The organism is Gordonia sputi NBRC 100414 (genome assembly GCF_000248055.1).
Lineage (GTDB): Bacteria > Actinomycetota > Actinomycetes > Mycobacteriales > Mycobacteriaceae > Gordonia > Gordonia sputi.
In genome coordinates, this window is the sequence record NZ_BAFC01000046.1 from 1 (window position 1) to 57,671 (window position 57,671).

At 65.9% G+C, this 57,671-nt stretch carries 55 protein-coding genes and 1 pseudogene (1 of these 56 running past the window's edge); 43 read left to right on the plus strand and 13 right to left on the minus strand.

Annotated features, from left to right (window positions below; all coding sequences use genetic code 11):
- Positions 1-131: 131 nt before the first annotated feature.
- On the plus strand, positions 132-1,679 hold the full coding sequence (locus tag GOSPT_RS06780; RefSeq protein ID WP_005204433.1) for an MFS transporter: 1,548 nt from the start codon (positions 132-134) through the stop codon (positions 1,677-1,679).
- Between the two features lie 472 nt (positions 1,680-2,151).
- Here GOSPT_RS06780 and yaaA read toward each other — a convergent pair whose 3' ends face one another.
- Positions 2,152-2,892: a peroxide stress protein YaaA gene (yaaA, locus tag GOSPT_RS06785; RefSeq protein WP_039855077.1), complete on the minus strand. Its 741-nt coding sequence runs from the start codon at positions 2,890-2,892 to the stop codon at positions 2,152-2,154.
- Positions 2,893-2,975: 83 nt separating this feature from the next.
- On the opposite strand from yaaA, the gene GOSPT_RS06790 reads away from it, so the two are divergent.
- Positions 2,976-4,706: a proline--tRNA ligase gene (locus GOSPT_RS06790; RefSeq protein ID WP_039855058.1), complete on the plus strand. Its 1,731-nt coding sequence runs from the start codon at positions 2,976-2,978 to the stop codon at positions 4,704-4,706.
- A 62-nt stretch (positions 4,707-4,768) separates the two neighbouring features.
- On the opposite strand, the gene GOSPT_RS06795 is transcribed toward GOSPT_RS06790, so the two are convergent.
- A complete protein-coding gene (locus GOSPT_RS06795; RefSeq protein ID WP_005204438.1) occupies positions 4,769-5,203 on the minus strand; it encodes a ferritin-like domain-containing protein in 435 nt (144 codons plus the stop codon).
- Positions 5,200-5,766 (minus strand): hypothetical protein, encoded by a 567-nt coding sequence (locus GOSPT_RS06800; RefSeq protein WP_051993769.1) that lies wholly within the window; start codon positions 5,764-5,766, stop codon positions 5,200-5,202. Before GOSPT_RS06800 ends, GOSPT_RS06795 begins: the two co-directional genes overlap by 4 nt.
- A 259-nt stretch (positions 5,767-6,025) precedes the next feature.
- On the opposite strand from GOSPT_RS06800, the gene rimP reads away from it, so the two are divergent.
- From rimP to GOSPT_RS06830, 7 genes are all read left to right on the plus strand, one after another.
- Positions 6,026-6,571, plus strand: coding sequence for a ribosome maturation factor RimP (rimP, locus tag GOSPT_RS06805; protein ID WP_005204442.1), 546 nt, complete (start codon positions 6,026-6,028; stop codon positions 6,569-6,571).
- Positions 6,572-6,640: 69 nt separating this feature from the next.
- Positions 6,641-7,681 carry a transcription termination factor NusA gene (nusA, locus tag GOSPT_RS06810; RefSeq protein WP_005204444.1) on the plus strand — a complete coding sequence of 347 codons (1,041 nt, stop codon included), beginning with the start codon at positions 6,641-6,643 and terminating at the stop codon, positions 7,679-7,681.
- Positions 7,682-7,841: 160 nt separating this feature from the next.
- Positions 7,842-8,159, plus strand: a complete 318-nt coding sequence (locus tag GOSPT_RS23095; protein ID WP_005204446.1) for a YlxR family protein — start codon at positions 7,842-7,844, stop codon at positions 8,157-8,159.
- A gap of 79 nt (positions 8,160-8,238) precedes the next feature.
- Entirely contained in the window at positions 8,239-11,052 is a 2,814-nt protein-coding gene (gene infB, locus GOSPT_RS06815; RefSeq protein WP_039855059.1) for a translation initiation factor IF-2, read from the plus strand.
- A gap of 119 nt (positions 11,053-11,171) precedes the next feature.
- A complete protein-coding gene (rbfA, locus tag GOSPT_RS06820; RefSeq protein ID WP_005204452.1) occupies positions 11,172-11,630 on the plus strand; it encodes a 30S ribosome-binding factor RbfA in 459 nt (152 codons plus the stop codon).
- Complete coding sequence (locus tag GOSPT_RS06825; RefSeq protein ID WP_005204453.1) at positions 11,627-12,586, plus strand: DHH family phosphoesterase; 960 nt, start codon at positions 11,627-11,629, stop codon at positions 12,584-12,586. The genes rbfA and GOSPT_RS06825 overlap by 4 nt, the downstream gene beginning before the upstream one ends.
- Complete coding sequence (locus GOSPT_RS06830) at positions 12,583-13,968, plus strand: MATE family efflux transporter (RefSeq protein ID WP_051993773.1); 1,386 nt, start codon at positions 12,583-12,585, stop codon at positions 13,966-13,968. The genes GOSPT_RS06825 and GOSPT_RS06830 overlap by 4 nt, the downstream gene beginning before the upstream one ends.
- 38 nt (positions 13,969-14,006) lie before the next feature.
- Here the strand turns inward: GOSPT_RS06830 and GOSPT_RS06835 are convergent, their stop codons facing one another.
- The gene (locus GOSPT_RS06835; protein ID WP_141630825.1) at positions 14,007-14,498 is read right to left on the minus strand and encodes a hypothetical protein; all 492 of its coding nucleotides are present in this window, start codon (positions 14,496-14,498) and stop codon (positions 14,007-14,009) included.
- A 346-nt stretch (positions 14,499-14,844) separates the two neighbouring features.
- Between GOSPT_RS06835 and GOSPT_RS06840 the strand changes: the two genes are divergently transcribed.
- From GOSPT_RS06840 to truB, 3 genes are read left to right on the plus strand one after another with little or no spacing between them, the layout of a single operon-like run.
- Complete coding sequence (locus GOSPT_RS06840; RefSeq protein WP_005204458.1) at positions 14,845-15,831, plus strand: metallophosphoesterase family protein; 987 nt, start codon at positions 14,845-14,847, stop codon at positions 15,829-15,831.
- Positions 15,828-16,484, plus strand: coding sequence for a 4'-phosphopantetheinyl transferase family protein (locus GOSPT_RS06845; protein ID WP_005204461.1), 657 nt, complete (start codon positions 15,828-15,830; stop codon positions 16,482-16,484). Before GOSPT_RS06840 ends, GOSPT_RS06845 begins: the two co-directional genes overlap by 4 nt.
- A gap of 1 nt (position 16,485) precedes the next feature.
- Positions 16,486-17,385 (plus strand): tRNA pseudouridine(55) synthase TruB, encoded by a 900-nt coding sequence (gene truB / locus GOSPT_RS06850; RefSeq protein WP_005204463.1) that lies wholly within the window; start codon positions 16,486-16,488, stop codon positions 17,383-17,385.
- Between the two features lie 39 nt (positions 17,386-17,424).
- On the opposite strand, the gene GOSPT_RS06855 is transcribed toward truB, so the two are convergent.
- On the minus strand, positions 17,425-18,129 hold the full coding sequence (locus tag GOSPT_RS06855) for a metal-dependent transcriptional regulator (RefSeq protein WP_005204465.1): 705 nt from the start codon (positions 18,127-18,129) through the stop codon (positions 17,425-17,427).
- 205 nt (positions 18,130-18,334) lie between these two features.
- Between GOSPT_RS06855 and GOSPT_RS06860 the strand changes: the two genes are divergently transcribed.
- The 6 genes and pseudogenes from GOSPT_RS06860 (at position 18,335) to GOSPT_RS24270 (ending at position 25,802) form a co-directional block, all read left to right on the plus strand.
- Entirely contained in the window at positions 18,335-19,309 is a 975-nt protein-coding gene (locus GOSPT_RS06860; protein ID WP_039855079.1) for a bifunctional riboflavin kinase/FAD synthetase, read from the plus strand.
- Between the two features lie 167 nt (positions 19,310-19,476).
- On the plus strand, positions 19,477-19,746 hold the full coding sequence (rpsO, locus tag GOSPT_RS06865) for a 30S ribosomal protein S15 (protein ID WP_005204469.1): 270 nt from the start codon (positions 19,477-19,479) through the stop codon (positions 19,744-19,746).
- Between the two features lie 576 nt (positions 19,747-20,322).
- Entirely contained in the window at positions 20,323-22,611 is a 2,289-nt protein-coding gene (locus tag GOSPT_RS06870; protein WP_005204471.1) for a polyribonucleotide nucleotidyltransferase, read from the plus strand.
- A gap of 123 nt (positions 22,612-22,734) precedes the next feature.
- Positions 22,735-24,231 carry a putative nucleotidyltransferase substrate binding domain-containing protein gene (locus GOSPT_RS06875; protein ID WP_039855080.1) on the plus strand — a complete coding sequence of 499 codons (1,497 nt, stop codon included), beginning with the start codon at positions 22,735-22,737 and terminating at the stop codon, positions 24,229-24,231.
- A 28-nt stretch (positions 24,232-24,259) separates the two neighbouring features.
- Positions 24,260-25,021 (plus strand): NRDE family protein, encoded by a 762-nt coding sequence (locus GOSPT_RS06880; RefSeq protein WP_005204474.1) that lies wholly within the window; start codon positions 24,260-24,262, stop codon positions 25,019-25,021.
- Between the two features lie 185 nt (positions 25,022-25,206).
- A pseudogene (locus tag GOSPT_RS24270) lies at positions 25,207-25,802 on the plus strand (GAP family protein).
- 73 nt (positions 25,803-25,875) lie between these two features.
- Here the strand turns inward: GOSPT_RS24270 and ald are convergent.
- Positions 25,876-26,991: an alanine dehydrogenase gene (gene ald, locus GOSPT_RS06890; RefSeq protein WP_005204479.1), complete on the minus strand. Its 1,116-nt coding sequence runs from the start codon at positions 26,989-26,991 to the stop codon at positions 25,876-25,878.
- A 170-nt stretch (positions 26,992-27,161) separates the two neighbouring features.
- On the opposite strand from ald, the gene GOSPT_RS06895 reads away from it, so the two are divergent.
- The 6 genes from GOSPT_RS06895 (at position 27,162) to GOSPT_RS06920 (ending at position 31,000) form a co-directional block, all read left to right on the plus strand.
- On the plus strand, positions 27,162-27,644 hold the full coding sequence (locus GOSPT_RS06895) for an Lrp/AsnC family transcriptional regulator (protein WP_005204483.1): 483 nt from the start codon (positions 27,162-27,164) through the stop codon (positions 27,642-27,644).
- Positions 27,645-27,719: 75 nt separating this feature from the next.
- Positions 27,720-28,472, plus strand: coding sequence for a 4-hydroxy-tetrahydrodipicolinate reductase (dapB, locus tag GOSPT_RS06900; RefSeq protein ID WP_005204484.1), 753 nt, complete (start codon positions 27,720-27,722; stop codon positions 28,470-28,472).
- A gap of 6 nt (positions 28,473-28,478) precedes the next feature.
- Complete coding sequence (locus tag GOSPT_RS06905) at positions 28,479-28,994, plus strand: hypothetical protein (RefSeq protein ID WP_005204486.1); 516 nt, start codon at positions 28,479-28,481, stop codon at positions 28,992-28,994.
- On the plus strand, positions 28,991-29,560 hold the full coding sequence (locus GOSPT_RS06910) for a maleylpyruvate isomerase N-terminal domain-containing protein (protein ID WP_005204487.1): 570 nt from the start codon (positions 28,991-28,993) through the stop codon (positions 29,558-29,560). The genes GOSPT_RS06905 and GOSPT_RS06910 overlap by 4 nt, the downstream gene beginning before the upstream one ends.
- A 16-nt stretch (positions 29,561-29,576) precedes the next feature.
- Positions 29,577-30,029, plus strand: a complete 453-nt coding sequence (locus GOSPT_RS06915; RefSeq protein ID WP_005204489.1) for a flavodoxin family protein — start codon at positions 29,577-29,579, stop codon at positions 30,027-30,029.
- 293 nt (positions 30,030-30,322) lie between these two features.
- Complete coding sequence (locus tag GOSPT_RS06920) at positions 30,323-31,000, plus strand: GAP family protein (protein WP_005204491.1); 678 nt, start codon at positions 30,323-30,325, stop codon at positions 30,998-31,000.
- A gap of 38 nt (positions 31,001-31,038) precedes the next feature.
- Here the strand turns inward: GOSPT_RS06920 and GOSPT_RS06925 are convergent, their stop codons facing one another.
- Entirely contained in the window at positions 31,039-31,410 is a 372-nt protein-coding gene (locus GOSPT_RS06925) for an HNH endonuclease (RefSeq protein ID WP_039855063.1), read from the minus strand.
- A gap of 106 nt (positions 31,411-31,516) precedes the next feature.
- On the opposite strand from GOSPT_RS06925, the gene GOSPT_RS06930 reads away from it, so the two are divergent.
- The 5 genes from GOSPT_RS06930 (at position 31,517) to GOSPT_RS06950 (ending at position 36,895) form a co-directional block, all read left to right on the plus strand.
- Positions 31,517-32,350, plus strand: coding sequence for a thymidylate synthase (locus GOSPT_RS06930; protein ID WP_005204498.1), 834 nt, complete (start codon positions 31,517-31,519; stop codon positions 32,348-32,350).
- Positions 32,351-32,579: 229 nt separating this feature from the next.
- The gene (locus GOSPT_RS06935; protein WP_005204500.1) at positions 32,580-34,271 is read left to right on the plus strand and encodes a PE-PPE domain-containing protein; all 1,692 of its coding nucleotides are present in this window, start codon (positions 32,580-32,582) and stop codon (positions 34,269-34,271) included.
- 9 nt (positions 34,272-34,280) lie between these two features.
- Positions 34,281-34,805 (plus strand): dihydrofolate reductase, encoded by a 525-nt coding sequence (locus GOSPT_RS06940; RefSeq protein ID WP_005204503.1) that lies wholly within the window; start codon positions 34,281-34,283, stop codon positions 34,803-34,805.
- Positions 34,806-34,816: 11 nt separating this feature from the next.
- A complete protein-coding gene (locus GOSPT_RS06945; protein WP_039855082.1) occupies positions 34,817-36,061 on the plus strand; it encodes a winged helix-turn-helix domain-containing protein in 1,245 nt (414 codons plus the stop codon).
- Positions 36,062-36,130: 69 nt separating this feature from the next.
- Entirely contained in the window at positions 36,131-36,895 is a 765-nt protein-coding gene (locus GOSPT_RS06950) for an HAD-IIB family hydrolase (protein ID WP_005204507.1), read from the plus strand.
- Positions 36,896-36,910: 15 nt separating this feature from the next.
- On the opposite strand, the gene GOSPT_RS06955 is transcribed toward GOSPT_RS06950, so the two are convergent.
- Complete coding sequence (locus GOSPT_RS06955; RefSeq protein WP_039855064.1) at positions 36,911-38,320, minus strand: amidase; 1,410 nt, start codon at positions 38,318-38,320, stop codon at positions 36,911-36,913.
- A gap of 147 nt (positions 38,321-38,467) precedes the next feature.
- Between GOSPT_RS06955 and thyX the strand changes: the two genes are divergently transcribed.
- The 7 genes from thyX to GOSPT_RS06995 all read left to right on the plus strand — a co-directional run bounded on the left by thyX (position 38,468) and on the right by GOSPT_RS06995 (position 48,498).
- Positions 38,468-39,220, plus strand: coding sequence for an FAD-dependent thymidylate synthase (gene thyX, locus GOSPT_RS06960; protein WP_005204511.1), 753 nt, complete (start codon positions 38,468-38,470; stop codon positions 39,218-39,220).
- Positions 39,221-39,347: 127 nt separating this feature from the next.
- The gene (gene dapA, locus GOSPT_RS06965; protein ID WP_005204512.1) at positions 39,348-40,253 is read left to right on the plus strand and encodes a 4-hydroxy-tetrahydrodipicolinate synthase; all 906 of its coding nucleotides are present in this window, start codon (positions 39,348-39,350) and stop codon (positions 40,251-40,253) included.
- Positions 40,253-42,319, plus strand: coding sequence for a ribonuclease J (locus GOSPT_RS06975; RefSeq protein ID WP_005204521.1), 2,067 nt, complete (start codon positions 40,253-40,255; stop codon positions 42,317-42,319). Before dapA ends, GOSPT_RS06975 begins: the two co-directional genes overlap by 1 nt.
- 212 nt (positions 42,320-42,531) lie before the next feature.
- Positions 42,532-43,302 carry a tyrosine-protein phosphatase gene (locus GOSPT_RS06980; protein ID WP_005204522.1) on the plus strand — a complete coding sequence of 257 codons (771 nt, stop codon included), beginning with the start codon at positions 42,532-42,534 and terminating at the stop codon, positions 43,300-43,302.
- Positions 43,303-43,337: 35 nt separating this feature from the next.
- Entirely contained in the window at positions 43,338-43,970 is a 633-nt protein-coding gene (locus GOSPT_RS06985) for a TIGR03085 family metal-binding protein (RefSeq protein WP_039855085.1), read from the plus strand.
- 188 nt (positions 43,971-44,158) lie between these two features.
- Positions 44,159-47,221: an FtsK/SpoIIIE family DNA translocase gene (locus tag GOSPT_RS06990; protein ID WP_168431349.1), complete on the plus strand. Its 3,063-nt coding sequence runs from the start codon at positions 44,159-44,161 to the stop codon at positions 47,219-47,221.
- 266 nt (positions 47,222-47,487) lie between these two features.
- Positions 47,488-48,498, plus strand: coding sequence for a TerC family protein (locus GOSPT_RS06995; protein ID WP_005204527.1), 1,011 nt, complete (start codon positions 47,488-47,490; stop codon positions 48,496-48,498).
- A gap of 50 nt (positions 48,499-48,548) precedes the next feature.
- On the opposite strand, the gene GOSPT_RS07000 is transcribed toward GOSPT_RS06995, so the two are convergent.
- Both GOSPT_RS07000 and GOSPT_RS07005 read right to left on the minus strand, forming a co-directional pair.
- Positions 48,549-48,833 (minus strand): YciI family protein, encoded by a 285-nt coding sequence (locus GOSPT_RS07000; protein WP_005204529.1) that lies wholly within the window; start codon positions 48,831-48,833, stop codon positions 48,549-48,551.
- Between the two features lie 51 nt (positions 48,834-48,884).
- The gene (locus GOSPT_RS07005; RefSeq protein ID WP_005204530.1) at positions 48,885-49,418 is read right to left on the minus strand and encodes an amino-acid N-acetyltransferase; all 534 of its coding nucleotides are present in this window, start codon (positions 49,416-49,418) and stop codon (positions 48,885-48,887) included.
- A gap of 37 nt (positions 49,419-49,455) precedes the next feature.
- Between GOSPT_RS07005 and pgsA the strand changes: the two genes are divergently transcribed.
- The 5 genes from pgsA to GOSPT_RS07030 all read left to right on the plus strand — a co-directional run bounded on the left by pgsA (position 49,456) and on the right by GOSPT_RS07030 (position 53,110).
- Entirely contained in the window at positions 49,456-50,142 is a 687-nt protein-coding gene (gene pgsA / locus GOSPT_RS07010) for a CDP-diacylglycerol--glycerol-3-phosphate 3-phosphatidyltransferase (protein ID WP_005204533.1), read from the plus strand.
- Between the two features lie 223 nt (positions 50,143-50,365).
- Entirely contained in the window at positions 50,366-50,710 is a 345-nt protein-coding gene (locus tag GOSPT_RS07015) for a helix-turn-helix domain-containing protein (protein WP_005204535.1), read from the plus strand.
- Between the two features lie 175 nt (positions 50,711-50,885).
- Positions 50,886-51,707, plus strand: coding sequence for a phage shock protein PspA (gene pspA, locus GOSPT_RS07020; RefSeq protein WP_039855087.1), 822 nt, complete (start codon positions 50,886-50,888; stop codon positions 51,705-51,707).
- A 242-nt stretch (positions 51,708-51,949) separates the two neighbouring features.
- Complete coding sequence (locus GOSPT_RS07025) at positions 51,950-52,906, plus strand: glycosyltransferase (protein WP_005204538.1); 957 nt, start codon at positions 51,950-51,952, stop codon at positions 52,904-52,906.
- 9 nt (positions 52,907-52,915) lie between these two features.
- The gene (locus tag GOSPT_RS07030) at positions 52,916-53,110 is read left to right on the plus strand and encodes a DUF3046 domain-containing protein (RefSeq protein WP_005204540.1); all 195 of its coding nucleotides are present in this window, start codon (positions 52,916-52,918) and stop codon (positions 53,108-53,110) included.
- A gap of 30 nt (positions 53,111-53,140) precedes the next feature.
- Here the strand turns inward: GOSPT_RS07030 and GOSPT_RS07035 are convergent, their stop codons facing one another.
- The gene (locus GOSPT_RS07035) at positions 53,141-54,418 is read right to left on the minus strand and encodes a reverse transcriptase family protein (RefSeq protein ID WP_005204542.1); all 1,278 of its coding nucleotides are present in this window, start codon (positions 54,416-54,418) and stop codon (positions 53,141-53,143) included.
- 570 nt (positions 54,419-54,988) lie between these two features.
- Here GOSPT_RS07035 and recA point away from each other — a divergent pair.
- Positions 54,989-56,032, plus strand: a complete 1,044-nt coding sequence (recA, locus tag GOSPT_RS07040) for a recombinase RecA (protein WP_005204544.1) — start codon at positions 54,989-54,991, stop codon at positions 56,030-56,032.
- A gap of 16 nt (positions 56,033-56,048) precedes the next feature.
- Positions 56,049-56,606, plus strand: coding sequence for a regulatory protein RecX (locus tag GOSPT_RS07045; RefSeq protein ID WP_039855088.1), 558 nt, complete (start codon positions 56,049-56,051; stop codon positions 56,604-56,606).
- A 2-nt stretch (positions 56,607-56,608) separates the two neighbouring features.
- Here GOSPT_RS07045 and GOSPT_RS07050 read toward each other — a convergent pair whose 3' ends face one another.
- Together GOSPT_RS07050 and GOSPT_RS07055 are read right to left on the minus strand one after the other, a co-directional pair.
- Positions 56,609-57,517, minus strand: a complete 909-nt coding sequence (locus tag GOSPT_RS07050; protein ID WP_005204549.1) for an amino acid ABC transporter permease — start codon at positions 57,515-57,517, stop codon at positions 56,609-56,611.
- Positions 57,514-57,671, minus strand: the final stretch of a protein-coding gene (locus GOSPT_RS07055; protein ID WP_005204550.1) for an amino acid ABC transporter permease. 514 nt of this gene lie beyond the right edge of the window; only the last 158 of its 672 coding nucleotides appear in the window; its start codon lies beyond the right edge, outside the window — the gene reads right to left on this strand; its stop codon occupies positions 57,514-57,516. Before GOSPT_RS07055 ends, GOSPT_RS07050 begins: the two co-directional genes overlap by 4 nt.

A 57,671-nucleotide genomic window follows, 5' to 3' on the forward strand; every position in this document is an offset into this window, starting at 1 on the left:
GTCGAGTGGGCGTCGCATCCCGTCGAGTGGGCGCAGCATCCCGTCGAGTGGGCGTTGTCACCCGCCGTACAGCGGCTATCCGCCAACGAGAATTGGCACATACGCGCAGGGGCGCGGTAGCGTCGAACCCTATGTCGTCACCTGGGCAAGCACACCGGCTGGATTTCGCGGCCGGGGCGTCGGACACCGACAATCAGTACCGGCCGGTGTTCGGGCTCGCGATCCTCGTGCTGTCGGGAATGCAGTTGCTGATGGTGCTCGACGGAACGGTCGCCGCGCTGGCGCTGCCGAAGATCCGTGAGTCGCTGCAACTCTCGGAGTCGGGTGCGAACTGGATTATCAGCAGCTACGTCCTCGCATTCGGCGGGTTGATGCTCCTCGGTGGCCGACTCGGTGACACGTTCGGACGCAAGCGCATGTTCGTGATCGGCGTCGCAGCCTTCACCCTGACCTCACTGCTGTGTGGCCTGGCCTGGGATGAAACGAGTCTCATCGTCGGACGCGCCCTGCAGGGTGCCTCGGCAGCCGTCGCTGCGCCGACCGCGATGGCTCTGGTAGCCACGACGTTCGCGCCCGGTAAACCACGCAGTCAGGCGTTCGCGATCTACGCGGCGATGACCGGTATCGGTTCTGTCGCGGGTCTGATCCTCGGTGGTGTGCTGACCCAGCTCTCGTGGCGTCTCGTCTTCCTGATCAACGTCCCGATCGGACTGCTCGTCGCGGTCGGAGCCTACTTTGTCTTGCGCGAATCCCAGGGCGTGCGACTCTCTCTCGACCTACCGGGAGCCGTGCTCGCGACGTTGGGATGCTCACTGCTGGTGCTCGCGGTGAACGAGGGTCCCAACGGTTGGGGCCGTCCGATCGTCATCGCCTCGTTCATCCTCGGTGGTCTCGCTCTCGTGGCGTTCGTCATAGTCGAGCGTCGTGCGAGTAACCCGATCCTGCCGTTCGTTCTCTTCGACAACACCAGTCGTGTCGCCGCTTTGGTCGCCATCTTCTTCGCCAGCATGATCATGATGTGTATGGCGGTCTTCATCTCGCTCTACCTGCAGGGAATCCTGAAGTACACCCCTGTTCAGAGTGGTCTCGCGGTGGTGCCGTTCGCGTTCGGACTCGGTATCGCCGCGGCGATCGCGTCGAAGCTCGCGCTGCATGTCCAGCCGCGGTGGCTGGTGCTGTGCGGTGGAGCGATCATCCTGGCCGGCTGCGTCTACGCGGCGTCGATCGCGCCGAAGGCTCCGGCGTACTTCCCGAGCATCCTCATCCCTGTCGTGGTGATCGGTGTGGGTGTCGGTTTCGCTGTCATCCCGCTGACCCTGTCGGTTGTCGCGGGCGTCGGGCCGAACGAGATCGGGCCGCTCACCGCGCTCGCGCAGGTCGCACAGAACCTCGGCGGTGCAATCGGGTTGGTCGCGGTCGGAGCGCTCGTGACGTCTCGCGCCCTGTCGCTCGGCGGCACCACCGCGCCCGTGGAGTCGATGAACAAGGCGCAACTCGCCGCGCAGGCCAACGGCTACGGACTGGCGTTCGCCTGTTGCGCGGGCATCGCGGTGATCGCCGCGATCGTCGTATTGTTCATGCGGTTCACGCCGGAGCAGGTTGCCGAGGGGCAGGCCGCGCAAGAAGCCGCCGACGCCGGGCTCGACTCCGACATCGCGCAGAACACCCACGACCACTGATCCGGTCTCAGGTGGAGTCCCAGAGACGCTGGTAGAAACTCATCCGCTCCTCGTCGAAGTCGACGCCGTACGACTCGACGAGCGGTCGTTCCCACCCGGGCCCGTAGACCCCGACCGAGCGCTGCGACGCTGATTTCGGGACGTTCGAGCCACGGCGTGAACACCGCCGAATCCCCCGGCGCTGCGGCCGTCAGCATCCACTCCGCGCTATCGTCGTATCCGGCGTCGAGCACGGTGGGACACGCGACGAACCGCGCCGCCCACGAGAGTCGGTGAGCTTCGGCGCGCAGGGAGACCTCGTCTGTCGGTGGCTGCCATTTCAGGTAGCGGGCGGACGGACCGTCGCCGAGTCGATAGGTGACGCCACCGACATCGTTGAGCCAGACCGGGGTGATCGGGTCGCCCGCCGGAACGCGAGAAGACGACGTCGGGAAATTCGTGCGCGGGGACGGCAGAGGTCATCGGGTGCGCGTCAGTCGGTCAAGACGACGATCTCGTCGGGTCGGGGGATCTCGACGCACTGCCCGGCGTCGGACAGCACGGCGGCGAGGGCGTTGATGTCGCGGACGTTTCGGCGCGTCCGTACCAGTTCGCGGGCCATCAGACCCTTGTAGTGCTTGTTGAAGTGGCTCACCACTTTTCGGGACCCGTCGGGCGCCTCCGTCATCACCGTGGCAGTCACCGCGCCCGAGATGGGCCCCAGCTGCTGGTAGATCCCCGAGCGCAGGTCGACGACGAAATCGTCCACCGCGTCGAGCGTGTTCGAGAGAGCAGGCTTCCACGCCGAGGTGAGCGTGCCGAAGCCGGGCAGCGTGGATCCACCCGAGAGGCGGTAGGCGGGTATCCGATCGCCGGCCCGGATGACCCCGAACAGCGCCGACCCGATCGCGAGGCGGTCTGCCGCTTTCGCTTTGCCCGCGCGGGTCAGCGATCGGTGGTCGAGGGCGTCGTAAAGCACGCCGGTGTAGCGCTCGATCGCAGGGCGCGTCGGGGAGAGCCAGAGGTCGGCGTTGCTGTCGACCTCGGCGAGCTGTGTCTTGCCGAGCCCGAGTGCCTTCACGCTCGCGTCGAGATCGCTCGCGAGGTCGACGACGGCGTCGGCGATCTGTTTGCGCACGGGATTGAGTTCGGTGAACGACAGTGTGTCGAGGTCGAGTGGGGCGCCGGAACCCCCGTCGGACTTGGTTTCCGAGGGCGGGAGGATGACGAGCACGTCGAACACTGTATCCGGCCACGTGGACGGGACCGAAAAGCGCGTGCGGTGGCCGACTAGACTGATCGACCGTGATCACACGGATGTCGACGCTGTTCCTGCGTACGCTGCGCGATGACCCGGCAGACGCCGAGGTTCCCAGCCACAAGCTGCTTGTTCGCGCTGGATATGTTCGGCGTGTCGCGCCGGGCGTGTACAGCTGGCTCCCCCTGGGGCTTCGGGTTCTCAGGGCGGTCGAGAACATCGTGCGCGAGGAGATGAACTCGATCGGCGCGCAGGAGATCCTGCTGCCCGCGCTGTTGCCGCGTGAACCGTACGAGACGACTGCCCGCTGGACCGAGTACGGCGACAACCTCTTTCGTGTGAAGGACCGCAAGGGCACCGACATGCTCCTCGGTCCGACGCACGAGGAGATCTTCGCGCAGCTGGTCAAGAGCGAGTACTCGTCGTACAAGGATCTGCCGGTCATCCTGTATCAGATCCAGACCAAGTACCGCGACGAGGAACGTCCGCGCGCAGGCATCCTGCGTGGACGCGAGTTCGTGATGAAGGACTCGTACTCTTTCGACCTCGACGACGACGGACTCAAGGCCTCCTACATCGCGCACCGTGACGCCTACCAGCGCATCTTCGCGCGCCTCGCGGTGCGATACGTCATCGTCGCCGCGACGTCCGGCGCGATGGGCGGCAGTGCCTCGGAGGAGTTCCTCGCCGAGAGCGAGGTCGGCGAGGACACGTTCGTGCGTTGCCTGGAGTCGGGCTATGCGGCCAACGTCGAGGCCGTCGTCACGCCTGCACCCGAACCGATTCCGTTCGACGGACTCGCGGAGGCGCAGGTTCACGAGACCCCTGACACCACCACCATCGAGACGCTCGTCGCGTGGGCCAACGACGCCCTCGACGGGACGTTCGACGCCGCGGACACACTCAAGAACGTCATGGTCAAGGTTCGCGAACCCGGAGGCGAGTGGGAGTTGCTCGGCATCGGGGTGCCGGGCAACCGGGAGATCGACGTCAAGCGGCTCGAGGCGTCGTTGGAGCCCGCAGAAGTCGAGCTGCTGACCGAAGCCGACTTCGCGGCCAACTCGTTCCTGGTGAAGGGCTACATCGGACCGAAAGCCTTGCAGGAGAACGGCGTCCGCTATCTCGTCGATCCGCGCGTCGTCGACGGCACGGCGTGGATCACCGGTGCCGACCAGCCCAACCGGCACGTCGTCGGACTCGTTGCCGGGCGCGACTTCACGGTGGACGGGACCATCGAGGCGGCCGAAATCCTCGACGGCGACCTCTCTCCGGACGGCAAGGGACCGCTGGTGGCCGCGAAGGGCATCGAGATCGGTCACATCTTCCAGCTGGGCCAGAAGTACACCAACGCCTTCGAGGTGGATGTACTCGGCGAAAGCGGAAAGCCGGTCCGCCTCACCATGGGGTCCTACGGTGTCGGCGTGTCGCGGCTTGTCGCGGTGATTGCTGAACAGCAGCACGACGACAAGGGGCTGCGCTGGCCCGCAGAGGTCGCGCCCTACGACGTGCACCTGGTGATCGCCAACAAGGACGAGGCCGCGATCGGCGGCGCGACGTCGCTGGCCGAGGAACTCGACGCCGCGGGCCTCGACGTCCTGCTCGACGACCGCAAGTCGTCGCCCGGCGTGAAGTTCAAGGACGCCGAACTGCTCGGCATGCCCACCGTGGTCGTGGTGGGCCGCGGCTACGCCAACGGCGTCGTCGAGGTCCGCGATCGCTTCACCGGCGAGAGCGCCGAGGTACCGGTCGACAACGCAGTGTCGGCGATCGTCGCCGCGGTGCGCGGGTAGCTTCCGGCGGCCGGTCCGGCAACCCGGGTTGACCGGGCTGTCGGGCTACGCGGACTACCGGACTATTGCGGCTGTCCCGGGAATGGGACGGTCACCGGACTCTCGCGCAATGCTGCACGCCAGGTGGCCGCGCGCTGCGCGCAGTCGGTGAGCTGGTCGACGGCCAGGCGGCGCGCCGATTCGGAGTCGGCGCGCTCGAGCGTCGAGCGATATGCCGTGGCGCAGTCATTCTCGGCCGCCAGCGCGGCACGGGCAGCACTCGTCGGGTCAGTGACCTGCACGGGCAGCGTGTACCCGGCGGCCATATCGGGTGGAGTCGCGCCTGCCGCCGTGATGGCAGCGTTGAGTGCGTCGCGTGCCGCGCGGTGGGCGGCGATGTAGTCGGCGACAGTGCCGCGTCGAGTCGCGGAGACAAAAGCTGTCGTGACCCCGTACGTGAAGATCGCGGCATTCTCGGCCTGCGTCGCCGTGGCCAAAGCGTCGGTTGTTGCGGTCATGCGAGCTGCACCTCCACGAGTGTGGCGACCGAGGCGCTGACCGACCCGGCCAGCCCTGCCGAGTAGCCCTTCAGTGAGATCGCGGCGTCGTGTGCTGCACGCGTCGACGCACGGAGCGACGAGCACAGCTCGTCGAGCGTTCCCGCTGTCGACGACGACCCCGGTGTGGACGTCTCGGACGCCCCCGCACCGGTGGAGCCGGGCGTCGCGGAGGCCGACGGCGCTGCAGACAACTGGCTCGCGGTGTCGGAGTCGAGGCGTTGGACCTCCTGCGATAGCGCGGTCGCGTGGGCGTCACGCTGGTCGGCGATCACTCCGAGCGCTGCGCTGTAAGTCGGAAGACGTGGTGCGAGCGAACGAGCTGCCGCAGCGTCGGAGCGGGCAGCCTTGGCCAGGGGGAGCAGGGCGGTGGCGGTGATCTCATTCGGCGTCGGGCCGCTGTCACACGCGCTCGACGCGCCGATCACGAGTGCTCCGGCGCCGATCGCGAGGCTGCCTCGTAAGACGGTGCGACGATTCACGGCGTCGAGTACATCGGGGGCTGCTGGCTTCACCCGACACATGATGCCAGTCCGGCACACCCGTGGTGCGGGCCGCACGGACCACAGGAGGTCCGACGGTCTGCCCGGTGATCGCCAGTAGCCTGCCGGGTCCGGGACCGGTCGCAAGGTGGTCGGGAGAGGGTCGCGGATCGACTAGAATAGGGTGCCGTCGCATGCGGCAGACCAATTGCCGCGACAGCTGACCGACGACAATGAACGCACCTGAAGACCGCAACTGAAAGCACTGCGCGGCAAGCGAAGACGAGGAGTGAGGAGAGCAATGAGCATCGATACGCGACAACTCCGCACGCTCGTCGACACCTTTGTCGCCGACCGCGGATTCGACGTCGAAGACGTCGTGATCACCAACGGTGCAGACGGCGACGCGGTCGTCGTGACCGTCGATCGGGATGGGGGAGGTTCGCTCGACGAGCTCGCCGACCTCAGTCGCGAGCTGTCCGACGCGCTCGACGCCGATCCCGCCTACGCCGACATCGACACACTCGAGGTCACCTCACCCGGCGTCGACAGGCCGCTCACCACCGAACGGCAGTGGCGTCGTGCCACCGGACGCAAGGTGCTCATCGATCTCGCCGGCGACGACGGTCCGACCCGTGTCGCAGGCAGGGTCGGACCGCTCCACGACGGCCAGGTCGACATCGTGAGCAACGACCGCGGCCGTTTCCGAGTCCGCACCGTCGAACTCGACGCCGTCACACGTGCTGTGGTCGACGTCGACTTCTCGCGGCCGGGAGTCGCCGAGCTGCGATTGTGCGGCCTCGACGACGCGCAGATCGCGCAACGTCGCGACACCGTCAACTCGTAGCGACCGACCATAGAACTCAACCAACAGCCGAAAATTCCATAGCAGCCGACAAGTGAATAGGAGCGCCCCATGAACATCGACATCAATGCACTGCGCATGATCGAGGCCGACAAGGGAATCTCGATCGACACGGTCATCACCGCCATCGAAACCGCATTGCTCACCGCATACCGCCACACCGACGGATTCGCGCCGCACGCGCGCATCGACGTCAATCGCAAGAGCGGGGCGGTCAGGGTGATGGCGCAGGAGGTCGACGAGGACGGCACCGTCGTCCACGAATACGACGACACCCCCGAGGGTTTCGGCCGTATCGCGGCCACCACCGCCCGTCAGGTCATCCTGCAGCGTCTGCGTGACGCGGAGAACGAGAAGAACTTCGGCGATTTCGTCACCCACGAGGGCGAGATCGTTGGTGGCGTTGTGCAACAGGACGCCCGCGCCAACGCACGCGGCATGATCGTCGTGCAGATCGGTAGCGACGCCAACAGCGCGGAGGGAATCATCCCGCCCGCCGAGCAGGTGCCCGGCGAGAGCTACAAACACGGCGACCGCATCAAGTGCTACGTCGTCGGCGTCTCGCGTGGTCCGCGTGGACCACAGATCACGCTGTCGCGTACCCATCCGAACCTGGTGCGCAAGCTCTTCGCACTCGAGGTACCCGAGATCGAGGACGGCTCGGTCGAGATCGTCGCAGTCGCGCGTGAGGCGGGCCACCGCTCCAAGATCGCCGTGCACACCGGTGTCAGCGGACTCAACGCCAAGGGCGCGTGCATCGGACCGATGGGTCAGCGCGTACGCAACGTGATGAGTGAGTTGTCCGGCGAGAAGATCGACATCATCGACTACGACACCGATCCCGCTGTGTTCGTCGGGAACGCACTGTCGCCTGCGAAGGTCGTCTCGGTGGAGGTGGTCGACGCGGCACAGAAGGCAGCGCGCGTCGTCGTACCCGACTATCAGCTCTCGCTCGCGATCGGTAAGGAAGGTCAGAACGCACGACTGGCCGCTCGTCTGACGGGGTGGCGAATCGACATCCGCTCCGACGCCGACGACGCTCCCAGCGCACCCGCCGGCCAGTCGGGCGGGCCGGGAGCCGGACGGGCGTGATGAGGTCCGGTTGTCCAGTTCGGTACTCGGCGCGCTAGACTGATCGATGGTCACGCGAATGCGGCCGGCCGCCCCCTGTGGAGTTACTTCCGATGGTGGTGACCGGTCCGGTCGGCGGAACGATTCTTCGCAGAGTCATTCTCCGCAAGGTCCGATCCGTATGTGTCTGGGATGTCGGCAGCGAGCCGGTATCGCAGAGCTGGTCCGTGTCGTCGCCCCTACAGGTGCGAGCGGCCCGAGGATCGTTGTCGACATCGCGAAGACCATGCCTGGGCGAGGTGCGTGGCTGCATCCGGTGGCGGACTGTGTGTCCGCCGCGGTTCGACGCAACGCGTTTGCCCGGGCGCTGAGGAGTCCGGGACTGGTCGTAGACCAGTCCGACCTCAAAGAAGTGCTGTTCACCCGCTCGGGAGATGGCACGGACGAGAGCGGCCCTAACGGGCCAGAACAGGTAGCAGAAGACATGAGCACACCGTGAAGTCACCACGATGAGCACGTATCGGACGTAATCCGAGGCCGTGGCGGGCAAGCCGCTCGGCCTCCAAGTGAGGAGAGCAGTGGCAGGCAAAGCCCGCGTGCATGAACTGGCCAAGGAACTTGGCGTAACGAGCAAGCAAGTGCTCGAACGTCTCAAAGAACAGGGCGAGTTCGTCAAATCCGCGTCGTCGACCGTTGAGGCCCCCGTGGCCCGCCGACTTCGCGAATCCTTCCCCGCAGATAACGGGGGAGCAGCCAAGAACGACTCCACGAAGTCGGCAGCACCCAAGCCTGGTGCCGCGGCTCGTGACAACTCTGCTGCGCCCAAGCCCGGCGCAGCTCGCCCCGGCCCCAAGCCGGCGGCTCCGAAACCTGCACCCGCACCGACGCCTGCTGCCGCGCAGTCGGCACCGGCTCCTGCGCCTGCAGCCACCCCGGCACCTGCTGCGCCCACTCCGGCGCCGGCACAGAAGTCGACGCCCGCGGCAGCTCAGGCTTCCGCACCTGCGCCGACGAGTCCACGTCCCGGGCCAAAGCCCGGACCGCGTGCGCCTCGCGTCGGAAACAATCCGTATTCGTCTGCACCCGCACCAGCTCCGCGTCCGGCGGCACCACGTCCCGGACCCGGCCAGGGCGGACCCCGCCCCGGTGGTGGGCGTCCCACGCAGGGCCGACCCGGCCAGGGTGCAGGGCGTCCCGGTCCCGGCAGTGCAGGCGCACGTCCCGCACCGGGTCAGGGCGGACCTCGCCCGAATCCGGGCAACATGCCCCCTCGGCCCAACCCGGGTGCCATGCCCAGTCGTGCAGCACGTCCCGACGCGGGCCGACCGGGCCGCGGCGGTGGACCAGGCGGTCGCAGTGGCGGCGGTGGCGGAGGCTATCGCGGTGGCGGCGGAGGCGCGCCAGGCGGAGCACCGGGAGGTCCTCCCGGAGGTTTCCGCGGACGTCCCGGTGGCGGCGGTCGCGGTCGTGGCGGCGCAGCCGGTGCGTTCGGACGTCCGGGTGGTGCACCCCGTAAGGGACGCAAGTCCAAGCGTCAGAAGCGGCAAGAATACGACTCGATGCAGGCTCCGGCCGTCGGTGGCGTCAGGCTGCCACGCGGCAACGGTGAGACCATTCGTCTCGCCCGCGGCGCTTCGCTGTCCGACTTCGCCGACAAGATCGACGCCAACCCGGCATCGCTGGTCCAGGCGCTGTTCAACCTCGGCGAGATGGTCACGGCGACCGAGTCGGTCAACGACGAGACGCTGGAGCTGCTCGGCTCCGAGATGAACTACAACGTCCAGGTAGTCAGCCCGGAGGACGAAGATCGCGAACTCCTCGAGAGCTTCGATCTCTCCTACGGTGAGGACGAGGGCGGCGAAGAGGATCTCGAACAGCGTCCGCCGGTGGTCACCGTCATGGGTCACGTCGACCACGGCAAGACCCGCCTGCTCGACACCATCCGTAAGGAGAATGTGCGCGAGGGCGAGGCCGGTGGCATCACCCAGCACATCGGTGCCTACCAGGTGAACACGCACCTCAACGGCGACGATCGACTGATCACGTTCATCGACACCCCTGGTCACGAGGCGTTCACCGCCATGCGTGCCCGCGGTGCCAAGTCGACCGACATCGCGATCCTCGTGGTCGCCGCCGACGACGGCGTCATGCCGCAGACGGTGGAGGCCGTGAACCACGCGCAGGCAGCAGACGTGCCGATCGTGGTCGCGGTCAACAAGATCGACAAGGAAGGCGCCGATCCGTCGAAGATCCGCGGCCAGCTCACCGAGTACGGGCTGATCCCCGAGGAGTACGGCGGCGACACGATGTTCGTCGACATCTCGGCCAAGCAGGGCACCAACATCGAGCAGTTGCTTGAAGCTGTGCTGCTGACCGCCGACGCGTCGCTCGATCTGCGTGCCAACCCCGACATGGACGCTCAGGGTGTCGCCATCGAAGCGCACCTCGATCGTGGTCGCGGACCTGTGGCGACCGTGCTGGTTCAGCGCGGAACGCTGCGTGTCGGCGACTCCGTGGTGGCAGGCGACGCCTACGGTCGTGTGCGACGCATGGTCGACGAGCACGGCGACGACGTCAACGAGGCCCTGCCTTCGCGACCCGTCCAGGTCATCGGCTTCACGTCGGTGCCGGGTGCAGGTGACAACCTGCTCGTCGTCGAAGAAGATCGCACCGCCCGGCAGATCGCCGACCGGCGCAACGCGCGCAAGCGCAACGCGCTGGCCGCACGTAGCCGCAAGCGGATCAGCCTCGAGGACCTCGATTCGGCGCTGAAGGAAACCAGCCAGCTGAACCTGATCCTCAAGGGCGACAACGCAGGTACCGTCGAGGCGCTCGAAGAGGCGCTGCTCGGTATCGACATGGGCGACGAGGTGTCGCTGCGCGTCATCGACCGTGGTGTCGGTGGCGTGACGGAGACCAACGTCAACCTCGCTGCGGCGTCGGATGCGATCATCATCGGCTTCAACGTCCGTGCGGAGGGCAAGGCCACAGAGCTCGCCAACCGCGAGGGCGTCGACATCCGGTACTACTCGGTGATCTACCAGGCCATCGACGAGATCGAGAGCGCGCTCAAGGGCATGCTCAAGCCGATCTACGAAGAGGTGGAGCTCGGCCGCGCCGAGATCCGCGCCATCTTCAAGAGCTCGAAGGTCGGCAACATCGCCGGTTGCCTGGTGCAGTCCGGTCTCATCCGCCGTAACGCCAAGGCTCGTCTGCTTCGCGACAACGTCGTGGTTGCCGAGAATCTCACGATCTCGTCGCTGCGACGCGAGAAGGACGACGTCACCGAGGTTCGCGAAGGCTACGAATGTGGTCTCACGCTGACGTACAGCGACATCAAGGTCGACGACGTCATCGAGAGCTACGAGTTGCAGGAGAAGCCGCGCGACTGACGCGCGGATCGTCGAACACGCTCCCCTTCCGGGGTCTGAGGGCACTTGGTGCCCGACGGCCCCGGAAGGGGAGTACGTTCCTCACTCACAGTGCTTCGATTCTGGAGGAAGGACACCCCATGGCTGACCCGGCACGGGCACAGCGAATGGCCAAGCGGATCTCGTCGATCGTGGCGTCGTCGATCGCCCACGACATCAAGGACCCGCGGCTGGCCCACGTCACGATCACCGATACCAAGATGACCAACGACCTGCACGACGCGACGGTCTTCTACACCGTCATGGGCGAATCGATCGATGCCGAACCCGACTACGAGGCCGCTGCCGCGGGACTCGCCAAGGCGACCGGGATTCTCCGCTCGAAGGTCGGCGCCGGAACAGGCGTGCGCTTCACCCCGACATTGAGTTTTGTCCTCGACACCGTTCCCGACGCCGCGCGCCACATGGAAGAACTCGTGGCGCGCGCACGCGCCAATGACGAACTCGTCGCGCGCCAGGCGAAACAAGCGCAACCTGCCGGTGACGCAGACCCGTATCGAAGCAAGGACGAAGACGGCGAGGACGGTTCACGCGAGTGACCACTGCCTCCCCTGCGGCGATCGCAGATGTCCTCGGCGGGGCATCGGCGGTGACAATCCTCTGCCACGTCCGACCCGACGCCGACACCATCGGTAGCGGACTCGCGCTGGGACTCGCGTTGACGACACGAGGCCTCGACGTCGAGGTCTCCTATCCCGGTCCCGAGAGCCTGCCCGTGGCCCTTCGTGACCTGCCAGGGGTGCGGGGGCTACTCGTCGAACCGGACGCACTCAAGGGGCACGACGTGACCGTGTCGGTCGACGCCGCCGGACCTGATCGGCTCGGCGATTTGGCCGCGGTCTTCGAGGGCGCGGTCACGTCGGTCGTCGTCGACCATCACATGTCCAACGGGGGTTTCGGTGACCTCGACTTTGTCGACCCCGACGCCGACTGCACCGCCGTACTCGTCCTGCGACTCATCGACGAACTCGACGTTCCGCTGAACGCCGACATCGCGACGTGTCTGTACGCGGGTCTCGCGACAGATACCGGATCGTTCAAATGGGCGCGCCCCGACTCGTTTCGGGTCGCGGCGCGACTACTCGACAGCGGAGTCGACGGTCGACGGTGGAGTCGGGCGCTGTTCGACACCCATCCCTTCTCGTGGCTGTCGATGGTGGCCGGGGTTCTGGCGTCGGCGACATTCATCCCGAAAGCAGCCGACGGTGCGGGACTCGTCTACGCCGTCGTCGATCACGACGCGATGGTCGGCATGAGCTGGGAAGAGTCCGAAAGCATCATCGACATCGTGCGAACCACGGCAGGCGCCGAGATCGCGGCGGTGTTCAAGGAGATCGAACCGGCGAGTTGGACGGTCTCGTTGCGGTCGAAGGCATCGGTCGATCTGGTTCCGATCGCGCGCGCACTCGGCGGCGGCGGTCATCGACACGCCTCCGGGTACAGCGATATCGGGAGTGCCCAGGAGGTCGTCGACCGGCTGGTGGGGTTGCTCTGACCGAGCCCGCCCGACAGGCCGACGCCCAGGCGATCGCCCCGGACACGGGGATACGCCGCATCGCGGTGTTGTCGGTGTCGGCTCTTGCGGTGCTGACCGCGCCGCCGCTGTATCTCCTCCTCGACCTCGCCGTTGTCGGGCGCCTCGGCGGCGACGAATTGGCCGCGCTCGGCGTCGGTGCTCTGGTGCTCTCGGTGATCAGTACCCAGCTCACCTTTCTCTCGTACGGGACAACCGCGCGTTCGGCTCGACGCTTCGGTGCGGGCGACCGCGCGGGCGCGGTGGGAGAGGGCGTGCAGGCGACGTGGATCGCGCTCGGCGTCGGTGGTGTGATCGTCGCCGTGATCTATCCGCTGGCACCGTGGGTGATGCGACTCATGGTCGGCACGTCAGGTCCGGATGCGAGTCACGTTGCGGCGGAAGCAACTTCGTGGTTGCGAATCGCATGCTTCGGCGTGCCACTCATTCTCGTGTCGATGGCGGGCAACGGCTGGATGCGTGGTGTCCAGGAGACCCGACGACCGGTCGTGTACGTCGTGGTCGGATTGTCGGTCGGGGCAGTGCTGTTGGTGGGGTTGGTCCACGGGCTGTGGTTCTTCCCGCGGCTCGGCTTGCAGGGCAGCGCAATTGCCAACGTCGTCGGACAATCGATCACCGGTCTATTGTTCGCGACGCGACTCCTGCGCGAAGTGCTCCCCGATGGTGGGCGCCGCGCGTTGCGTCCTCGGTGGGCGGTGATCCGAGCCCAACTCGTGATGGCGCGCGACCTCGTGGCGCGCAGCCTCTCGTTCCAGGTGTGCTTTCTGTCGGCGGCTGCCGTCGCGGCCCGCTTCGGGGTGGCCGCCGTTGCTGCTCATCAGCTGACACTTCAACTGTGGGAGTTCATGTCACTGTTCCTGGACTCGGTGGCCATCGCGGCTCAAGCGTTGGTCGGTGCCGCGCTCGGGGCGGGTGCGGTCACAGCGGCCCAGAACGTGGCTCGCAGGGTGACTGTCGTGTCGGTGGTGGCTGCGTCGGCAATGGCAGGGGTCTTCGCCATCGGCGCCGGCGTGCTGCCGAGACTGTTCACGAGCGATGCCAGGGTGCTCGACGCGATCAGCACGCCCTGGTGGTTCTTCGTCGCCATGCTGCCGATTGCGGGAGTCGTATTCGCGCTCGACGGTGTGCTCCTGGGCAGCGGCGACGCCGCATACTTACGGTCTGCGACGTTGGTGGCCGCGCTCGTCGGATTCTTACCGCTGATCTGGCTGTCCCTGGCGTTCGACTGGGGATTGGCCGGCATCTGGACGGGCCTTGTGGTGTTCATGGTGATTCGCATGCTGACCGTCGTGTGGCGGATTCGGTCAGGCCGGTGGCAGCGGGTCGGACACGAGCGCGGTTGATCGACGGCACCAATGTCGACGGCTCGCGCGGCGTCCACTCAGTAGCCGGGCTGTGGGTACGCAGGTCGCGGTCTGCTCTGAGTGCGTCCGCGTCGGATGGCCAGGCCGATTCCGTCGCAGGCCCACACACTGAGGATGCCGAGCACACAAAAGCCTATGAATACGACGCCGTCGAGAAGCGACGCAGTTATGTACGACTTCGGATAGTGGATTGCCTGCTCGATCCATCCCCCCGCCGCGCTGAGCGCGAGCGCCGGGATGATGCCGATCAACGCGAAGGCAGTTCTTCTGCGTGCGAGTGACCACCCCACCACGACGCCAAGAATGACGAGTCCGTTATTGGCGCTGTACCACCATTCGAATTCGGCGTAGGTCCAGCCCGAGTAGAGGCGTGGGCCGGAGATAGCCCACAGTGCGTCGAGTACACGTTGCAATCCCAGGAGCACCAAGGCGGCGCCGGGACCGAGGATTCGTTGCGGAGTGGATCGGGCCCACACGGCGAGGACGCCCATGTATAGCAGGGCTGCCAACGTCCAGACGCTGAATCTCCACCAATCGTGCAACCCGAACTCACTCAGAGCGATTTGGAGCGCGCAGCTCACAACAAAGAAGAATCCGCCGATCGCTGCGCTGACCAGGGCTTGTGCCCACCACGGGCCGCGGTCGCCGAGAGGTGTGCGGGCGGGGCGGCGTGGCGGGTACATCGGGTACGGGGGCTGGTAGGAATGACCAGGTGGTTGTGCAATAGGCGGCTGGGGTTGGCTCGGATACACGTGCGCATCCTGACACAAGGTGGAACGCAACATCGAGTGGGTCACCGGTGATTCATTCGGTTGAAAACAGTGGCGCCGCGGCCATCTGGCACGATGGATCCTCGTGGCTACACTCTGGGCGATCAGCGATCTTCACGTCGCGCACCGCGGCAACGAGAGCATCGTCGACCAGATTCGACCGTCGGCTCCCGACGACTGGCTGATCGTCGCGGGCGACGTGTCCGAACGTACCGACGACATCATCGACACCCTGCGTCGACTCAAGGCTCGATTCGACACGGTGATCTGGGTGCCGGGCAACCACGAGCTCTACACCACCGCCAAGGACCCGCTGCAGATCTTCGGTGTCGCGCGCTACGACTACCTCGTCCAGGCGTGCCGCGACATCGGGGTGGTCACGCCGGAAGACATCTACCCGCTGTTCGACGCGGGCGATGGCAGCGAACCCGTCCGCGTCGTGCCGATGTTTCTGCTCTACGACTACACGTTCCGCCCGGAGGGCACCTCGACGGCGCTGCAGGCGCTCGCTGTCGCACGGGAACGCAACGTGGTGGCGACAGACGAGTTCTTGCTGTCCGCCGAGCCGTACCCGACCCGGGACGCGTGGGGGAGGGCGCGCATCGAGTCGACGCGCAAGCGTCTCGAGGCACTCGACCCGGCAGAGAAGACCATCCTGATCAATCACTGGCCGCTGCGGCGCGAACCGACCGACGCGCTGTTCTACCCCGAATTCGCACTGTGGTGCGGCAGTGAACTCACCGCCGACTGGCACACGCGGTTCAACGCCACATGCAGCGTCTACGGACATCTGCACATCCCGCGCACCACCTGGTACGACGACGTGCGGTTCGAGGAGGTGTCGGTCGGATACCCGCGCGAGTGGAAGCGACGCGGCCTACCCGAACCGCTGCTACGTCAGATCGCACCCGATCCCGGTGTGCGCGAACAGGATCTACCCGATCACGGCGCGCGCTTCAACCTGCCGCCGGATTACGCCGAGCGTGCCCGCGAGTTCGCCGAACGCGTGGCGCAGCGTCGAGCACAGCGAAGCTCGGGTCAGACGAGCTCAGGTCAGGAGGGCGACAAGTGATCGAACGACTCCTCCCACCTGGCGTCGCCTCCGCCGAATCCTTCGGCGACCCACCGGGTCTCGAGCCGATGCCCGCCGAGGAATCGCTGATCTCGCGCGCCGTCGAGAAGCGTCGTCGTGAATTCATCACGGCGCGTCACTGCGCCCGTCAGGCGCTCGGACAGCTCGGGATCGAGCCGACGCCGATCATGCGCGGCGACAAGGGAATGCCGTTGTGGCCGAACCAGATCGTGGGCAGCCTGACGCACTGCGACGGATATCGTGCCGCCATCGTCGCGTACGCGATGGGCGTCAGGACACTGGGAATCGACGCCGAGCCGCACGACGTGCTGCCCGACGGCGTGCTCGAGCACACCAGCATTCCTGCCGAACGTGACGTCATCGCACAGCGGCCGTCGGGGCTGCACTGGGATCGACTTCTGTTCTGCGCCAAGGAGACAACCTACAAGGCATGGTTTCCGCTGACCCAACGCTGGCTCGGCTTCGAGGATGCCCACATCACGTTCGAGCAGACCGCGGAGAATATGGGGACCTTCCGCTCCCGAATCCTGATCGACGGCTCGGTCATCGACGGGGGAACACCGATCACCGAGTTCTCCGGGCGCTGGCTGGTCGACGACGGCTACATCACCACGACGATCGTGATGAGCTGACGTGGCCGACTCATCGATCGAGAACGCCGGATTGGTCATCGTCGACAAGAATGAGGGCATCACGAGTCACGACGTCGTCTCTCGTTGCCGAAAGCTGTTCAACACCAGACGAGTTGGCCATGCGGGCACACTCGACCCGATGGCGACCGGAGTGCTCGTGGTCGGCGTCGAGCGGGCGACAAAACTGCTCGGATTGCTCGCACTGACCACCAAGTCGTACACCGCGACCATCCGCCTGGGCGCCGCAACCGACAGCGACGACCGTATGGGCGAGGTCATCTCGAGCGCCGACGCGTCGTCGATCACCGACGAGCAGATCGCGGCAACGGTCGCGACACTCACCGGCGACATCGAGCAGGTGCCTGCCAAGGTCAGCGCGATCAAGGTCGACGGCAGGCGCGCGCACGCGCTGGCACGGACCGGCGAGGAGTTCGAGCTCGCCGCGAGGCCGGTCACCGTCTCGCGATTCGACGTGTTGGCTCGACGCGACGAGGGGGAGTTCGTCGACCTCGACGTCGTCGTCGACTGTTCCGCAGGAACCTACATCCGCTCTCTCGCACGCGATCTCGGCGCGGCACTCGGAGTCGGGGGACACCTGACCGCGCTGCGTCGAACCGCGGTCGGCCCGTTCACATTGGAACACGCACGGACCCTCGAGCAGTTGGCTGAGCGTCCCGAGCTCAGTCTCACGATCGACGAGGCCGCCCTGATCTCCTTCCCGCACCGCGATATCGACGACGACGAGGCCGAATCCATTAGTCAGGGACGGTGGTTGACGCCGATCGGGCGCAAGGGCATCTACGTGGTTGTCGACCCCGCCGGGCAGGCCATCGCGCTGGTGCAGGAAAAGGGGCGTCGGGCGAGTTCTGTGATGGTCGTGCGGCCGGCAACGCTGCGATAGCGACGCGTGGCTTGACGCGCTCCTGACAGTGCGTCGTGTTCAGTGCTCGGCGACGAGGAAGATCGCGCGAGCGGCGATGTCGCCGAGCACGATCGGCTCGGCGCCGTCGATCGAGATCGAGATCGTGCCGGCGAACGGGCGTTTCTCGGAGACGTGGACCACGCAGTCCAGAGCGACTCCGAGTTGGTCGAAGTAGCGGAGCACCTCGGGATCGGTATCGGAGATTCGTGCGATTCTGCCGCCCTCACCCGTGTCGAGATCGGCGAGTGAGAACGCCTCCGGTGCGGGTATCGAGCCGTCGACACGCGGGATGGGGTCGCCGTGCGGGTCGCGGTCCGGATGACCGAGTTTCGTGTCGAGGCGCGCCATGAAGCGGTCGGACATCGCGTGCTCGAGGACCTCGGCCTCGTCGTGCACCTCATCCCACCCGTAGCCGAGTTCGCGGACGAGGAATGTCTCGATCAAACGGTGGCGTCGCACCATCAGCACCGCGGCCGCCCGACCCTCGTCGGTGAGGGTGACTGCGCCGTACCGCTCGTGTGAGACGAGGCCCTGATCGGCGAGTTTGCGGATGGCCTCCGACGCCGTCGACGCCGATACGCCCATCTTGTCGGCGAGCATCTTGGTGGTCACCTTGACCTCGGCCCACTCCTGGCTGGTCCAGATGACCTTGAGGTAGTCCTGGGTGACCGTCGACAACTCGGCCACGGACGTATCGGGACCGGCAGCTCGGGTTTGAGGCATGAAACGAGCTTAGCCCCGCCTACCTACGCCGAAGCTCCGTGGCCGACCCAACCCGGCGCCATCGCGGCATGGACAACTGTCATTGGTGTGGTGGCATGCCGCGATTCACTGTGTGGACGTGCGTGATTCACGATGCGCGTTCGGATCGGCATCGGGCGGGCGCGGGTGCTGGTTCACCGGCGTCGGTCGCCGTAGGCTTGTCGGCGTGTTGCGATGGCGAGGTCTGGACGAGGTGCCCGCGGATTGGGGCAGGTGTGTGGTCACCATCGGTGTGTTCGACGGCGTCCACCGGGGGCACGCGCAGTTGATCCACGCCGCGACCTCCGCGGCGGCCGAGCGTGGCATCCCGTCGGTGTTGATGACGTTCGACCCGCACCCCGCCGAGGTGGTCCGCCCCGGAACGCACCCACCACAGTTGACGACGCTGACTCGTCGGGCCGAGTTGGCCGAGGAGTTGGGAATCGACGTCTTCTGCGTGATGCCGTTCACCCCCGAGCTGGCGTCGCGTTCTCCGAAGGACTTCGCGCACAACGTTCTCGTCGAGAGCCTGCATGCCGCCGAAGTGGTGGTCGGTGCCAATTTCACCTTCGGGAAGAAGGCCGCGGGCAACGTCGAGAAGCTCACAGAGCTCGGTCAGCGCTTCGGGTTCGAGGTGCAGGCCATCTCGCTGTTCGGCGAGCACGCGGTGACCTACTCGTCGACCTACATCCGCTCGTGCGTTGCTGCGGGCGACGTCGAGCGCGCGGCAGAAGCCCTCGGACGGCCCCACCGCGTCGAGGGAGTGGTGGTTCGCGGTGACGGACGTGGACGCGAATTGGGTTATCCCACAGCCAATGTCGCACCGCCGATGTACGCGGCCATTCCGGCTGACGGGGTGTACGCCGCGTGGTTCACGGTTCTTGGACCCGGACCGGTTGTGGGCCAGGTGATTCCGGGGGAGAGCTACCAGGCGGCTGTGTCGGTGGGTACCAACCCGACGTTCTCCGGGCGTACGCGGACTGTCGAGGCATTCGTCCTCGACACCACGGCCGACCTCTACGGTCAGCACGTCGCCGTCGACTTCGTCGACAGAATCCGCGGCATGGAGAACTTCGACAGCATCGACGATCTGCTGACCGCGATGAGCGGAGACGTCGACAAGACCCGAGGCATTCTCGCCGCGACCCAGAGCGGCTCGTAGGACCCAGGGCGCTTTGGCGCGATTTGGGCTGGGACCTGCGCGGTTGGTAGCCTGACACGTCGGTGCCGCTGCAGTCCGCGGTGGCGCACCGAATCAGCGTTGACGATCCCGGGTGGGATTGCCGCTGGTCACAGATGACGCGGGACTGAAACAACAGGAGTATCTCCATGGCATTGACTGCCGAGCAGAAGAAAGAAATCCTCACCGAGTACGGCCTCCACGAGACCGACACCGGCTCGCCCGAGGCTCAGGTCGCGCTGCTGACCAAGCGCATCACCGACCTCACCGAGCACCTCAAGGAGCACAAGCACGATCACCACAGCCGTCGTGGTCTGCTGCTGCTCGTCGGCCGTCGTCGCCGCCTGCTCAAGTACGTCGCCAAGGTCGACATCGCACGCTACCGCTCGCTGATCGAGCGCCTCGGCCTGCGTCGCTGAGCGACCCCGAGCTGCGGTCGCTGAGCGACCCCGAGCTGCGGTCGCTGAGCGACCCCGAGCTGCGGTCGCTGAGCGACCCCGAGCTGCGGTCGCTGAGCGACCCTGGGTTCCGTCGCTGAGCGACACACGAACTGAACGGACCGGTCATCTCCCACGTGGAGGTGGCCGGTTCGTCGTTTCCCGGCCTCGTCGTTTCCTGGTCTCAGGGGCAGCGATGATAGGCTGATAAGCGGAACGTTGCAGATTTGTGTGCTCACACACATGTCGCAGAGTCAGATCGGTCCTCGGTAGTGGCCGCCGGAATCGCCAGATGATTCCGGCCGCTTCGATCGAAGGCCGTCTGAGCACCCACGGGTCGCACTAGGGCGGCCCTGGCATGCAGTGGCCATTTCGCGCGATGTTCTGGGCCGGTAGTGGCGCTACGCGCGCCCCGGTGCGCGAGTTCATTCGCGCAGTTCATCGGGAGCGCACGTCAGTCTGTCGCTCCTGGTCCCAATCCGCATATTCGGGTCGCTATGGGCGGCCACCACCACGGTCGCGTCGAATGCGACCGGCACGAAGGGATTCATAGCCCACATGACAGATGTCACCACCACTGAGGTCGTCGAGGAGTTCGACGACGCGATCACCGAGGCAACGGCCGTCATCGACAACGGCAGCTTCGGCACCCGCACCATCCGGTTCGAGACCGGACGTCTCGCCCTGCAGGCAGCCGGTTCGGTAACCGCCTACCTCGATGACGAGACCATGCTGCTGTCGACGACAGCGGCGTCGAAGCATCCCAAGGAGCACTTCGACTTCTTCCCCCTCACCGTCGACGTCGAAGAGCGTATGTACGCCGCGGGACGCATTCCCGGGTCGTTCTTCCGCCGTGAGGGCCGTCCGTCGACCGATGCCATCCTGACCTGCCGTCTGATCGACCGTCCGCTTCGTCCGTCGTTCGTCGACGGCCTGCGCAACGAGATCCAGGTCGTCGTCACCGTCCTGAGCCTCGACCCCAAGGATCTGTACGACGTCGTCGCGATCAACGCGGCATCGGCGTCGACCCAGCTCGCGGGCCTGCCGTTCTCCGGTCCTGTCGGTGGCGTGCGTGTCGCGCTCATCCCGACCGAGGAGAACAAGGCCGGCCAGTGGGTGGCGTTCCCGACCGTCGAGCAGCTCGAAGGCGCAGTCTTCGACATGGTCGTCGCCGGCCGCATCGTCGGAGAAGGCGATGACGCCGACGTCGCGATCATGATGGTCGAGGCCGAGGCAACCGACAACGTCATCGACATCGTGGCAGGCGGCGCGCAGGCGCCGACCGAGGCCATCGTCGCCGAGGGCCTCGAGGCTGCCAAGCCGTTCATCGCTCGTCTCTGTGAGGCGCAGAAGTCGCTCGCAGCGGCCGCTGCCAAGGAGACCGCTGAGTTCCCGCTCTTCCCGGCCTACGAGTCCGAGGTCTACGACGCCGTCTCGGCTGCTGCCACCGAGCGTCTCTCGCAGATCCTCACCATCCCGGGCAAGCAGGAGCGCGACGAGAAGACCGACGAACTCAAGGCCGACATCCTCGCCTCGCTCGGCGAGCAGTTCGAGGGTCGTGAGAAGGAGATCGGTGCGGCATACCGCTCGGTCACCAAGAAGCTCGTGCGTCAGCGCATCCTGACCGACCACTTCCGTATCGACGGTCGTGGCATCACCGATATCCGGTCGCTCTCGGCCGAGGTCGCCGTGATCCCGCGCGCCCACGGTTCGGCACTGTTCGAGCGCGGCGAGACCCAGATCCTCGGTGTCACCACACTCGACATGGTCAAGATGGCGCAGCAGATCGACTCGCTCGGACCCGAGACGTCGAAGCGCTACATGCACCACTACAACTTCCCGCCGTACTCGACCGGTGAGACCGGTCGCGTCGGATCGCCCAAGCGTCGCGAGATCGGCCACGGCGCGCTCGCCGAGCGTGCCCTCGTGCCGGTGATCCCGAGCGTCGAGGACTTCCCGTACGCGATTCGTCAGGTGTCGGAAGCGTTGAGCTCCAACGGTTCCACCTCGATGGGTTCGGTCTGTGCGTCGACCATGTCGCTGCTCAATGCCGGTGTGCCGCTGCGCGCTCCGGTCGCGGGTATCGCGATGGGCCTCGTGTCCGACACTGTCGACGGCGAGACCCGCTACGTCGCGCTCACCGACATCCTCGGTGCCGAAGATGCCTTCGGCGACATGGACTTCAAGGTCGCGGGCACCAAGGACTTCGTCACGGCGCTTCAGCTCGACACCAAGCTCGACGGCATCCCGTCGAAGGTGCTGGCCGGCGCATTGAGCCAGGCCAAGGACGCGCGCCTGACCATCCTTGACGTCATGGCCGAGGCCATCGACGAGCCCGACGAGATGAGCCCGTACGCCCCGCGGATCACCACCATCAAGATCCCGATGGACAAGATCGGCGAGCTGATCGGCCCCAAGGGCAAGACGATCAACGGCATCACCGAGGACACCGGCGCCAACATCTCGATCGAGGACGACGGCACCGTGTTCATCGGTGCTGCCGACGGCGTCTCGGCGCAGGCCGCGATCGACAAGGTCAACGCTATCGCCAACCCGCAGCTGCCCAAGGTGGGCGAGCGCTTCCTTGGCACCGCGGTGAAGACCACCGCCTTCGGCGCGTTCGTGTCGCTGCTGCCGGGCCGCGACGGTCTGGTGCACATCAGCAAGCTCGGTAAGGGCAAGCGCATCAACAAGGTTGAGGATGTCGTGAAGGTCGGCGACAAGCTTCAGGTCGAGATCGCCGACATCGACGAGCGCGGCAAGATCAGCCTCGTCCCGGTCGACGACAGCGACAAGTCCGGCAGCGATGCGGAGCAGTCCGAAGACAAGGCTTCGGCAGACGCCTGATCTGCTGACGCCGCGGCGCTCGCCGCGAGAACTCGACGGCCCGTCGTCCACAATGGAGTGGACGACGGGCCGCCGTCGTCGGTGACGACATGGTGACGAGGATGTTCGGTGAGGGGAGTGGCGATGGCGGAAGATGAGCGGGGCGGTGAGGCTGCCGGAGTCGTCGCGGACAAGCTCACCGTCGCACACCGGCGTGAGCCCGCCGGATCGGTCGACCACACCGTCGAGAGCCTCATCCGCTCAGCCCCGGTTGTCGGCACGGCCGACATGTCGGTGCGGGAAGCGGCGCAACTGATGACCGAGCGCAATCGCGACCACGTGCTGATCCCGTTGCGCGACGGCGGTTTCGGAGTGCTCACCGACGCGATCCTCCGTGAGCGAGTTGTCGCGGCGGGCGCATCGCTCGATACCCCGGTGACCGCGCTGACGCAGCGTCGCGCAACCGTGGTCGCGCCGCACGTCGCGGCCACCGACGCGCTCACCACGATCCTTGAGAACGACCTGACGGCACTGCCCGTCGTCGACGCAGGCGGAGTGGTGCACGGCGTTGTCGCGCCGTCGGACTTCGTGGCGGCACCCGGAGGGCCGAGTGTTGCTCTGCGCGAGCAGATCTCACGTGCGCGCGACGTCGTCGAATTGCAGGAGCGTGCGTCTCGGGTGCCGTACCTGATCGCCGACCTGGTCCGTCGCGAGCAACCAGCACACTCGGTTACCACGATGGCGTCTCTTGTCGTCGATGCAGTGGTCCGTCGTGCACTCGAACTCGTCCTGGCCTCACATCCGGAGTTGGACCCGACCAAGTTGACGTGGATGTCGTTGGGCAGCAACGCTCGTCGGGAGACCGTGTTGAGTTCCGACATCGACTCGGCCGTCTCGTTCTCCGACGACGTCAGCGACGAGCAGGTGCAGGCTTATCGGGTGGCCTTCGGAGAGGTCGACGCTGTGCTCCGCGGAGCGGGCATGGCCGTCGATGACAACGGCGCGATCGCCTCGATGCCGTTGTTCTCGCGCACTCACGCGCGGTGGCGCGCTGCCGCGGAACGGTGGCTCGCCGAGCCGTTGGAGAACAAGGGCATGATTCTCACGTCGTTGTTGATCGACGCCCGCCCCATCTGGGGCGATGAAGGGCTCCCGGCGGTCGGCGAGGTGTTCGCCGACCTTCGACGACACCGAGGAACGCTGAATCTCCTGCTGGCAGAAGCTCTTGCCACCAGAGCGAAGATGCGGTCGATGCGTGATGTTCTGACTCGTCGCGGCGATGACTTCGACATCAAGCAACATGCGATCGGTCCCCTGGTGAACTTCGCCCGCTGGGCGGCGTTGTCGGTGGGGTCGCCGCAACTCGACACACGCGGTCGGTTACGCGCCGCGTCGGGAACCGAGTTGTTGTCCAACGACCAGGCCGACACCTTGATCGAGGTCTTCGAGATCTTGCAGCGAATCCGCCTCAATTACCAAGTCGCACAGTTTGATCGGGGTGAGGAGGTGAGTGACGTGCTGGACATGAAACGGTTGTCTCCGCTCGACCGCAGCATGGTCGCGCAGGCCGTACGCGAGATCGCCGGGGTGCAGCGCCGGGCCGCCAACCGCGCGCACTATCTGCCGGTAGGTTCGGCGTAATGAATTCTGTGAGAAGGGGTCGCGCGCGGTGTGTTTGATTCTGTTCGCCGTCGACGCCGCCCCGGGATACGAGTTTCTCCTGGCCGCCAATCGTGACGAGATCTACTCGCGACCGACCGACGGCATTCACCGGTGGGCCGACGCCCCGATCATCGGTGGTCGTGATCTGACGGCCGGCGGCACGTGGATGGGTGTGTCGACGACGTCGCCACGACGCATGGCGGCGGTGACGAATGTGCGCATCGGCGAGCCGAAAGTGCTGCCGGACAAACGATCACGCGGCGACCTGCCCGTCGACTTCCTCGTCGGTGAGGCCACCCCGCGGGAAGCGGCGGAGCATCTTTTGCGACACGCCGACGAATACGCGCCGGTCAACCTGCTGGTGGCCGACGGCGTCGACGTCTGGTGGGCGACGAATGCGCCCGTGCCCGAGGCGAGGGCCGTGGCGCCCGGCTGGCACGGATTGTCGAATGGCGTGCTCGACAGCGACTGGCCCAAGGTGACCGATGGTGTTCGACGGTTCCAGCACGTCGCGGCCGAGCCGGGCGCGCTGCCGGACGACTACCTTGCGATGCTCGACGATCGGCGCCTGGCCGACCCCGCGCGACTGCCGGACACGGGCATCGACCCCGAGCGTGAACACGAGCTCTCAGCGATGTTCGTCGACATGGACGGCTACGGCACCCGCGCCTCGTCGGTGCTGCGCATGGGACGCGACGGCCGCGGCGACCTGACCGAACGTCGTTTCCACGAGGGAAAGGCCGCCGCGACCACGGTGCTGTCCTGGTGATCTCCGCAGTGACTGGTCGCCGCCGGCTGGTTTCCGCTATCGACACGGGTCGTCGTGCTGCACCCCGAGTGTGCGCATCGCAGCCGCCGTCCGGTTATGTTGCTCAGGTGATTCGCGCTGCAGTCGACGTTCTACCCATTGCACTCGGCCTACTGATGGCGTCGGCGCCACTGGTGATGGTCAGCATGGCGCTGGTGATCAGACGGTCGGTGGGGGCTGGTTGGAGCTTTCTGCTCGGTTGGATTCTCGGGCTCGTAATCGTCTGCGGGGTGGTGGTCGCTGTCGCCGACCTGGTGTCCCTCGCCGGTGAGACGGGGACCGTCGGCGGCGTGGTCGGCGTCGTTGTGGGCGTCATCCTCCTCGGCCTCGGCGTGTGGAAGTGGTATGGCGAGTGGCGGAACCCGAACAAGGGCGACGTGCCGTCGTGGTACGAGTCGATCGAGCGTATGCGCGGGTCAACGGTCTTTGCCTTCGGTATCGGTATGGCGGCGCTGAACCCCAAAACCTCTTCCTCGCTGTCGCGGCCAGTGTCGCCGTCGCCGAGGCGACGGACAACATCGGCGCTCAGGCCGTCGGAATCGTCGTGTTCGTCGTCGTCGGCAGTATCGGAGTGGCCGCACCCACCGTGGCAACGCAGTTGGCAGGGGACCGCGCGGGAGCGACGCTGGCGCGGGTCGACGAGGTGATCACGCGGTACAACGCAGTGATCGTCGGTGCCGTGCTCATCATCCTGGGCGCCGTCGTGACGACCAACGGGATCGATGCCCTGCTCGCGTCCTGAGTTGCAGGCACGCACGACAACCGCCGGGCCCGAGGCGATCTCGGGTCCGGCGGTTTCGCGATGGAGGTCGTGGTCAGCTGGTGGCGAACGGATTCTGCTCGGCGGGGATGTCGAGCGCTGCGCCGACCTCGGCATTGAACAACGTGCCCGCGTGGGTGCTCAGGCCGCCTGCGAGTGCGGCATTGTCTGCCAAGGCCTTCTCCCAGCCCTTGTCGGCGAGCTGCAGCACGTAGGGGAGCGTGGCACCGGTGAGTGCCTGCGTCGACGTACGGGCAACGGTGCCGGGCATATTCGCGACGCAGTAGAACACGGTGTCATGCACGGTGAAGGTCGGGTCGTCGTGGGTGGTGGGACGCGAATCCTCGAAGCAGCCGCCCTGATCGATGGCGATGTCGACGAGCACCGCGCCCGACTTCATCTGCGCGACAAGGCTGTTGGGGACGAGCACAGGCGCCTTCGCGCCGGGGACGAGGACCGCGCCGATCACCAGGTCGGCCTGCTTGACCGCGTCGGCGAGTGCCAGCGACGTCGAGTAGCGGGTGTGGACGCGGCCGCCGAAGCGTGCGTCGACCGCGCGCAGTTTGGCGATGTCGAGGTCGAAGACGGTGACCTGTGCGCCCATGCCCATGGCGATGGTCGCGGCGTTGACGCCGCTGACGCCGGCACCGATGACGACGACGTCGGCGGGCTCGGTACCGGGGACGCCGCCCATCAGCACGCCGCGGCCGCCTTCGGAACGCATGAGGTGGTAGGCGCCCACCTGAGGAGCGAGTCGGCCTGCGACCTCGCTCATCGGGGCGAGCAGGGGAAGCGAACCGTCGGCGGCGCGGACCGTCTCGTAGGCGATCGACGTGGTGCCAGACGCGAGCAGCGCGTCGGTGCACGGGCGGCTGGCCGCAAGGTGCAGGTAGGTGAAGATCGTCTGGCCCTCGCGCATGAGTCCGTATTCGGCCTCGATGGGCTCTTTGACCTTGAGGAGCAGGTCGGCCTGCTCCCAGACCGCGGCGGCGGTGTCGAGGATCTGTGCGCCGGCGGCCTTGAAGTCGGTGTCGTCGATGGCGGAACCGAGGCCTGCACCTGCCTCGATGATCACGTCGTGGCCGCGTTTGGTCAGCTCGGCGACGCCTGCAGGCGTGATGGCGACGCGGTATTCGTTGTTCTTGATTTCGGTGGGGATGCCGATACGCATCGGGTGCTCCTCGGAAGTGTTGGGGTGTGGTCATGTGCTGCGCGGCGGAGGCGCTGCTCTGCGCTGAACACCTTCAAGCGTGAAGGAACGTCGAATGGTGCACAATATTGATGAGGAAAGTTCTGTAGATTGCGGTTCAAGGTGAAGAATCGTCAGATCGAGGAGTTGTGATGGCCGCCACGCCGAAGGATGTTCGGGCAGTCGAGCTCGACGCGACCGATCGTGAACTACTGCGCGTCCTGCAACTCGATGCGCGTATCCCCAACAGTGAGCTTGCGGCACGAGTGGGGATCGCGGCGTCGACAGCACACGGACGCCTCCGACGGCTCGTCGACGCCGGTGTGATCCGCGGATTCTTCGCCGACGTCGATCCGGCCGCGGTCGGACGGCCATTGCGGGCAATGGTCGCCGTGAGCTTGCAGTCGGATGCGCGTGGGCAGATCCGCCAGTTCGTCGGCGAGATCGCACAGCGAGATGAAGTGATCGACGTCTTCTTTCTCGCGGGTGCCGACGACTACCTGCTGCACGTCGCGACCGCCGACACCGAGGCATTGCGCACGTTCGTCGAGATGCTCAATGCCAGACGCGAAGTCGCAGGTACCACGACGTCGCTGGTCTTCGACCACCAGCGCGGCGATGCGCCGATCTACTGAGGGTCGGCACGAAAGTGCCGCCCACTAGACTCGGACAGGAATGTTCGACCGAGCACGCGAGGAGAGGGAGCACCGATGAGTGACGAGATCAGAGTGGGCGTGTTCGGCAGTGGGGGCAAGGTCGGGCAGGCCATGGTCGACGCTGTCGAGGCCGCCGAGGATCTCGTCTTCACCACGGGCGTCGACAAGGGCGACGATCCCGCTGCCTTCGTCGACACGGACACCTCCGTCGTCATCGACTTCACGCATCCGAGCGTGGTCATGGACAACCTGAAGTTCTTGATAGAGAACGGAATTCACGCGGTCGTCGGTACGACCGGGTTCACCGCGGAACGTCTTGCGCAGGTGCGCGAGTGGTTGTCCGATGCGCCGGGCGTCGGAGTGCTGATCGCACCCAACTTTGCGATCGGAGCCGTCCTGTCGATGCGTTTCGCGCAGCAGGCGGCGCGCTTCTTCGACTCCGTTGAGGTCATCGAGCTGCACCATCCGCATAAGGCCGACGCGCCGTCCGGCACCGCGTATCGCACGGCGGCGCTGATCGCTGAGTCGCGTGCCCAGGCGGGCGTCGGGCCGAGCCCCGATGCCACGACCGAGGAACTCCCCGGCGCGCGGGGAGCAGTTGTCGACGGCGTGCGCGTGCACTCCGTCCGACTCGCCGGTCTCGTCGCGCACCAGGAGGTCCTCCTCGGTACACAGGGCGAGACGCTGACCATCCGTCACGACTCGATCGATCGCAGTTCGTTCGCGCCGGGCGTGCTACTCGGCGTTCGCCAGATCGGCACCCGCCCGGGCCTGACCGTCGGACTCGACGAACTGATGGACCTGTAACTGCCGATGTCTGCCGAGCCGAACAAGAAGCACAAGAAGGATCCGACGCAGCGCGACGCCCGCCCGATCGTGTGGATGATCGGGTTTCTCGTTGTCGCCATGATCGTCTACTTCGTGCTGCTCGGCAGGACCGGTGTGCAACTCATCGCGCACGGCGGCGTCGTGGCGGTGGGGCTCGGCATCGGTGTGTTGATCCTGCCGTTCCTCGGTGCGTGGCTGATCTGGTCGACGCTGCGTGCGGGTATCGAACATCAGAAACTGGCGCGGATCATGGCGCAGGAGGGGCGTGAACTCAACGTCTCCGACCTGCCGCGTCGAGCGTCGGGTCGCATCGAACGCGAGGCCGCGGACGAACTCTTCGCACAGGTCAAGCAGGAGTGGGAAGCGAACCCCTCCGATTGGCACAACACGTATCGGATCGCGCGCGCCTACGACTACGCGGGAGATCGCTCCCGAGCCAGAGAGATGATGAAGCGTGCTGTGGCCCAGTTCCATGGACGTGACGAGCGGCCCAGCACATGAGTGACGCTGTCCGTGCGCTGCTGGATGCGGAGCAGCTCTGGGCCGACGCGCTCGCGCAGGTCGGTCCGGCTGCGCTCGATCGCCGCAGTGGCGCCGATGGCTGGACCAACCGCGACCTCATCAATCACGTCACCGGCGGTGGCCATCGATACGCGATGCTGCTCGCGGGTGCGAGTGCCGGCGATGTCGAGACGACCAGGGACTCCGACTACATCGTCGACGATCCGGTTGGTGAGTTCTGGTGCTACGAAACCATGCTGCGCGAGTCCGCAGCGGCCGCTGACCTCAGCGCTGCCGTGGATCATCGGGCCGGGCAGCGCTCGGGTGACGACCTGCTGATCATGCGCGCCATGGATCTCGCGCTGCACACCCACGACCTCTGCGTCGGTATCGGAATCAGGTGGGAGCCGTCGGACGATCTCGTCGAGTACCTTCTCAGCGACGCGTCGCCTCTCATTGAAGAACTCAGGGGCTTGGGCCTTTTCGGCGCTGCTCTCGAGTGCGCCGACACCGACTCGGCGAGCGCGGCCGATCGGCTCCTGGCGTTTTCCGGACGGGCACGATGACCTCGGGGAGCAGATCATGAGTCGCCTGCTGATCATCCATCACACGCCGTCGCCGCATTGCCAGGCGATGTTCGAGGCGGTGGTGTCCGGCGCGACCGACCCCGAGATCGAGGGGGTCGACGTCGTGCGCCGGGCCGCGCTGTCGGTATCGACGAGCGACTTCCTCGACGCCGACGGCTACGTCCTTGGCAGCCCGGCGAACCTCGGGTCGATCTCGGGCGCACTCAAGCACGCCTTCGACTGCTCCTACTACCAGATCCTCGACTCGACGCGCGGTCGCCCGTTCGGCCTCTACCTTCACGGCAACGAGGGAACGGAAGGCGCGGTGAACGCTGTCGACCGGATCACCGCGGGGCTTGGTTGGGAGAAGGCCGCGGAGTACGTGATCGCGTCGAACAAGCCGGACAAGGCGGTCCTCGAGGCGTGCTGGGAGTTGGGCGCGACCGTGGCCGCGGGTCTCTCGGACTAGGCTCCCCGGGCAGATCGACATCACAGACGCGGCTCGAATTGGCAAACGCGGCCGGTACACCAGCCGCGTCTGCCGACTCGAGCCGCGTGTGGAACGTCGAGTTTCGACAAGCGGCACCACCGCCCAGTTTGTGCCGACTTTGCCGTGATCTACGACGAATCTGCGCAACTGCTGGAAGACTTGCGCAGTCAATCGTCGGTGAGTGCGGAGGGCGTCAATCGTGAGAGGTTCAGGCTCGTCGTGGCAGGCAGTGGCTTCGTGGCAGGCAGTGGCTTCGTGACGGGAGTACCGGCGTGATCGCCACCGCCGTTGGAGATGTGTTGCCGATCGCGGTGACGGTCGCGATCAGTCCGGTCGCGATCATCTCGGGTGTCGTGCTCCTGTTGTCCGAACACGGCCGCGCCAAAGCGGTTCTCTTTGCTGTGGGGTGGATCATCAGTCTGCTCGTCGTGACGGGCATCGCGGTCGCGGTGACGGACGTGGCAGAAGAGGATTCACCCGCCGCCACGGATGACGGAGTCAAGATCTTCACCCTGATTCTCGGGGTGATCTTCCTTGGACTCGCAGTGGTTGCCTGGCGAAAGCGACCCGCACCAGGTGAGCCGGCGAGCGAAGCGAAACTGCTGGCCAGGGTGACGGCGATGTCGGGGCTGTCGGTGTTGGGGCTCGGACTCATCGAGGCGGTGGCAATCGTGAAGAACGTGCCACTCAGTTTCGGCGCGGGGGCGCGCATAGCCGAGGACACCGGGAACCGGTCAGAGGCGTGGATAGTGCTGGTGATCTTTGTCCTCATCGCCAGTCTCGGCATCCTGCTTCCGCTGCTCATTGCGATAGTGGGAGGTCACCGGCTCGATCCGGCGCTGAACAACTTCAGGGAGTGGCTCGAGGCAAACATCTCGCCGATCACCATCATTACGTGTCTCGTCGTCGGCGTGTACTTCATCGGCAAAGGTCTCGCAGTGTTCTCATGAGGGCGGTTCTCACGAGGGCTGGTCATTCCGCGGACTGGTCATTCCGTGGGTTGCGCTTCGTCGACGGTGTCGGTCAGTTCGGCGATGATCTGCGCCTGCCGGACCAGGAACAAACGTTCGTCGAGCTTCTTGCGACGCATCCAGGTGGTGACCTCGGTATTGCACTTGCTGGCGTTGCACGAGCGGCAGCACGGCACCACGTTGCTCAGGGTGTAGCGACCACCACGGGAGATCGCCAACATGCAATCGCGTTGTAGCGCAACACCATCGGCGTGGCAGTACGCGCATCCGCCCCACGCCTCCTGAAGTGCTTCCCACTGGAGTGGAGTCAGGTCGTGTGACTTCGACGCGACTCGTGACCTGCGACGTCGTGCGTAGCGGTTGGCGCGGGTACGCGGGCGGGGAGGCACGCGTCGAGCCTAGTCTGTTGTCACCACACATCACACGAGCCACACGCAACCCACAAGGGGTGTCGCAGGGGCAGGGGGCAGGTGCGGCGGCCCTAGACTGGCAGTCGTGAGTACGGCCATCCGCGACCTCAGCTCGACAGAGACGATTCCGACGCCATATGAAGACCTGCTGCGTCTGGTGATGGACACCGGCACGCCCAAGGCCGATCGCACCGGGACCGGAACGCGCAGTCTGTTCGGGCATCAGCTCCGCTACGACCTCGCTCAGGGTTTCCCACTGATCACCACCAAGAAGGTGCATCTGAAGTCGATCATCTACGAATTGCTGTGGTTTCTGCGCGGCGACTCGAACGTGCGATGGCTTCAGGACAGGGGCGTGACGATCTGGGACGAGTGGGCCGACGAGAACGGCGAACTCGGCCCTGTCTACGGCGTCCAATGGAGAAGCTGGCCGACGCCGTCGGGCGAGCACATCGACCAGATTTCCGCGGCGCTCGAGATGCTCAAGACCAATCCCGACTCGCGACGCAACATCGTGTCCGCGTGGAACGTGGGGGAGATCCCTCAGATGGCGCTACCGCCGTGTCACGCGTTCTTCCAGTTCTATGTGGCCGACGGCAAGCTGTCGTGTCAGCTCTATCAGCGCAGTGCTGATCTGTTCCTCGGAGTGCCGTTCAACATCGCGTCGTACGCGTTGCTCACGCACATGATGGCGCAGCAAGCTGGTCTCGACGTCGGGGAGTTCGTCTGGACCGGCGGCGACTGCCACATCTACGACAACCACGTCGACCAGGTCAACCGGCAACTCTCGCGTGAGCCGTATCCGTATCCGACGCTTCGGCTGACTCCGCGCGAGTCGATCTTCGACTACGAGTTCGACGACGTCGAGATCGTCGACTATCAGTCACACCCAGGCATCAAGGCGCCGGTCGCGGTCTGATTCGAGAAGTCTCCGTTCGTGTCCTCCGAACGGAGGGTTTCTTGCGGCCTGATTTTCAGTACCGATGGTATCGAAGTGTGATGTGTGTTACATCATGACGTGCCGAGCGGAGATCTGATGGGCCTAACCGCACTCTGCCGGTCTCGTTGATCGGGCGCACCGTGCGACCAACGGGCTGACTATCGAAGTCGGGTCGGGAGCGGTAGGCCCGATCGGTTGGTAACTACATATGGGATCGATTCTGCGTGTCTGCGCCGCGATGGCGTCGGCGATCGGTGGCGTCATCGGAGCTGTCTGGGCGGCTGCCGCCATGACGGTGGCGAACGCGGCGACCGTCACGGCACTCATCATGGGTGGTACCTGGAATCCGTTGGTGGACTTCGGTCCTCAAGCGCAAACCGACGAGTTCGTCGACACCTATCTCAATCTCATCGCGTCGAACTACCTCGCGCAGGCCAGTGGTGTGAACGCGGCCGACCTCAACAAGGTCGCCGTGTACACGCCGGAGGAGTTCGCGCCGTTCACCGCGGGCGACCTGAGTTTCGATCGTTCGGTCGCGCTCGGAGTGGCGAATCTGAGCGCCTGCATATCGGGAGCCACTGCGTGTCCGCGCAATCTCTCGTTCGGCACGCCCGCAGCGGGCGATCAGCTCGTCGTGTTCGGATACTCGCAGAGCACCAGGATCGCGGCGATCACCAAGCGATCGCTGATCGACTACTACTCGAGCGTCGGCTGGGCGTCGGCCCCCGACGTCTCTTTCGTTCTGGCCGCGGACGTGAACAGGCCCAACGGGGGAATCCTCGCGAGGTTCGCTGGATTGTCGATTCCGTTCCTCGGCATCAGCATGGACGGCGCGGCGCCGACAAACAGTTGCGTCGACGGCCAATGCTATTTCCGCACAACCGATATCAGCTTCCAGTACGACGGCTTCTCGGACTTCCCGTCACACCCTCTCAACGTGATCGCCGACCTGAACGCGGTTCTCGGCATCGCCTATCAGCACGGCCTCTATCCATTTGAATCACCGTTGGGCGCACCGGGAACCGTCGATCAGGGCGAGTACGGCGACACGCACTATTACATGATCCCGGCAGAGGTCCTGCCGATCCTCGTTCCACTGGTGGGCGTGCTACCCGCGACGTGGATCACCGCACTGGACATGCCACTGCGGACCATCATCGAGATGGGCTACAACCGAGAGCTCAGCCCCGGGGAACCGCTTGCGGCGCAGTGGTTCCGGTTCTCTCCGGTGCGTGACGCCATCACCGTCGCGATCGCGCTTGCGACAGGGATCGACGACGCCGTCGCGCAGAAGACCGGAGATCCGTCCAACCGGCCACTGGGCACCACCGCGATCAGCGGACCGTTCGGGGTGCCGGAGTTCAGCTTCCGTGACTGGTTCGACGCCGCGCATCCCGGCAGTTCAGCGGGTTCGTCGCTCAGTTCGAGCGTCGAGGTCTCAGCGGCTCCTGTCGCCGCTGACACACCGACGGCTCCCGCCGTGGCCGGAGCGCGATCCGCGGTGGTGAACGATCCGATCTCGACGCCGTCCGGTCAGCGCGGAACAGATGCGATGGCGCCGCAGGGCGTCGAATCCGGCGGGGCGTCGGCGAATGCGACACCACCGACTGATCAGTCGGATTCGGACCCATCCGCAGCTTCGACGACGCCCCCGCAGGTGACGAAGCCCAATGCCCAACCGCAGGTGCACCCGGAGGGCGAAGCGAAACGCCCCGCGACGGTAGGTGACCCGGCAGGCGGTGGCAGTCGACCGGGCGACGACGCGCCGGGTGCCGCCGCCACGGGAACGACACAGTCTGGTGGTGTCACGGATGCCGGGAACAGTGCAGGACAGGATGATTCGACGAAGGGTGACCGGGAAGGGTCCGCGCTGGGAGAGCCTGTCGGACCCCGGCGGTAGTCTCTGTCCATGGCCACTGGCATCACACTCATCTGGGCGCAGGATCGTGTCGGCGCCATCGGGCGTCAGAACACGATCCCGTGGCGCGTCCCCGAGGACATGCGCCGGTTCCGCGAACTGACAGGCACCGACCCGGTCGTGATGGGACGAAAGACGTGGGAGTCGCTGCCCGAGCGATTCCGCCCGCTGCCGGAACGTCGCAACGTCGTGGTCACCCGGAACACTGACTACGTCGCGCCAGGGGCAGAGATCGCTGGCTCGCTGCGCGAAGCGCTGGATCGGATCGTCGGCGCCGTCACGGTGATGGGTGGCGGCGCGATCTACGAGGCCGCGATGGAACACGCCACGCGCTTGCACGTCACCGAGATCGATCTGCTCGTCGAGGGAGCCGACGCGTTTGCGCCCGAGATCGACCCATACGGATGGGAGGTCGCGCAGGCCACGTCGTGGGAGACGTCGTCTGGCGGGCTTCGCTATCGCTTCGTCGACTACTCGCGTCACCGCACGGCGTCGGATGTGCGTCGAGGAGCTTGATCATCTCCGCGATGGCACCTCCCGAGCTCTCGGCCGCGCAGGCGGCCCGAATCGCCCTCACCGCACAGGGATTCGGTCCTCGACCTTCCGCGGGAACCGTCACGCGCAGACAGGTCTCGCGGATCGTCGAACGCACGCGACTGATCCAGATGGATTCGGTGAACATCGCGGTGCGAGCGCACTATCTGCCGTTGTTCTCGCGGCTCGGCTCCTACGACCGAACCCTGCTCGACCGCGCCGCGTGGCATCCCGGGCGGGCCACTCGGATGCTCGTCGAATATTGGGCGCACGAGGCCGCACTGATCCCGGTCGACGACTGGCCGTTGTTCGGCTGGCGGATGGAGGAGTATCGGGACGGACGGTATCTCCACACGCGAGAACTCATGCGCGACAACCGGGTTCTCGCGGCGGACATTCGGGCGCTCATCGGCGAGATCGGGCCGTCGACGCCGCGTCTGATCGAGAGTCATCTCGGGATCGAGCGCGAACCCAGCGCACCCGGCGGCTGGTGGAACCGCGGCGATGTGAAGCATCTGTGTGAGGCGATGTTCGCCTCCGGTGAGTTGTCGGCTGTGCGAGACGCGAACTTCGGACGCCACTACGACCTCACCGAGCGCGTCGTCGGCGAGGTCGCGCAGCGTCGCATCGACAGGGTCGATGCGCACAGGCAGTTGGTGACGAATGCTGCTGCGGCGCTTGGCGTCGCGACAGTCGCCGACCTCGCCGACTACTACCGGCTCAAGCCTGCCGAGGTTCGCGATGTCGTCGCTGAGTTGGTGGAAGACGCAGCGCTGCAACAGGTGTCGGTGCGTGGCTGGAAAGACGCCGCGTTTATGCACGCCGACACCGTGATTCCGCGTCGCATCGCCGCTGCGGACGGGCGGTCGACGCTGCTCTCGCCCTTTGATCCGCTGGTCTTCTTTCGTCCGCGCGCCGAACGGCTCTTCGGTTTCCGGTATCGCATCGAGATCTACGTCCCCGAGCACAAGCGCGTACACGGCTACTACGTGCATCCCTATCTACTCGGCGACGAGATCGTCGCCCGCGTCGATCTCAAGGCCGACCGCGCCGCGGGTGTGCTTCGGGTGCCTGCGGCTCACCTCGAGGAGGGGCGTGACGCAGGCATGGTCGCCGAGCGTCTCGCGACCGACCTCGCGACGACCGCGCAGTGGCTCGGACTCGACGGCGTCGAGGTCGGTTCCCGTGGCGATCTGGCTGCCACGTTGGCTCATGCCACCGTCGGGGCTTCGGCATGACATGCTGTTTCCGGCTTTGAGTCAATCCAGCAGGCATTCACCACATCGAAGAGTTCACGAGAGGTACCGATGACGGTCACGCACGACGGGCGCACCTACCAACTGGTCATGTTCGACCTCGACGACACCCTGGCACCGTCGAAGAGCCCCATGGACGACTCCATGGTCGAGGTCTTCGGCCGACTACTCGACCGCAGCATAGCGTGCATCATCTCGGGCGGTAATTTCGATCAGTTCCAGGTGCAGGTGCTCGACCGACTCGGCGACGACGTGAATCGTGCGAACCTGCATCTGATGCCCACGAACGGCACGCAGTACGTGCGGTGGGACGGCTCCGAATGGAAGACCGTGTACGCCGAGTACCTCACCGACGACGAGAAGCAGCGCACCCTGACGACGCTCGAGACCGGCGCGAAAGAACTCGGCCTGTGGGAAACCGAGACGTGGGGGCCGGTACTGGAGGATCGGGGCAGCCAGATCACGTTCAGCGCGTTGGGGCAGGCTGCTCCCGTCGACGCGAAGAAGGCATGGGATCCCGACGGCCGTAAGAAGGAGTCGCTGCGCGCGTACGCGGCCGAACGTCTTCCCGACCTCGAGGTCCGCAGCGGCGGATCGACGTCTGTGGACGTGACCCGCAAGGGCATCGACAAGTCCTACGGTGCGCGCCGACTGATGGAGATCCTCGACCTCACCGTCGACGACATCCTCTTCTACGGTGACCGGCTCGACGAGGGCGGCAACGACCGGCCGGTGATGGAGCTGGGCATCACGTCGATCAGCGTGACCGACTGGCATGACACGCTCGCCAAGCTCACCGCGCTCCTCGACGAGTGAGCAGAGTCGGCGTGCTCACCGTTCGGTGACGTGTGGCCGATGCTCGGCGAACCCGACGATCTCCTCGATCTGCGTGGCCAGCGACACGAGTAGCAACTCGCTGTTCGCCGGTCCGACAAGCTGAGCGCTCTGCGGCAGGCCCGACCGATCCACTCCGATGGGTACGGCCGCCGCAGGGTTGCCCAGTACGTTCCAGGCTGCCGTGTACGACGCGGTCTCCCCGGCTGCGCGCAGAAGGCCCACGAAACCGCGTCGGTCGAGCTGTCCGGCCTTGACGGCCGTGGTGAGGGTGGTCGGCGTCAGCAGGACGTCGTAGTCGTCGAAGATCTGTGCAAGGAGCGTCTCGGCGATCCGCTCCGCACGTCGTTCTGCCCACCCGGCGCCCGCGTGGAGGACACGTCCGACGCGGGCGATGCGTCGAGTGTTGCGCTCGAGCCTGTCCGGATGTTCCACGCGCGCAGCCTCTTCGGAGACGCCCGACGCGGTTTGCACCAAGAAGACCCCCGACAGCAGTGGGTAGTCGGGATCGGATTCGACGACGTCGTGGCCGGCCTCGCGCAGGCGGTCGGCCAGCGCGCGTATCGCGGCGGCCGACTCATCGTCGACCATGCCCGCCCGCATCGGATTGCGAAACGACAGTCGGATTCGCAGGCGGCCGGGCGGCGTGGCCGCGGCGTCGACGAAGGAGCCGGGGAGCGCGGCGGCATGAAACCTGTCGGTCGACGTCGCGCCGGAGATCACGTCGTAGATGAGTGCGCTGTCGGCGACGGTGCGGGTCAACGGACCCAGGGTGCCCAGGGCTCGCCACAGGTCGGGGTTGGGTGCCGTACTGACCCGCCCTCGCTGCGGTTTGAGTCCGAACAGACCGCACCAGCTCGAAGGGAGACGGATCGACCCACCGCCGTCGCCGCCGATCCCTGCGGCCACCATCCCCGACGCGACCGCTGCCGCGGTGCCTCCGCTCGAGCCGGCGGGGGATCGGTCGAGGTCCCACGGGTTCCGTGTCCAGCCGTGCGCCGCCGTTTCGGTGAAGGGCCAGATGCCGAATTCGGGCATCCGTGTCTTGCCGATGATCACAGCGCCCGCATCGCGCAGACGCGTGACCACCTCCGAATCGGCCCGTGCCGGCGTCGTCACCGACGCCCCACCAAATGCCGTGGGCACACCGCGCACGTCGTTCTCGTCCTTGATCGCGATCGGTACCCCGTGCAGCGGGCCGGCAGGGGCGCCGTCGCGTAGTGCGGCGTCGAGTCGATCGGCTTCGGCTCGCGCCTCGTCGTGCAGGACGGTGGAGAACGCGTTGAGCGTGGGGTCGAGGCGAGCGATCTCGGCCAAGCTGTGCTCGACGAGTTCGCGAGAGGTGACCTGGCCGTCGACGACCCAGGAGCGCTGGCTGTGAACAGAACTGAAGTGCAGATCGGGCATGCCACCCATCGTCCCCCGTCGGGCACCGGGGCGGGTGCTGAAACTCCGCAGGTGTTGCCGAGAGCTCCCTCGGACGACGGGGTGCTCGGGTCGTGAAGGTCGCGCTGATGGACAATCATGGATGCCCACTAGGTGAGAGGAGGCGGCATGTCGGACATGGTCCCGTTGAAGGTGCAGATGGTCGCCGCGACCACGTTCAACCCGCCCGAGGACGTCCCGTGGAGCACCGACGCCGACGGCGGCGAGGCGCTCGTCGAGTTCGCGGGCCGCGCTTGCTATCAGAGCTGGGACAAGCCCAATCCCCGAACCGCGACGAACGCCGGTTACCTGCGGCACATCCTCGAGGTCGGTCACCTGTCGCTACTCGAGCACGCGAACGTGACCTTCTACATCACCGGGATCTCGCGGTCGTGCACGCACGAACTGATTCGGCATCGTCACTTCTCGTACTCGCAGCTCTCGCAGCGGTTCGTCCCCGAACACGACTCGAACGTGGTCGCACCACCGGCAATCGAGGGCGACGCGCACCTCGAGGCGTTGTTCGCCGAAGCCACCGACGCGAGTCGCAAGGCGTACGGCGAACTACTCGACGCCCTGGAGGCGAAATTCGCTGACGTGCCCAACGCGATCCTGCGCCGCAAGCAGGCACGGCAAGCCGCGCGGTCGGTGCTGCCCAACGCGACCGAAACCAAGATCGTCGTCACCGGCAACTACCGCGCGTGGCGACACTTCGTCGGCATGCGCGCCACCGAACACGCCGACGTCGAGATCCGCCAGCTCGCCGTCGAATGCCTGCGTCAACTCATGGATGTCGCGCCGACCGTGTTCGGCGACTTCGAGATCGGCACGCTCGCCGACGGCACCGAGGTCGCCACATCGCCGTTCGTGCTCGAAGGCTGAGCAGCGGGACCCGCGTGGAGTTGTGCGGGGCTTAATCGGCGTGGCCCGCTCGCTCACGCTCCCGGCGCCACGGCGCTGATGTGGCCCGCTCGCTCCCGCTCCCGGCGCCACGGTAGCCTTGACCACCATGAACGCAGGAGCGCAGCAGCTGCACACGCACCCCTTCGGGACCAACGTGGTGGCAATGGTGACCCCCTTCCGCGCCGACGGCTCGCTCGATCTCGACAAGGCCGCTGAACTGGCAGATCACTTGGTGTCCAAGGGATGCGACGGACTCGTCGTCTCCGGGACGACCGGCGAGTCTCCGACAACCACGCCGCAGGAGAAGCTCGACCTGCTGCGCGTCGTACTCTCGGCAGTCGGCGACCGCGCCCGCATCACGCAGGGCGCGGGAAGCTACGACACCGCGGAGAGCATCCGATTCGCGCAGGCCTCCGAGCAGGCCGGTGCGCACGCGCTTCTCGTCGTCACCCCCTACTACTCCAAGCCGCCGCAGGCAGGGTTGCTGGCACACTTCCGGGCCGTCGCCGATTCGACGTCGCTTCCGGTCCTGCTCTACGACATTCCGCCGCGCTCTGTGGTCCCGATCGCCAACGAGACACTCATCGCGCTCGCCGAGCACCCGCGCATCAAGGGCGTCAAGGACGCCAAGGGAGATCTGCACTCGGCGGCAGGCATCATCGCCACGACCGGCCTCGAGTACCTCTCCGGCGAGGACGCACTGAACCTGCCGTGGCTCTCGGTGGGGGCGACCGGATTTGTCAGCGTGATCGGACACCTCGTGCCTGATCGCCTGCGAGACATGCAGATCGCCGTCGAGAAGGGCGATCTCGTCGCAGCACGCGCGATCAACACGTCGATCCTGCCGCTGGTCAATGCGATGGGTCGCCTCGGTGGGGTGACCATGGTCAAGGCGTCGCTACGTGTTCTGGGCTTCGACGTCGGAGATCCGCGTTTGCCGCAGGTGCCCGCGACGGGCCCGCAGATCGAAGCGCTGATCACCGACCTGCGTGCGGCGGGGGTGCTCGCCTGATGGCAACCCAACGTCGACGCAGCGCCTCACGCCAAGCGGGACCTCCCACGCCTGCCGCCGAACGTCCGGTGCAGGCACCCGAGCAGAAGCAGGCACCAGCCCAGGAAGTTCCTGCCAAGCAAGCGCCTGCCCAGCAAACTCCCGCGCAGGAAGCTCCTGCCCAGCAAGCCGCCCGGCGTGAGACCCGCGGGCAGGATGCGCCCGCGCAGAAGCAAGCCCCGGCGCAGCAGGGTTCCAAGCCGTCCGGCGAACAGAACCAGGGGCGCGGTCGGCGTCGCGGCAGGCACGAGCGTCGTGACGATGCACAAGCCTCGGGTGGCGGCAAGCAGTCGGGGGCTCAAGGACAGGCCGGTCGTCGTGAGTCGATCCCCGTAGACCCGGCGGTCGACCGGCTCGGTACCCCGCGCAAGCTGCCACGTGGCGGACTCCGTGTGGTCGCGCTGGGCGGGATCGGCGAAATCGGCCGCAACATGACTGTTTTCGAGTACAACGGGCGGCTGCTGGTCGTCGACGCGGGAGTCCTGTTCCCCGAGGACGCGCAGCCCGGCGTCGACCTCATCCTCCCCGATTTTCGCTATATCGAGGATCGCATCGACGACGTCGAGGCGGTCGTCCTCACCCACGGGCATGAGGATCACATCGGCGCAGTACCGTTCCTGCTGCGTTTGCGGAGCGATATCCCGGTCGTCGGCGCGAAATTCACTCTCGCGCTCGTCGACGCGAAGTGCAAGGAACATCGCCTGCGGCCCAAGCTCGTCGAGGTGCGTGAGGGTGATCGGCTCGATTACGGGCCGTTCGACCTCGAGTTCTTCGCGGTCAACCACTCGATCCCGGATGCGCTCGCGGTGGCGATTCGCACGCCCGCGGGTCTGGTGTTGCACACCGGCGACATCAAGCTCGACCAGCTCCCACTCGACAACCGCCTCACCGACCTCGCAGGCTTCAGTCGTCTCGGCGACGAGGGCGTCGACCTCTTCCTGGTCGACTCCACGAACGCCGAGGTCCCCGGGTTCGTGACGCCGGAACGCGAGATCGGCTCGGTTCTCGACCAGGTCATCGGCAAGGCCAAGCAGCGCGTGATCGTCGCATCGTTCGCCAGCCACGTGCACCGCATCCAACAGATCATCGACGTCGCGCACGCCCACAACAGGCGCGTGACCTTCGTCGGGCGGTCCATGGTGCGCAACATGCAGATCGCCCAGGATCTGGGATACCTGCACGTGCCCGACGGCGTCGTCGTCGACATGGATACCGCCGCGACGCTCCCGGATCACCGGCTGGTGCTGATCTCCACCGGTTCGCAGGGCGAGCCGCTCTCGGCGTTGTCGCGGATGGCTCGTGGCGAACATCGTCAGATCAACATCCGCGCCGACGACCTCGTCGTGCTGGCATCGTCGTTGATCCCGGGCAACGAGAACTCGGTGTTCGCCGTCGTCAACGGGCTCGCCAAGCGAGGCGCGACCGTGATCACGCAGCAGAACGCCAAGGTCCACGTCTCCGGACATGCCTCGGCCGGCGAGCTGCTCTACCTCTACAACGCCGTGCGGCCCACCAACGCCATGCCGGTGCACGGGGAATGGCGTCATCTACGCGCCAACGCGGCTCTCGCGGTGGCGACAGGTGTGCACCCCGATCGCGTGATGCTCGCCGAGGACGGCGTCGTCGTCGACCTCGTCGACGGTAAGGCGCAGATCGTGGGACGGGTGCCCGTCGGCCACGTCTACGTCGACGGCCTGTCGGTTGGCGACGTGGGGGAGTCGACGCTGTCCGAACGTCTCGTCCTCGGGGAGGGCGGGTTCATCGCGATCACGGTCGCGATCGACGCCACCACCGGTCGTGCTGTCAGTCCGCCCGAGGTCGCCGGACGCGGCTTCTCCGACGATCCGGAAGCGCTCAAAGAGGCTGCGAACCTGGTCGACCAGGCGCTCGATTCGCTTGCGGCAGAAGGGGTTACCGACGCGCATCGGATCGCCCAGACGATTCGACGGGTGGTCGGACGATGGGTTGCCGACACGTATCGTCGACGCCCGATGATCGTGCCGACGGTGCTCGCGGTCGGTTCGTAACGGGCTGTGGTTGGTCTCACGTCTCGACGTGAGGCGCCAGTCGATATGCTCACTGCGGCCCGCGGTTTCGCGGGTGGGCGACGGGGCGCGGTGTCTCGTTGTGCGGTGACATGACGCCCCGAAAGGCCAGCCCCGAAGTGACTTCGAATACGTGTAGCGATGCCCGGTCTCGTGCCACAGCCGCAGCCAGAAAAATCACGATCGCCGCGACCGTGCTGAGCACCACGCTGATCCCACTCGGGGTTGCGACAGCAGCGCAGGCGCACGCCGCTCCCGCCGCGATCACCGCGCACGCCGCTCCCGCGCCGCTGGCCATCTCGGTGCCCGGTGTCCGGAACGCCCGCACCTTTGCCAATTACACGACGATCAGCGGAATGCGCATCTCCGACAAGGTGATTCGCAGCGCCAATCTTGCTTCCCTCACTCCCGCAGGCGTCGGTGTGCTCGAGCGACACCAACTGCGCTCGATCATCGATCTGCGCACTCAGCTCGAGTCCACTGTGCAGCCCGACAAAGCGGTTCCCGGTGCCACGCGCCACAATTTCGACGTCCTCGGTGCGGTCCCGGTGTCGTACCTCGTCGATCTGCCGAGCGCCTACCGCGCCTTCGTGACCGATTCGCACGCGCGCGAGGCATTCCGCGCGTCGCTGCTCGACATCAAGAACACCGTCGGCGCAGGCGGATCGGTGCTGTTCCATTGCAGCGCGGGCAAGGATCGTACGGGGTGGCTCGCGGCGGTCCTGCTCACCGTTCTCGGTGTCGATCGGCAGGTCGTCGACGCCGACTTCCTCGCCAGCAACACATTCCGCCACGCATCGCCCAACGATCCGCTCAACGGCGTGAACATCGGCCTGCTGAACACCGCGTTTGCTGCCGCAGACAAGACCTACGGCAGCTTCGAGAACTACGTCCACAAGGGACTGCGGCTTTCCGATTCGGATATCGCGGGACTGAAGAAGGCATTGCTGCTGCCATCGATCTGAATCGCGACGCCGTCCGGCCTGGCTAGGGTGGAGTGGTGACACTTGCACAGTCGGAACGGGCGGCGTTGGCCGCGACGCTGCGGACCGTCGGACCAGACGCGCCCACGCTGTGTGGCGACTGGGATACCCGCGACCTCGCGGCACACCTGGTGATCCGCGAGCGTCGGCCCGACGCAGCGCTCGGAATCGTCGTCAGTCCGTTGGCCGGGCACACCGAGAAGGTCCAGGCGCACACCGCTGCCCAGCCGTGGCCCGACCTCGTCGAGGAGGTCGCCGACGGTCCGCCGTGGTATTCGATGTTCCGCCTTGTCGACAGGTGGGCCAATCTCGCTGAGATGTTCATCCACCACGAGGACGTGTTGCGCGGTGGCGCTGATCCGGACGGACCGTGGACTCCCCGCGAGCTGAGTGCTGACATGACGCAGGCACTGCGTACCCCGCTGAAGGGTATGGGGAAGCTCACGCTGCGGTCGATGCCTGCCCAGGTCACGCTCGCGACACCGGACGGCGAGAACCTGCTGGTCGTGGGGTCAGGTGAACCGGTTATGGCCACCGGGACCGTCGGCGAATTACTTTTGTTCGCCTACGGCCGTGCGCCCGTCGCGATCACCTGGTCTGGCGACCCCGACGCGATCGCGGCGGTCTTGGCAACCACCCGCTCCGTATGAACTTCCCAGTATGAATTTCCCAGTGTGAATCTCCCCGTCTGAATCCCGCTGATTCTTCCGTTGAGCTGCGCGTTCGTACGTCGGCGTCGTAGCGCGTGATCCGGGCAACGGTTACGAATTCGACACACAGTCGTGTTGCCTGTGTTGTGCATGTGACTCAGGTGATGGGTGACCACTAGTCTGTCCGTATGGCTTCGAAGGCAGGCACGAGTTCGGCCGCGGCCGCGTCACGCGCAAGCGGTGGACAGCGCGCAGCGGCGGGACGGGGTGCAACGGGGGGACGGACAGGCCGTCAGCAGAGCACGGGCGGGCGGCGACAGACTGCGTCGTCGGGAAGTAGGTCGTCGGGAAGTCGCTCGTCAGGATCGCGCGCCAGCACCACCGGGCGTACACGCACAGCGTCGTCGACGTCGGCGCGCAAGCAGGGTTCGGGACGCAAGCAGACTTCGGGCAGTCAACAGCAGGTCCGCAAGCAGCAGTCCGCCGACATCAGTCGACGCTCCGCAGGCCCTGTGGTCGGTAGGGGAGTCGGCCGTGGTCTCGGCGGTGCGTGGTCGCTGCTCGCGAGGGGGGTCGGTTCGGTCGCACGGGCGGGCACCGGGCACTCCACGACAGCGCCGGTTGTCGACGGGGATTTCGCAGACGGGGATTTCACAGACGGGGACTTCAGGGATGGGGACTTCAGAGACGGGGATGTCACCGACGACGGCTATCTGACCTCCGATGACGTCTCCGGTTTCGAGGGCCGTCGCGACCGGCACCCATCCGGTGCGCAGGGACATTCGCATCGGCGCGACGGGACGGGGCTGGCGTTGCTCGCCCTGGCACTGCTCGTCTCTGTCGGAGTGTGGCTCGGGGCGGCCGGTCCGGTCGGCGCGTTCATCGATGCTCTGGTGCGGGCCGTCGTCGGTACCGCTGCACTGTTGGTACCGGTCGCCCTCGTCGCAGGCGCGATCGTGCTGATGCGGCGGGGTCCAAACCCCGAGAAGCGCGCGCGGTACATCGGCGGCACATTGCTCATCGTGTTGCCGCTGCTGGGTCTGATGCACCTGGTGGCCGGGGCGCCCGAGGACCTTCCCGGCCGGTCACATGCGGGCGGATTCGTCGGATACGTGGTCGGAACGCCGCTCACCGCGGGTGTCACGGCGTGGGTGTCGGTGCCGATCCTGGTGCTGTGCATCGCTTTCGGTGTCCTGATTCTCTCCGGCCGCACGATCCGCGAGGTCGTCGACGCTGCCGCGGGCTGGCTCGGACTGGGCGGCGGGCGCATCGACGACGATCTCCCGTGGGACGACGACGCAGAGTACGGCGACGCCGAGTACGAGGACGATGCGGCCTATGACGATGACGCCGTCGATGCTGACGACGACTTCGCCACCGGCGGATGGTCTCGTTCGGCATCGGGTCTCCGGTCCGACGACCCGTACGAGAACTACCCGCCCGACGACGATTCGACGGTGCGTCCGCGGCGGCGCACTGCGCGCTCGGATCGGCGTAGCGCACCCATCGCGGTGCCGACACCGACCGTCGACGTGGCAGACGTCCCGACCGACAACTTCGACGACATGCTGACCGAACCCGTCGTCGACGAGGTCACCGAGCAGATCGCGCGGCCGGCTACCGGGACGACCCGCAAGCGCGCAGGCGAGGGTGCCAAGTCGCGCAGTCGCGAGACGTCTGCGCCCACACGGCCCGCAGCATCGGAGCCTGCCGTCGACACCGCCGTCGACTCGGATGCCCTTGTGCTCGCCGATGTCGAAGGCGACTACCGCCTGCCGCCGGCCACGTTGCTCGTCGACGGTGACCCGCCCAAGCGCGGTAGCCAGACCAACGACGACATGATCGATCGCATCACCGGGGTGCTCGAGCAGTTCAAGATCGACGCGGCGGTCACCGGGTACACCCGCGGACCGACCGTCACGCGATACGAGGTGGAGCTCGGTCCCGGTGTGAAGGTTGAGAAGATCACCGCGCTGCAGCGCAACATCGCCTACGCGGTGGCCACCGACAACGTTCGGTTGCTCGCACCTATCCCGGGTAAATCCGCGGTCGGTATCGAGGTGCCCAACTCCGATCGGGAGATGGTGCGCCTGGCAGACGTCCTCAAGGCGCCGTCGACCCGCAAGGACTCGCATCCGCTGGTGATCGGCCTGGGTAAGGACATCGAGGGCGATTTCGTGAGCGCCAACCTCGCGAAGATGCCGCATCTGCTGGTCGCTGGTTCGACGGGTTCGGGTAAGTCGAGCTTCGTGAACTCGATGCTCGTGTCGCTGCTGACGCGCGCGACGCCGGAGCAGGTGCGGATGATCCTCATCGACCCGAAGATGGTGGAACTCACGCCGTACGAGGGCATTCCGCACCTGATCACGCCGATCATCACGCAGCCCAAGAAGGCTGCTGCTGCGCTCGCGTGGCTCGTCGAGGAGATGGAGCAGCGCTATCAGGACATGAAGGCGTCGCGGGTGCGCCACATCGACGACTTCAACAGCAAGGTGGCCTCGGGGGAGATCACGACGCCTCTCGGTTCCGAACGCGTCTACAAGCCGTATCCGTACATCCTTGCCATCGTCGACGAGCTCGCCGACCTGATGATGACCGCCCCACGCGACGTCGAGGATGCGATCGTCCGCATCACACAGAAGGCACGTGCTGCCGGTATCCACCTCGTGTTGGCGACCCAGCGACCCTCCGTCGACGTCGTCACCGGTCTGATCAAGACCAACGTGCCGTCGCGATTGGCGTTCGCGACGTCGTCGTTGACCGACTCCCGCGTCATCCTCGATCAGCCCGGCGCCGAGAAGCTCATCGGCATGGGCGACGGACTGTTCCTTCCGATGGGCGCGAACAAGCCTGTCCGTATGCAGGGAGCGTTCATCACCGACGAGGAGATCGCGGCCGTCGTCGACTATGCACGTGAGCAGGCCGATCCCGAGTACACCGAGGGCGTGACGACAGCCAAGGCCGGCGATAAGAAGGACATCGACGGCGATATCGGCAACGATCTCGACGATCTGCTGCAGGCCATCGAACTCGTCGTGTCGAGCCAGTTCGGCTCGACGTCGATGTTGCAGCGCAAGCTGCGCGTCGGGTTCGCCAAGGCAGGGCGACTGATGGACCTCATGGAGACGCGTGGTGTCGTGGGTCCGAGCGAGGGGTCGAAGGCGCGCGAGGTGCTCGTGAAACCGGACGATCTCGCAGGGGTCATCGCGTCGATCACCGGTGGTGGCGACACGGGGAGCAGCGACGAATGACGCGTTTCGGGCATAGCGGACGAACGGGATATACCTCGGCTTCATTCAACTGTTAAAGTGGTCGGCAGATCGAAGAGGGGAGTATCCCCAACCTCGCAGTCTGTCCGTCAATACGGTCGGGAGGTCGACGATGCAGATCATCGCGCGACACCCCCGGCCCGGACAACTGGTCCGGATTCATCGCTGCACAGTACGAGGCGGCGCCGGGCGGGAGAGACCTCTGGCATCGCAACCGTTTTGTGCTGCGCGCTGGAGGTAGATCTTTCGTGAATGTTTCACCTACCGTCTGGGCGATCACCTGTGTGGTGATCCTCGGCCTCTTCGTCTTCGACTTCTTCGCCCACGTGCGTGTTCCACACGCGCCGTCGCTCCGCGAATCCGGAATGTGGTCGGCAATCTACATCTCGATCGCCGTCGTCTTCGGTTTCTTCGTCTGGTGGCAATGGGGCGGAACCTACGGCGGTGAGTACTTCGCCGGCTACGTCACCGAGAAGGCGCTGTCCGTCGACAACCTCTTCGTGTTCGTGATCATCATGAGCAAGTTCGCGGTGCCACGCGAGTTCCAACAGAAGGTACTGCTTCTCGGCATCGTGATGGCGCTGGTGATGCGTGGCGCGTTCATCGCCGTCGGCGCCGCCGCGATCAACGCCTATAGCTGGGTGTTCTACCTCTTCGGCGCCTTCCTCATCTTCACGGCGATCAAGCTGCTCCGCGAGAGCGACGACCCCGTCGAGCACGAGGAGGAGCGCGAGACGAGGCTCGAGCGTTTCCTCAAGAAGCGTTTGCGCACCAGCGACGAGTACGACGGCGACAAGCTCTTCACCAGGATCAACGGCAAGCGGTGGGCCACGCCGATGCTGCTCGTCCTGATCGTCATCGGTTTCACCGACGTCTTGTTCGCGCTCGACTCGATTCCCGCGATCTACGGCCTCACACAGGAGCCGTACCTCGTGTTCACGGCCAATGCGTTCGCGTTGATGGGCCTTCGCCAGCTCTACTTCCTGCTCGGCGGGCTACTCGACCGGCTGGTGTTCCTGTCCTACGGTCTCTCGTTCATCCTCGGCTTCATCGGCGTGAAGCTGGTGCTGCACGCGCTCCACGAGAACACGCTGCCGTTTATCAACGGCGGCGAGCACGTAGCGGTACCGGAGATCTCGACGGTGCTGTCGTTGTCGGTTATCCTCGCGACACTCGTGATCACCACGGTGGCGAGCCTGCTCTGGTCGAAGCACAAGGGTGCGTCATCGAGTGAACCGGCGGTCCGACACGACGAGTAGCGTCGTCGACCTGCCCGGGTGTGCGGCGGCTCCTACGAGCTACCTGCGAGCTAGTCGGTGAAGGGGCCGTACACCTGGGTCCACTCGACGACCCGTACGCCGTCAATGGCCTGGTGCGCGTTGAACGGATCGTTGGCGATGAACACCTCGGCCTCGTCGAGGTCGGTGCCCCGTACGAGGATCAACGCGCCCGAGCCGTCGGGGTAGGGACCGGTCATCAGCACATTGCCTGCCTTGAACTCCTCGGACAACCACTCGCGGTGCAATGCCCGGTGCTGGTCTCGCATGGCGGCTTTGGCCGGGCCGTAGGTGTAGTGGACTGCGAAGATCGCCACGATGTCGCTCCTGGTGTGTGGTTGGTCAGGGTGTTTGCTGGGTCAGGGTTTCTAGTCGCCAGAACTCTTGTCGAGATGGGCGAGCATGCGGGTGTTGCCGAGGGTGTTCGGCTTGACGTAGCTCAGGTCGAGGAACTCGGCGACGCCGGTGTCGTACGAGCGGCACATCTCTTCGTACACCTCGCGGGTGACGGGCGTGCCCTCGATTTCGCGGAACCCGTGCCTTCCGAAGAATGCGGTCTCAAAGGTCAGCACGAACACTCGGGACAGTTGGAGTTCCCGCGCAACCGACATAAGCTGACCCACCAGCAGGTGCCCGATCCCGCGGCCGGCGAAGCGCGTGTCGACCGCGACGGTACGTACCTCGCCCAGATCGGCCCAGAGAACGTGCAGCGCACCGCAACCCACGACGACGTCGTCGAGTTCGGCGACCCAGAACTCCTGGACCGCTTCGTACAGCGTGACGAGGTTCTTCTCGAGCAGGATTCTGCCCGCGTAGAGGTCGATGAGCTCCTTGATGCGGGGCACGTCGGACGTGCGGGCGCGTCGAATGAGGGGCACCGTTTCCTGTTCGGCAGTGGGCACGGCATATGAGCCTAGTCGCGACAGATAGGCTGGAGGGGTGCGGACTCCCGATCACATCACCGACCCGGTCGACCCGGTGCCGGTGGTCAACATCGCCAATGCACTGACGGTGTTCCGCATCCTGCTGGTTCCCGTGTTCGTCGCAGTGCTCTTCATCGACGGCGGGCACAACACGGTGTGGCGGGTCGTCGCCGCCGTCATCTTCGCGGGTGCCGCGTTCACCGACAGGGTCGACGGCAGGCTCGCCCGCGAACGCGGACTCGTGACCGACTTCGGGAAGATGGCGGATCCGATCGCCGACAAGGCGCTGATCGGTGCGGCACTCATCGGTCTGTCGATCCTGGGTGATCTGAGCTGGTGGGTGACCGGCATCATCCTGGTCCGCGAGTTGTGGGTGACGCTCCTGCGCTTCTGGGTGATTCGATACGCGGTGATCCCGGCGAGCCGCGGCGGCAAGCTGAAAACGTTGCTGCAGTCGGTCGGTATCGGGCTCCTCGTGCTCCCGTTGCACGGTGTGTGGCACACGATCGCGATGGTGATCATGTGGGCCGCCGTCGCTGTGACCGTGGTGACGGGCGTCGACTACACCTGGCAGGCGCTACGCGTGCGCGTGCGGGCAGCTCGGTCGGACTCGACGACCGGTTCGCTACGCAAGGCTCCCGGGTCCCGCAAGACTTCCGATTCCCTTCCGCCTTCGCCGCACCGCCATTCCGACACCGTGTGATGGGTACGCGCCACTAGTCGACGTCGCGCGTAGTCGCGACGCGCGGACGAACGGCGTACGGCGACTGTCGGAACTTTGGACTAGTGTCGTGCAGACACACGGGGGACGGTGTGCGAGGTTCGGGAACGTATCGGCTTTCTCCGGCGTTGAAGCCGAACGGACACAAGAGTCAGACACACGACACAGACACCGAGACACGACACAGACACCGAGAGGAGACTCGATGGCGATGCTCTTGCGCGAAGCGCTTGGCGACAGCTTGCGCCGGGTGCGTACCCAGCAAGGCCGAACGCTGCGCGAAGTATCCACGAATGCACGGGTCAGTCTGGGATATCTGTCCGAGGTGGAACGCGGCCAGAAAGAGGCGTCGAGCGAACTACTCGCCTCGATCTGTGATGCTCTCGACGTCGAGATCGCCGACCTGCTTCTCGACGTCGGTACGGCCATGCGACCTGAGACAGCCGACGCCGATGCGATGGCATTGGCGGGCGAATCGGGTCTCGGTTCCCCAAAGGTCGTCATCCCATCGCCCGACACTCACCGGACCACTGCGCTTGCCGCTGCCTGACAAGTGCCAATCTGTCGGCGGGTAGGCGCTAGATTGGTCTCAGTACCTAGATTGGTCTCAGTACATCGACAGATCCCGCTGAATCGATAAGACCGGCCGAGTCCTTGAGACCCGCGCAATCGATAAGACCTGTCGGACCGAGGTTCGACGACGCTGAATGGAGTTGACGAAGAGCATGGCGAATCCGTTCGTGAAGCTGTGGCGCTACCTGATGGCAGCAGGCAACGCGAAGATCGACGAGAACGCCGATCCGAAGATCCAGATCCAGCAGGCCATCGAGGACGCACAGCGTCAGCACCAGGCGCTGTCACAGCAGGCGGCCGCCGTCATCGGCAATCAGCGTCAGCTCGAGATGAAGCTCAACCGGCAACTCGAGGAGATCGAGAAGCTCCAGGCGAATACTCGTCAGGCGCTGACTCTCGCCGATCAGGCGACAGCCGCAGGCGACACGCAGAAGGCCCAGGAGTACACCAACGCGGCTGAGGCGTTCGCCGCGCAGCTCGTCACCGCGGAGCAGAGCGTCGAAGACCTGAAGGCCCTCCACGATCAGTCGTTGCAGGCCGCTGAGCAGGCCAAGCATGCTGTCGAACGCAACGCGATGATTCTGCAGCAGAAGCTTGCCGAGCGGTCGAAGCTCCTCAGCCAGCTCGAGCAGGCCAAGATGCAGGAGCAGGTGTCGGCGTCGCTCAACCAGATGAGCGAACTGTCGGTACCCGGGAACACCCCGAACCTCGATCAGGTGCGCGACAAGATCGAACGCCGCTACGCCAACGCACTGGGCTCGGCCGAACTGGCCAAGAACAGCGTTCAGGGCCGCATGCAGGAGGTGCAGCAGGCCAGCGTTCAGATGGCAGGCCACTCGCGCCTCGAGCAGATCAGGGCCAGCATGAACGGCGGAGCGCTACCGTCCGGTGGTACCGCGGCCCAGCCGGCTCAGAACGCGACCCCTGCCCAGCAGCCGACGCAGCCTGCGACCGAGCCCCCCACCAGCAACTGACGGGTACACCGCCCCGCGTCGGGATCGTTGCCGGACCAGACGCCGGGCACGCTTTTCCAGCGTTCGCACTCGCCGAGCGCTGCCGCGACATCGGTTGGCAATCGACCGTATTCACCGGCACGCAGTGGTACGCCGCGGCCGGTAGTCGGGGCATCGACATTGCAGAACTCCCGGAACTGCGGCTAGACGACGCCGACGACGACCTCGACGCCGGAGAGAAGCTGAGCGGACGAGCGGCTCGCATGGCCGTGCGCCTCGCGCCGGTGCTGGCGAGTCGACGTATCGACCTGGTGCTCTCGGACGTCATCACCGTTGCCGGATCGTGGGCTGCAGAGTTGACCGGGCTACCGTTCGTCGAACTGTCGCCGCACCCGCTGTACGCGCCGTCGAAGGGGCTGCCGCCGGTCGGGGCAGGTATGACGCCCGGCCGCGGGTTCCGTGGCCGATTGCGCGATACAGCGATGCGCGCCGCAAGCAATCGTTCCGTCGCGCTCGGTGTGCGTCAGCGCGCCGCAGCGCGCAGCGGCATCGGTCTTGCGGATCGGGTACCGTCGCCTGCCGCCCGACTCATCGCGACCCTTCCCGCCTTGGAGGTCTGGCGACCGGATTGGCCGCGCGACACCCATCTCGTCGGTCCGCTTCTCTGGGAGCCGACCACTCAGATCTTCGAACGGCCTTCGGGCGAAGGGCCGCTGATCGTAATAGCGCCGTCGACCGCGGTCACCGGTTGCCCGGACCTGCTCGACGAGACGCTCGGCGCACTCGGCGCGATAGCGTCACGGACCCCGATACGTGCCGTGATCTCGTCACTGGACCCGCCTGCACCGGAGACACTTGCGCGTGCAGGCGCGGCGACGGTGAGCTTCGGACTCGGTCGCCAGGACGAGTTGCTTGCCGATGCTGACCTCGTGGTGTGCGGTGGTGGCCACGGAATGCTCGCGAAGTCGTTGTTGGCCGGAGTCCCCGTCGTCGTCGTTCCCGGCGGCGGTGACCAGTGGGAACTGGCGAATCGGGTGAGCAGGCAGGGCAGTGGTGTGCTTGTTCGGCCCGCCGACGCGGCGTCGATTGCGGAGGCGATCGAGGCGGTACTGCGCGATCCTGCCCACGCCGCTGCTGCAGCCCGGGCACGAGAGTCGGCGACCGCGGTGACCGACCCGATCGAGGTGCTGCGCGGCGTGCTCGCGTCGGCGGGAACGTAGGCTGGCCGAGTGCGTCTCACGGAGTTCACGGAGCTGATGACAACCCAGTTCGGGGTGTCGTCGGCTGATGCGATCCTGGCCGATCACGTGCTCATCGAGTTCGGTGGCCGGACCGGGGCTCAAGCCATCGAAGAAGGCGTCGATCCCCGTGACGTCTGGGTGGCGATCTGCCGCGACTTCGACGTTCCGCGCTCGCGGTGGTGACACCCACGCGGTGAGTTCGGGGCCGACGAGTCACGCAGTCCAGTCGACGCGATCGGCCATGTCGAGCAGGCGCTGTCTGCGGACCTCTCCGGTGGCCCCGATCCAGGCGATCAAGCCGTAGACGTGGGCACGAAAGTCGTTGTGCCCGTGATGGTTCTGCGCTTGTGCCCCGGTGAGCGCAGCATTGTGTAGCAGTGCGCGCAGGGCGTCGTAGTCGTGGCGCGATACGCGGGGACGGTCGTTGACGACGAGCCCTGCCAGCCGCTGCTGCTGATGGCGATGCATGACGCGGGTCTTCTTGGTGTTGACGGCGAAACCGCAGTCGTCGACGATGCGCGTAACGGTCCACAGTGCACGTGGGAGGTCGAGGTCGTCGCCGGAGACCGCGAGGTCGTCGCCGTATCGGGTATAGCGCAGGCCGTTGGCGTTGGCATAGCCTGCGATACGTCGATCCACCTGTGCGAGAGCGAGATTCGCGAGATGCGGTGACGTCGGAGAGCCCTGGGGGAGATGGCGTCGTCGGAGCAGGCTCGCGTGCGCATAGTCGATTCCCGAAAGCTGGTCGGCGGGCGTCGATGTCGTGCACAGTTCGGCGAGAAGACGTGCGATGTGCGGTGGATAGCCGACCTCGTCGAAGATCCGACGGACCCGGCCCACCCCGATCGATTCGAAGCAGTGCAACAGGTCGACGCGCAGCACCGTCGTACGGTCGCTGTGCGGCCACGCGAAGGCGGCCGGTGAGGAGCCCGGCTCGAATCCGCGCGCGGCCGGGTGAGCGGGGATTCGCACGACGAGCCTGCGCAGGAGCCGACGCTGCGTCTCACGCATCCGCGGCTTGGGTGCCTCGATGACGCGCACCCCGGAACGTTTCTCGCGGCGGAACACCCGATAGTGCCGCAGCCGCGGGTTCGCGGTACGCAACCAGGTACCGCGATCGGCGAACCATTCGAGTTCGGGCACCGTGAAGTCCAGCCATACGGCGAACTGTTCGACGTCGGACAGCAAGGGGAGGTCGTGGGCGAGTGCCGTCGCCGGTGGCGGACCGGGAAGTTCGACGACGCGCGTGGCAGGCGGATCGGGCACCGTCCAGGGAACCAGAGCCAGCCGAAAGATCTCGGCGGTGTGCGTGGGCTCGTCCGGTGCGAGGGCGAAGGCCTCCTGTGCGACGTCGACGCAGATCTCCGCAGGTAGCTCGATGCCGACGGCTCGAACGACCGCGGGCCACGTCCAGTCGACGATCCTGTCGGCGATGGCCGCTGCGAGGACCCTGACCTGATCGGTGGTGAACGGCGGTTGCGGTCGGGTCATCGTGATCGGGCAGCCGTGACGGGGGCGGATGGCGTGATGGGGGCGGATGGACGGCCGGGGTGACCACGAGCCGAGTACTCGTCGCCGGCTGGCACGCGCAGCGTGCGGAGCGGCGTCGGACGCAGGAACCAACTGTGATGTGTACCCAGGGGTTGCCCCTGAGACGGATCTCTCGATCCACTCTCACCCCGGCCGCCCACGTCGACGACCCTAGTTGTTTCTTCGACGAAAGACCGTCGATGCGATACTTCGGCCGAACGTCGCTGCTGTCGGATGGTGGCGCTACTGGGTGGTGGCGAATCGACCTTCGCCCGCGTGTCGCGCTTGCCGTCGAACACGTGTTCGCGCAATGCTGTATTCAGTGGAACCACAGCGACCTCGGATGCGTCAGAGATTCTGCCAGACCGGTTTTTGCCAGACCCGGACTCGCCAGATCCGGTTTTGTCAGACCTACCGACTAGCGTCCAACGCAACATGAAACGAACAACAGCCTCGAAGACAACACGTTCAGCGCGTAGCACGCAGGACGGCACAGACAAACCTCAACCATCCCGAACAAGGAGAGATTCCATGGCTGCAGCTCCCCAGGACCGCGAGAAGGCTCTCGACCTCGCGCTGGCCCAGATTGACAAGAACTTCGGTAAGGGCTCGGTGATGCGCCTCGGTGAGGAGAGCAGGCAGCCGATCGAGGTGATCCCGACCGGCTCCATCGCACTCGACGTCGCGCTCGGTATCGGCGGTCTGCCTCGCGGTCGTGTCGTCGAGATCTACGGCCCGGAGTCGTCGGGTAAGACCACCGTCGCACTTCACGCGGTGGCCAACGCCCAGGCTGCTGGTGGTATCGCCGCCTTCATCGACGCCGAGCACGCCCTCGATCCCGACTATGCGGCCAAGCTCGGTGTCGACACCGATGCACTGTTGGTCTCCCAGCCCGACACCGGTGAGCAGGCTCTGGAGATCGCCGACATGCTGATCCGTTCCGGCGCGCTCGACATCCTGGTCATCGACTCGGTGGCCGCGCTGGTGCCCCGCGCCGAGATCGAGGGCGAGATGGGCGACAGCCACGTCGGTCTGCAGGCACGCCTGATGAGCCAGGCGCTGCGCAAGATGACGTCGGCGTTGAGCAGTTCCAAGACCACCGCGATCTTCATCAACCAGCTCCGCGAGAAGATCGGCGTGATGTTCGGCTCACCCGAGACCACCACGGGCGGCAAGGCGCTGAAGTTCTACTCGTCGGTGCGACTCGACGTGCGTCGTATCGAAACCCTCAAGGACGGCACTGACGCCGTGGGTAACCGCACTCGCGTCAAGGTGGTCAAGAACAAGGTCGCACCGCCGTTCAAGCAGGCCGAGTTCGACATCCTCTACGGCCAGGGCATCTCCAAGGAGGGCTCACTCATCGACATGGGTGTGGCCGAGGGGTTCATCCGCAAGTCCGGCTCGTGGTTCACCTATGAGGGCGACCAGCTCGGCCAGGGCAAGGAGAACGCCCGAAAGTTCTTGTTGGAGAACACCGATATCCGCGACGAGGTCGAGAAGAAGATCAAGGAGAAGCTGGGTATCGGTGCGGTCGTCGACGCCGACGACATCGCTCCCGCGCCGGTGGAATTCTGATCTGCGCGCATCGCCGATGAGTTCACCCCATGACCCCGGGGAGTCGAGTGAGTCCACGACGGAACGGAAAGGTCCGTCCGCGTGGGATGTTGCACTCCGGCTCCTCGGGGTTCGTGCGCGTAGCCGTTCCGAGATGGCCCAGCGTCTGGCGCGCCGAGGATTCGACGCCGACACCGTCGACGAGGTGATGACCCGTCTCGACGCCCACCAACTGCTCGACGACGAGGAGTTCGCCGCCGAGTGGGTGCAGTCACGCCACACCTACTCGGGGCGAGGACGCGTCGCGTTGCGGCACGAACTCGCCGCCAAGGGAGTCGACGTCGCGATCGTGCAGCGAGCGCTTGATGAGATCGACCCCGACGACGAACGCGCCGCAGCTCGTAACCTGGTCGAGCGAAAGCTCACGCCGACTGTGACCGAGCAGCTTGTCCGCGCCGCCGAGGACAACGACAGATCAGTGCGCGACAAGCACTTTCGACGCCTGGTCGGCATGCTCGTCCGACGCGGCTACCCGCAGGCCACGGCGATCGACGTCGTCGGCGGGGCGATCGACGAGATCACCTCCGCCGACTGACGTCAGGCCCGTGGCTTGGGCGAGGGCATCGGCATGTTCTCCATGGCCGCCTGGTCGACCTGATCGGCGTGGGGCACGTCGTCGGTGTTACCGCCGCGACCCTGCCGCAGTCTCCGCTCGATGTACGTCGCCAGCGACGACAGCGCGAAGTTGATGATGATCAGGATGATGGCGATCACGATGAGAACCGGGATGTAGTTGCCGTACCGGGCCGCGGACAGCTGTGCCATGTGAATGATCTCGGAGTATCCGATGACATAGCCGAGCGCGGTGTCCTTGAGGGCAACGACCATCTGCGAAATGATCGCAGGCATCATCGCCGTGATGGCCTGCGGGAGCAGTACCGACAGCATCATCTGTGTCTTGCGCATGCCGAGCGCCTTGGCCGCCTCGGTCTGCCCGGTGGGCAGCGATTTGATGCCCGAGCGCAGGATCTCGGCCATCACCGAGCCGTTGTAGAGCGTCAAGCCGCAGACCACAGCCGCGAAGGCCAACTGTGACGACGGCACCACCCCGTACTGGGCGAAGAAGAACCACAGGAACAGCATCAGGATCAGCACGGGAATTGCGCGGAACACCTCGACCAGCACGGTGCACAGCCCGCGTACCCAGGCGTGATCCGACAGCCGTCCGATGCCCAGGATGGAACCGAGTATCAGTGCGAGCACAATCGAGAGCGCTGCCGCGGCAAGTGTGCGCCACAGACCGGGAAGGATGTATCCGGTCCAAGTGCTCCACGTGACGAATGGCTTCCACTTCTCGGCGGTGAACTGGTCGTTGCCCGCGAAGACCGCGATCACGTACGCGAAGATCGCGACGAGGATCGCGATGAAGACGACGGCCACGATCGCGTTGCGGACGCGCGCCCGGGGGCCGGGAGCGTCGTAGAGGACGGTTGCCTTGTCGCTCATCGCTTGACCGCCCATCGCTTTGCGAGCCAACCGAAGACGGCGCCCTCACTGAGCGTGATGATCATGAATCCGACGGCGATCACCGCGAAGATGACCAGTAGTTGATCGGCAAACGACTCGATCTCCGTTTTCATCAGTGCCGCGGCTTCGGCGA

Bases quoted from the DNA above. Each gene is read 5' to 3' on its own strand.
- GOSPT_RS06915 (WP_005204489.1), top strand. From the start codon at position 29,577: ATGAGTCGCCTGCTGATCATCCATCACACGCCGTCGCCGCATTGCCAG.
- GOSPT_RS07045 (WP_039855088.1), top strand. From the start codon at position 56,049: ATGAGTTCACCCCATGACCCCGGGGAGTCGAGTGAGTCCACGACGGAA.
- rbfA (WP_005204452.1), top strand. From the start codon at position 11,172: ATGGCTGACCCGGCACGGGCACAGCGAATGGCCAAGCGGATCTCGTCG.
- dapA (WP_005204512.1), top strand. From the start codon at position 39,348: ATGAACGCAGGAGCGCAGCAGCTGCACACGCACCCCTTCGGGACCAAC.
- GOSPT_RS06905 (WP_005204486.1), top strand. From the start codon at position 28,479: ATGTCTGCCGAGCCGAACAAGAAGCACAAGAAGGATCCGACGCAGCGC.
- thyX (WP_005204511.1), top strand. From the start codon at position 38,468: ATGTCGGACATGGTCCCGTTGAAGGTGCAGATGGTCGCCGCGACCACG.
- GOSPT_RS06855 (WP_005204465.1), bottom strand. From the start codon at position 18,129: ATGCCTCAAACCCGAGCTGCCGGTCCCGATACGTCCGTGGCCGAGTTG.
- rpsO (WP_005204469.1), top strand. From the start codon at position 19,477: ATGGCATTGACTGCCGAGCAGAAGAAAGAAATCCTCACCGAGTACGGC.
- GOSPT_RS07015 (WP_005204535.1), top strand. From the start codon at position 50,366: ATGGCGATGCTCTTGCGCGAAGCGCTTGGCGACAGCTTGCGCCGGGTG.
- GOSPT_RS06945 (WP_039855082.1), top strand. From the start codon at position 34,817: ATGGCACCTCCCGAGCTCTCGGCCGCGCAGGCGGCCCGAATCGCCCTC.
- GOSPT_RS07035 (WP_005204542.1), bottom strand. From the start codon at position 54,418: ATGACCCGACCGCAACCGCCGTTCACCACCGATCAGGTCAGGGTCCTC.
- GOSPT_RS06780 (WP_005204433.1), top strand. From the start codon at position 132: ATGTCGTCACCTGGGCAAGCACACCGGCTGGATTTCGCGGCCGGGGCG.
- GOSPT_RS06800 (WP_051993769.1), bottom strand. From the start codon at position 5,766: ATGTGTCGGGTGAAGCCAGCAGCCCCCGATGTACTCGACGCCGTGAAT.
- GOSPT_RS06790 (WP_039855058.1), top strand. From the start codon at position 2,976: ATGTCGACGCTGTTCCTGCGTACGCTGCGCGATGACCCGGCAGACGCC.
- recA (WP_005204544.1), top strand. From the start codon at position 54,989: ATGGCTGCAGCTCCCCAGGACCGCGAGAAGGCTCTCGACCTCGCGCTG.
- GOSPT_RS06935 (WP_005204500.1), top strand. From the start codon at position 32,580: ATGGGATCGATTCTGCGTGTCTGCGCCGCGATGGCGTCGGCGATCGGT.
- nusA (WP_005204444.1), top strand. From the start codon at position 6,641: ATGAACATCGACATCAATGCACTGCGCATGATCGAGGCCGACAAGGGA.
- rimP (WP_005204442.1), top strand. From the start codon at position 6,026: ATGAGCATCGATACGCGACAACTCCGCACGCTCGTCGACACCTTTGTC.
- GOSPT_RS06895 (WP_005204483.1), top strand. From the start codon at position 27,162: ATGGCCGCCACGCCGAAGGATGTTCGGGCAGTCGAGCTCGACGCGACC.
- GOSPT_RS06990 (WP_168431349.1), top strand. From the start codon at position 44,159: ATGGCTTCGAAGGCAGGCACGAGTTCGGCCGCGGCCGCGTCACGCGCA.
- GOSPT_RS06910 (WP_005204487.1), top strand. From the start codon at position 28,991: ATGAGTGACGCTGTCCGTGCGCTGCTGGATGCGGAGCAGCTCTGGGCC.
- GOSPT_RS06955 (WP_039855064.1), bottom strand. From the start codon at position 38,320: ATGCCCGATCTGCACTTCAGTTCTGTTCACAGCCAGCGCTCCTGGGTC.
- GOSPT_RS06870 (WP_005204471.1), top strand. From the start codon at position 20,323: ATGACAGATGTCACCACCACTGAGGTCGTCGAGGAGTTCGACGACGCG.
- GOSPT_RS06795 (WP_005204438.1), bottom strand. From the start codon at position 5,203: ATGACCGCAACAACCGACGCTTTGGCCACGGCGACGCAGGCCGAGAAT.
- ald (WP_005204479.1), bottom strand. From the start codon at position 26,991: ATGCGTATCGGCATCCCCACCGAAATCAAGAACAACGAATACCGCGTC.
- GOSPT_RS23095 (WP_005204446.1), top strand. From the start codon at position 7,842: ATGTGTCTGGGATGTCGGCAGCGAGCCGGTATCGCAGAGCTGGTCCGT.
- GOSPT_RS06940 (WP_005204503.1), top strand. From the start codon at position 34,281: ATGGCCACTGGCATCACACTCATCTGGGCGCAGGATCGTGTCGGCGCC.
- pspA (WP_039855087.1), top strand. From the start codon at position 50,886: ATGGCGAATCCGTTCGTGAAGCTGTGGCGCTACCTGATGGCAGCAGGC.
- GOSPT_RS07050 (WP_005204549.1), bottom strand. From the start codon at position 57,517: ATGAGCGACAAGGCAACCGTCCTCTACGACGCTCCCGGCCCCCGGGCG.
- GOSPT_RS06875 (WP_039855080.1), top strand. From the start codon at position 22,735: ATGGCGGAAGATGAGCGGGGCGGTGAGGCTGCCGGAGTCGTCGCGGAC.
- GOSPT_RS06975 (WP_005204521.1), top strand. From the start codon at position 40,253: ATGGCAACCCAACGTCGACGCAGCGCCTCACGCCAAGCGGGACCTCCC.
- dapB (WP_005204484.1), top strand. From the start codon at position 27,720: ATGAGTGACGAGATCAGAGTGGGCGTGTTCGGCAGTGGGGGCAAGGTC.
- GOSPT_RS07025 (WP_005204538.1), top strand. From the start codon at position 51,950: ATGGCCGTGCGCCTCGCGCCGGTGCTGGCGAGTCGACGTATCGACCTG.
- GOSPT_RS06950 (WP_005204507.1), top strand. From the start codon at position 36,131: ATGACGGTCACGCACGACGGGCGCACCTACCAACTGGTCATGTTCGAC.